This window comes from Ralstonia sp. AU12-08, from assembly GCF_000442475.1.
GTDB classification, from domain to species: Bacteria; Pseudomonadota; Gammaproteobacteria; order Burkholderiales; family Burkholderiaceae; genus Ralstonia; species Ralstonia insidiosa.
Window position 1 is genome coordinate 57672 of sequence record NZ_ASZV01000013.1, and the last position, 57671, is coordinate 115342.

Below are 57671 nucleotides of genomic sequence, written 5' to 3' on the forward strand. Positions count from 1 at the left end.
TGGGCGTACTTGCAGCGATACATCAGCCGTACTGGCGACGACATCGACAACGCCTCGCAGCACTGGCCTGCTTGGTGGCGACCTTCTGCGCGGCACCGGCCTGGGCGGCGCATGGTTATGCGGAATACGGCGATCTCAAGTATCCCGCCGGTTTCCCGAACTTCGGCTATCTCAATCCGAAGGCGCCCATTGGTGGCATGCTGCTGCTGGGCAACCCCGACCGGCGTACGAGCTTCGACAAGTTCAATCCGTTCACGATCAAAGGCACGTCTGCGCCGGGGCTGACGCAGCTCGTCTTCGAGACGCTGCTCATCACGAGTTGGGACGAGACTGCCAGCGGCTACGGCCTGCTGGCTGACGACGTGACGGTCGCACCGGACGAACTCTCGGTCACGTTCCACATCAATCCGCGCGCACGTTTCTCCAATGGCGATCCGGTGCGTGCGTCTGATGTGAAGTACTCCTACGACATGCTGATGGGCAAGGGCGCAAGTCCGGCTTATCGCAGCATGACCGCCGATGTGTCCAAGGTGACAGTGGTGGACGCCGCCACTATCCGCTACGACTTCAAGCGCCGCAACAAGGAGTTGCCGCTGATCGTTGGCGGCCTGCCGGTGTTCTCGCCCAAGTGGGGCAAGGGCAGCGGCAAGCCGGACGATCCGGATGGGGGCAAGGACGTGAAGTTCGACAAGCTCACGTTCCAGGACCCGATTGCCAGCGGTCCCTATGTCATCGAGCGCTTTGACCCGTCGCGCGGAATCACCTTCCGCCGCAACCCGGATTACTGGGGCCGCGATTTGAACGTGCGCCGTGGCTCGTTCAACTTCGAGCGTATCCAGTACAAGCTCTACAAGGACCAGACCGCACGCCTGGAGGCATTCAAGGCCGGCGAGTACGACGCGATGGTCGAGTACCTCGCCAAGAACTGGGCCAAGAGTTACGTGGGCGTGAAGTTCCGCAGCGGCGAACTCATCAAGAGCGAGTTCCCGCATCGCAACGGCGCGGGCATGCAGGGCTTTCTGATGAACCTGCGCCGGCCGCTGTTCCAGGATGTGCGGGTGCGCAAGGCGCTTACGTTGGCGCTGGACTTCGAATGGCTCAACCGCCAACTTTTCTATGGCGCGTATCGCCGGCTCGACAGCTATTTCACCAACAGTGAGCTGGCCGCCTCCGATTCGCTGACCGGCATGCCGAGCAAGGGCGAGCTGGCTCTGCTGGAGCCGCTGCGCAGCCAGCTCGATCCGGACGTGTTCGGCATCCTGTCTGCGCCGCCTTCGACGGACCCGCCCAGTTCGCTGCGTGACAACCTCCGCCAGGCGCGCCGCTTGCTGGCCCAGGCCGGCTGGACGTATTCCGACGGTGCGCTGCGCAACACCCGTGGCGAACCCTTCGTCTTCGAGATGCTTGATGACGGCGGGGCAATGAGCCGTGTCATGGCGGCGTATGTGCGCAACCTGGAGAAGCTCGGCATCCAGGTCAACCAGCGCATGACCGATTTCGCGCTGTACCAGAAGCGGCTCGAAGAGTTTGACTTCGACATGATCTCGCTGCGCTTTCCTGATTCGCAGAGCCCCGGCAACGAGCTGAAGGATCGCTTTGGCACCGCGGCGGCGGATGAGCAGGGCTCAGACAACGTGATCGGCCTGAAGTCACCCGCTGTGGATGCGTTGATCGACGACGTGCTGCGTGCCAACAACCGCGATGAGCTGGTCACCGCCTCGCGCGCGCTTGATCGTGTGCTGATGCACGGTTACTACGTGATTCCGCACTGGTATTCGGCCGTACATCGCGTCGCTTACAACAAGAACCTGATGTATCCGGACCGTCTGCCGTACTACTACTCGGCCGAGGCCTGGGTGCTGACGGCCTGGTGGCGCACGCCAGACTCCACCAAATGACCGCATCGGTGAGACCATGTTTGCCTACCTGATCAAACGGCTGCTGCTTCTGATTCCGACGCTCATTGGCGTGGTCACGCTCACCTTTGCGGTGATCCAGTTCGTGCCCGGTGGTCCGGTCGAGCAGATGATGATGGAGATGAAAGGGCGCAACGGCGCTGGCGAGGCCAGCGGTGGCGGTGCCTTCGACTACCGCGGCCGCCGCGGTGTCGACGCCGAGAAGATCAAGGAGATCCGCGCGCTGTACGGTTTTGATAAAGGTCCGGTCGAGCGCTACTTCCTGATGCTGGGCCGCTTTGCCCGTTTTGATCTGGGCGAGAGCTACTTCCAGCACCGCAGCGTGTGGGAACTCATCAAGTCCAAGTTGCCGGTATCGATCTCGATCGGGCTGTGGACGTTCTTCCTGACCTATCTGATAGCGGTGCCGCTCGGCATCGCCAAGGCAGTGCGGGCGGGCAGTCGGTTCGATCTGGTGACGAGCATCATCGTGCTGGTCGGTTACGCCATTCCAGGCTTCGTGCTGGGTGTGCTGTTGCTGGTGCTGTTTGGGGGCGGAACGTTCTTCCAGTGGTTCCCCATTCGCGGTATCACGTCCGACAACTGGGATCAGCTCAGTTTGCTCGGCAAGGTGACTGATTACCTCTGGCACATCACGTTGCCAATCACGGCATCAGTGGTGGGCAGTTTTGCCGTCATCACCATCCTGACCAAGAACGCTTTCTTGGAGGAGATCCGTAAGCAGTACGTACTAACTGCGCACAGCAAGGGTTTGTCGGAGCGGCGCGTGTTGTGGAAGCACATCTTCCGCAATGCAATGATCCCGCTGGTGACAGGCTTTCCAGCGGCGTTCATTGGCGCGTTCTTCACCGGCTCGCTGCTCATTGAGAAGCTCTTCTCGCTCGATGGTATGGGACTGCTGTCTTACGAGGCAGTTGTGCAGCGTGACTATCCGGTTGTGCTTGGCACGCTGTACGTTTTTACGCTGATTGGGCTAGCCACGCGGCTGATTACCGACGTCTGCTATGTGCTGGTCGATCCTCGCATTCATTTCGGATCGGTTGGTCGATAGACGAGATTTGCAATCATGACTCAGTACTCCCGCGCTTCCGGCCATCCATCCAACACGTCCACGCAGCACGCGCACGCAGTTCGCCACTCACCGTCGCCGTTCAAGCGTGCCTGGCGGCGTTTCAAGCAACATCGTCTGGGCTACTGGAGTTTGATCCTGTTCGTTGTGTTGTTCGTGCTTAGTCTGGGTGGCGAACTTATCTCCAATGATCGGCCGCTGGTGGTGAAGTACCACGGGACCTGGTACTTCCCCATCGTAAAGACGTACCCTGAGACGGCCTTTGGCGGTGATTTCCCAACGCCTACGGATTACCTTGATCCATATATCCGTGACAAGTTCAAAGAGCCGGGCAGCTTTGCGATCTACCCCCCCAATCCGTACTCGTACGAGACGCTGAACTACTTCTCGAAAGAGCCCAATCCGGCGGCGCCTTCGGCTGAGAACTGGCTTGGCACTGACGATCGCGGGCGTGATGTGTTCGCGCGGCTGCTCTATGGCTTCCGAGTATCTGTGCTGTTCGGGCTAGCCCTAACGCTTATCGGGGCGGTCATCGGCACACTCACGGGCGCGATGATGGGGTTCTTCGGTGGGCGCTTCGATCTTGTTGCGCAGCGACTGCTGGAGGTGTGGAGTTCCTTGCCAGAGCTCTATCTGCTGATCATTTTTGCGTCGATTTTTACGCCTAGCATCGGGTTGCTGATTGTGCTCCTGTCCTTGTTCGGCTGGATGGGCTTGTCTGCGTACGTGCGCGCCGAGTTCTATCGCAACCGCTCGCTTGACTACGTGAAGGCTGCACGGGCGATGGGGCTTTCCAGTTGGCAAATCATGTGGCGCCACATCATGCCAAACAGTCTCACGCCGCTCATCACTTTCCTGCCGTTTAATATGAGCGCTGCCATTCTGATGCTCACCAGCCTCGACTTTCTTGGCCTTGGCGTACCGCCGAGCACGCCCAGTTTGGGGGAACTGCTAGCGCAGGGTAAGGCCAACCTAGATGCTTGGTGGATTGTGGTGTCGACCTTCGTGGTGCTCGTGTTGACCCTCGTGTTGCTGACCTTCATGGGCGACGCACTGCGCGACGCCTTCGACACGCGCCTGTCGTTCGCGCAACTGCGCGCGCGCCAGAAACCGGCGGGGGTGAAATGACCCGCGTTGATCTGCGCTCCTCCGCGCCCAAGTACGACGGCCCGCTGTTGCGGCTGGATGACCTGTGCGTGCACTTCGAATCCGAACACGGTGAGGCCACCGAGGCTGTCAAGAATGTCTCGCTCGACCTGCATGCCGGCGAGCGCTTTGCGCTGGTGGGGGAGTCGGGCTCGGGCAAGTCGGTCACGGCGCTGTCGATCATGCGCTTGCTGGCCGATGCCCACTACAGCGGCCGCATTCTGCTGGAAGGCCGCGACCTGCTGGCCGCCAGCGAGCGCGAGATGCGCGGTCTGCGTGGCGCCGACGTGGCCATGGTGTTCCAAGAGCCCATGACGGCGCTCAACCCGCTGTACAGCATCGGCAACCAGATCGTCGAGACGCTGGAACTGCACGAAGGCCTGGACAAGCGGGCCGCCAAGGCACGTGCGATCGCGTTGCTGGAGCGCACTGGCATCGCCGAGGCACCACGCCGCTTCGATGCCTTCCCGCACCAACTCTCGGGCGGCCAGCGACAGCGCGCGATGATCGCCATGGCGCTGGCGTGCTCGCCCAAGCTGTTGTTGGCGGATGAGCCGACCACCGCGCTGGACGTGACCGTACGCATGCAGATCCTGCAGTTGCTGCGCGAGCTGCAGGGCGAATTCGGCATGGCCATCATGCTGATCACACACGACCTGAACATGGTGCGCGCTTTTGCCGAGCGGGTTGGTGTGATGGAGCGGGGTGTGCTGGTTGAGTCCGGTGATACCGCAACCGTATTCGCGGCCCCGCAACATCCGTACACCGTGCGCCTGCTGGAAAGCCGCCCGCAGCGCGACGTGCTGCCGCTGGTGCCACTCGCGCCCGTGCTGCTCGAGGCAGATAAGCTGACCGTCACGTACGAGCGCCATCGCCCGGGGTTTGCGGGCTGGTTCCGCAGCGATCCGTTCACCGCGGTCGACGCCGTCTCGCTGCAATTGCGCGAAGGTGAGACGCTCGGCATCGTTGGTGAGTCGGGTTCCGGCAAGACCACGCTCGCGCAGACGCTGCTCGGGCTGCAAACGCCCAAGGGCGGTGAGTTGCGCTTTCTCGGTAACTCGCTGCTGCACATCTCGCGCGATGAGCGTCGCGCGGTGCGTGCGCGCATGCAGGTGGTGTTCCAAGATCCCTACGGTTCACTCTCACCCCGCATGACGATCGAAGAGATCGTCGGTGAGGGCCTGGCGCTGCATCAACCGCACGTGAACCCGACCGAGCGTCGGCATCGCGTGATCGAAGCGCTGCGTGAAGTGGGGCTGGATCGCACCGCGCTGGGGCGTTATCCGCACGAGTTTTCTGGCGGACAGCGCCAGCGCATTGCCATTGCGCGCGTGCTCATCCTCAAACCGCAGGTGCTGGTGCTGGATGAGCCGACTTCGGCACTTGATGTGTCGATCCAGCAGCAGGTGCTGTCGCTGCTGGGCGCCCTTCAGAAAAAGTACAACCTGTCGTATCTATTCATCAGCCATGACCTCGCCGTCATCCGTGCGATGTCACATCGCGTAGTCGTGATGAAGGACGGCAAAGTGGTGGAAGAGGGCGACACGGAAGCGGTTTTGGCATCACCTTCCCACCCCTACACCTGCAAACTGATGGCCGCCGCGTCGCTCATCCCGTCGAGGGATAACCCGTAAAAACGGCCGGGAATGCCCCGGAAAAGTGCAGTTTTGAAAGGTCTGCATTGTAAGGGTGCGCTTCTAAAGTCATGTCTAAGTGCCTGATTCGCATATGAATTCAGGCAAATTTGTAACGACCTTTGACAAGTCAAAGTGTGACTTTTATTATCCTGCGAGATTGTTTTGAGCAGGATTCGGACGCGTCTCATTTGCATTCACGCATAAAGAGCCGATTATTCCGACTTTCCCAGGAGAACCGATGCAGCACTTCGTACTTCATTCCATGGCGCGCCTGGCGGTAGGGGTTGTGATCGGCTGCAGCGTGATCGTGTCGAGTGCAGTGCAGGCTGATACGGTCTTCAAGGACACGGAAGTCCGTGCCGACGCGAAGCCGGAAGCCAAGCCTGGTCTTATCTCCAACGTCATGACCAAAACCGGCGACGTCGTCATGAACGCGCTGGGCATGATTGGTCTGCGCTACCGTTTCGGCGGCAATACGCCGGAATCGGGCCTCGACTGCAGCGGCTTCGTCCGCTATGTCTTCAACGACACGTTCGGTTTTCTGCTGCCGCGCCGCGCTGTTGAAATGAGCCGCGTTGGCACCAGCGTCGAGACGGCTGAACTGCGTCCGGGCGACCTGGTGTTCTTCAACACCATGCGCCATACGTTCTCGCACGTCGGCATTTATATCGGCGACAACAAGTTTGTGCACGCGCCCTCCACGGGCAGCAAGATTCGCGTGGATGACATGACCGCCTCGTACTGGGTGTCGCGCTACAACGGTGCGCGTCGCATCGAAGGCAACTCCGGCACCCCGATCAAGGACGGTGCCGACAACTTTGTCGAGCAGCTCAAGCGCGTGGATCCAAACGCTGCCGGCAAGCCGCTGGCACTGTATGGCGGCTGATCCGCTCGGCTCCAAACAAAAAGACCGCCACGGCGGTCTTTTTTGTTGCCCATCGAGTCAGCGTCAGTGTGCGGTCACGGCGGTCTGCGGCAAGCGCAGCTTTTCGCGCAGCAGCGGCATGGCGGCCTGTGCGGCTTGCTCGCCGGCGAGAATGGCCTCGTTGCGCGCGGTAAAGTCGCTGCCCTTCACAAACGGCAAGGATGGCGTGATCACCACGTCGGCTTGCGCCAATTCGGTCTTGTTGATGCTCTGGCCCATGATGGCCGTTGTCTGCAGCAGCATGCTGGCCTGACCCGAGACCGCCTGGTTGGACGGGTCTGCGGAGATGTTCACCGCAATCACGAACGTCGCGCCCATCTGCTTGACGTACGAAACGGGCACTGGCGCCACCAGCCCGCCATCCACATATTGGCGCCCGCCGATCGTCACCGGTTGGAACACGCCGGGGATGCTGCACGACGCGCGCACTGCCTGACCGGTATTGCCGCGGCGGAACAGGATCGGCTTGCCGCTGGCCAGATCCGTGGCGACGATGCCTAGCGGAGTGCGCATCTGTTCGATGGTCTTCTGCTTGACGAGGCGGTTGATATATTTCTCCAGCGCCTCGCCCTTGAGCCAGCCGCCAAAGCGCGTACCGAACGGCAGTGCCCAGTCGGCAATCATGGCCTCGTCCATCTTGAGTGCCATGCGATTCATCTCGAGGCCAGACATGCCCGACGCGTAGATGGCCGCCACCACGCTGCCTGCGCTTGTGCCGGTAATGAAATCGATCTGGATGCCTTGCGCCTCCAGCATCTTGATAACGCCGATGTGCGCGAAACCGCGCGCGGCGCCACCGCCCAGCGCCAGCCCGATGCGTACGGGCTGGGTGGCAGGCTGCGCCGTGGGCGGCAGCACGGCCGTCGGCGGCGTCACGGGGGTTTCAGTCTTGCCGGACGAAAAGCCCGTCACGGTGCAGGCAGAGAGCAGGGAGGCGCCGGCGGCACCCAGAAAGAGGCGGCGTTGCATGGATCGATTTGGAGAGCCCAGGTACCGCGCGAAGGTGCGCGGCCGGCCGCCATTGTGCCAAAGATCGAGGGCAGGCTGGGCGCGCCGCTGCCGTCAGTTGTTAGGCCTGAGATGGATTCGCCCGTCTCCTGCTTTGATGGGCGGGCCATCCTTGAACCGGGCGTTTTTGCGCCAGTCGTGCACATCCGCGACATTCGGCTGAGCCTTTCACTCAAGGTCTCGCAAATCTTCAAGGGCTGCCTGGATGCCTGAAACTGACGATCGACTCGATGGAGCCCATCGAAGCTGACCTGTTGCTCCTGCTGGCGACGCTGCGTTTTCGCCTGGAGCCTCGGCTGGAAGGCTCCGGCATCGCCCCGCGGTGGGAGGTGTAGGAGCTTCCAGCGCGCTGCATGTCCTGCGCATCGTGCAGGAGAGCATCGCCAACATCCTCCATCACACTCGTGCCAGCGAGATTCGCGTGGCCATCGCCCGCGTGGGGGAGGGCGTGACGGTGAGCATCGACGATAACGGCCAAGGCTTCGACGTAAGGCAGGCGCTGGGCACCGCCGCCGGGCGGGGTTTGCACCATCAGCAACGCTGCGCCCATGCCATCGGCGGCAGGGTGGATTGGCATTCAGGGCCGATGGGCACGCACTTCATGCCATGGCTGCCGCTGGCCCGCTGAGTCATCCCGCCGGCAGTACCAACCAGGTGGCCCCCACGCGAACGCGACGGCAAGAGAGCAGGGCGCGGTTGCTATAATTTGCGTTTTGACAGAGGCCGCTGATGATCCCGTTGCGCGGCCTTGTTCATTTCGCCCTTCCTATGACTCAGCGCGTCCGCACCCGTTTCGCCCCCAGCCCGACCGGCTTCATCCACCTCGGCAACATTCGCTCGGCTCTTTATCCGTGGGCCTTCGCTCGCAAGATGAAAGGCGATTTCATCCTGCGTATCGAAGACACCGATGTTGAGCGCTCCAGCCAGGAAGCCGTTGATGTGATCCTGGAAGCGATGGACTGGCTGGACATGGACATCGACGAAGGCCCGTTCTATCAGATGCAGCGCATGGACCGTTACCGTGAGGTGATCGCCCAGATGGTCCAGCAGGAGTTGGTCTACCCCTGTTACATGAGCACGGAAGAACTCGACGCTCTGCGCGACGCACAACGCGAGCGCGGCGAAAAGCCCCGCTACGACGGCACGTGGCGCCCCGAGCCGGGCAAGGTTCTGCCGACCCCGCCGGCTGGTGTGCAGCCCGTGATGCGTTTCAAGAACCCGATTGGCGGCAGCGTGGTGTGGGACGATGCAGTCAAGGGCCGCATCGAAATCTCCAATGATGAGCTGGACGACCTCGTCATCGCGCGCCCGGACGGCACCCCCACGTACAACTTCTGCGTGGTCGTCGACGACATGGACATGCAGATCACCCACGTGATCCGCGGTGACGACCACGTCAACAACACGCCGCGCCAAATCAACATCCTGCGCGCATTGGGTGGCACACCGCCGGTCTACGCCCACCTGCCGACCGTGCTCAATGAGCAGGGTGAGAAGATGAGCAAGCGCCACGGCGCCATGAGCGTGACCGGCTACCGCGATGCCGGCTACCTGCCCGAAGCCATCGTCAACTACCTCGCCCGCCTGGGCTGGGCACATGGCGATGCCGAGATTTTCTCGCGCGAGCAGTTTGTCGAGTGGTTCGATCTGGAACATCTGGGTAAGTCGCCCGCGCAATACAACCCCGAGAAGCTCGCTTGGCTGAACAACCACTACATCAAGCAGGCCGACAATGCCCGTCTGGCTGAACTGGTGAAGCCGTTCATTGAAGAGCTGGGCGGCAAGGTTGATGGCGGCCCCGTCCTGGCGGATGTGATTGCGCTAGTGAAGGATCGCGCCAACACGCTACGCGAAGTCGCACAGACCGCGCTGCTGTTCTACCGCACCGATCTGACCATCGAGCCGGAGCTGGCCGCACAGCACCTGACTGACGACGTGCGCCCAGGGATTGCCGCGCTGGTCGAGAAGCTGAGCGCGCTGCCGGAGTGGAAGCGCGAGGCCATCGGTGCAGCTTTCAAGGAAGTGCTGGCTGCGCAGGGCTGGAAGATGCCCAAGCTGGCCATGCCGGTGCGCTTGCTGGTGGCTGGTCAACTGCAGACGCCGTCGATTGACGCGGTGTTGGAACTGTTCGGTCGCGATGTCGTTCTGCGCCGTTTGGCGGCGTGACGGGTGCACCGCAAAAAAATTTGCGAAAGGGTATTGCCAAGCGCTAAACAGTTCCCCTATACTCTTGTTTTCGCTGCAACACGAAGCGAATTGCAGTAAGAAGCAAGCAGTAAAAGGTAGTAACCCAGGCAGTACCCAAAGCAGTGCATCGGGGCTATAGCTCAGCTGGGAGAGCGCTTGCATGGCATGCAAGAGGTCAGCGGTTCGATCCCGCTTAGCTCCACCAAAATGCCGGAAGGTTCGATTCAAAAATAAATTTGAAAAGAAGCTTCCAAAACGCAAAGAAGTACGTTATGATAGCGGACTTCGCAGCGTAAGACAGAAAGCGTTGCAAAACAGTTTCTGTCCCCTTCGTCTAGAGGCCTAGGACATCACCCTTTCACGGTGAGTACAGGGGTTCGAATCCCCTAGGGGACGCCATAACAAGAGCTTAACCAGAAGCTCATTCGCAAAGCCAGTCTCTAGCTGGTTTTGCAACCGACACGGAGCGGTAGTTCAGTCGGTTAGAATACCGGCCTGTCACGCCGGGGGTCGCGGGTTCGAGTCCCGTCCGCTCCGCCAAATCAAAACCCGCTGCTTGCAGCGGGTTTTTTCTTTTCTACTTTCCATTCAATTCAATTGCGGTAATTGCCCTGACTCCGTGTTTTTAAAGCCGGAGGTCATCCGTCGTTTAACGCATGGCTTTAATCGGCAGTGCGGCTGACGCGGTTGAAATAGCTAACCAGCAGGGCGCCGGCCACCATCAAGCTCAAGCCATTGGCTGCCCAGAAGCCTGCAGCCCCGCGCAGTGCTGTAGCCCCGTCTCCCAAAAGCCCGAAGCCAAGCACATAGCCACCGCCCAAACCAACGCCCCATAGCGAGAGCGCGTAGATGACGGTTGGGATCAGCGCGATCTTGTAGGCGCGCAGAATGAACGCGGCCATCACCTGCAATGCATCGAACATCTGGTAGAACGCGATGAAGGGCAGCAGCGGCACCGCAATCGCCAGGACGGCCGCGTCATGCGTGTACAGGCTGACCAAATCGTGACGGAGCATCAGCACTGCGGCACCGACAATCGCCGCACATATCACTGCCAGCTTGATGCCGTTCAACGAGATGCGCCGCGCGGCTGTGCGATCGCGGGCGCCGATCGATTGTGCTGCCAGCGTGGAGGTCGCAATCGACAGCGACAGCGGCACCATGTACGCCACCGCCCCGAGGTTGGCGGCAATCTGATGCCCGGCGAGTACCACCGTGCCCAGCCGCGCAATGAAGATCGCCATCAGCGTGAACGAGGTGATCTCAATCAGGTAGGTGAAACCCATCGGTACGCCCAGGCGGATCAACGCCCATAGCCGCGCACGATTCGGCGGCGAGAACTGCGTGAAAATCTTGAATGGCTTGTATGCCGGATTGCGCTTCAGGATGGCCGCGCCGGCGGCAAACCACAGCCAACTGATGATCATGGAGGCCAGCGCACAGCCTGGGCCACCCATTGCCGGAATGCCCATGCCGCCGTATAGGAACAACGCGTTGAGCGGGAACTTGAGCACAAGGCCGCCGAGCTGCAGCACCGTTACCATCACCGGGCGCGACAGCGCGTTGTTCAGCGCCGAGTAGATCCGGAAGCCAAGCGCCGCAGGCAGTGCGAGTGCTTCATAGCGCAGATAGGCGGTCGCCTTTTCCGCCAGTTCCGGCGAGGCGTTTGCCAGATGGAGCAGCGGGGCTGGAAACCACAGAAGCAGCATGCCGATGGCGGCCAGCACCAGCCCAAGCCAGATGGCCTGGCGGACCTCTTCACCGATCTCGCTGTGCCTTTGCGCGCCGTACAGTTGTCCTGCGATGGGCGAGAGCGCCTGAAGCACGCCCATCAGGCTGATGTAGACGGTGACGTAGATCGACCCGCCGAGTCCGATGGCCGCCAGATCTGCTGCCGATGCACGCCCGGCCATCGCCGTGTCGAGTACTCCGAAGGCGATGACGGCCAGTTGGCCAATCAGAACCGGCCAGGCAAGTGCAGCAATACGGCGGACATCCGTGGCGAACATTGGGCGCTGCAGTGCTGTTACTCGCGCAGCTTGCGCCGGCGCGTGGTGGATGGGGTTGGTGGTGGATGTGTTGCGGCGCCAGCTTCCGTCAGGCGGTACATGCGGAAGTGCTCGTCTCGGTCGGCGGGGCGGCGGCCTTCCCAGATCAGATTCCACTCGTAATTCGAGACGCGCGAAGGTGCGCCATAGTCGTACGGGTCGTGGCGCAGGAGGATGTCGCAGCTGTCTTCCGGGTTACCGAAGCGGATGTGGCCGAAGTAGGCGAACGATGCGAGCTGTGCATCGCCCATGCGAATCGGCTGCACGCAGGTATACGTGCGCGGCAGCGCGAGTGCGGCCGATTGTGCGACATCGCGGTAGGTCTTGGCGTAGTTGATGGTGGGCAGCCACAGCGTCATCATCAACACCCACATCAGGGTGGTGCCGGCCGCAGAGATCACCACCGCGCGCCAGATGGCCTTGGGTGCGCGCGACGTGCGCCATATGACGATGAGCACCCACGCGGCCGTCACCAGCAATGCGCAGGCCAGCGCTGTCCAGCTGAACTCTGGCCGATAGCCGGGCACGATGCGGTACACGTTGCGCGCAAGTTGCGGCGGAAAGCCCGTCATCTTGGCGATCCACAGCAGCCATACCGTACCGCCCAAAACGGTGAAGGCCAGCAGCGCAAACCAATCGATTGCGCTGATGGCGCCACGCTTGAGTGTTGGCAGGGCAAACGTGGCCATCACCGCCATCGGCGGGATCAGCAGCAGGAAGCCGTCGTCACTCGGTTGCTGCTGCAACAGAAGCAGCAACAACTGGGGGGCAAGCATGGCCAGCGGCAGCACGATATGCGGCGCCTTGCGCATGCCGCCCCAGCTTTTCCAGGCCCACGCGGCCAATGGCCATACTGGCCACGCGAACAGCGGCAGGTTGCGCGCAATGTAGCCAAGCGAATGCGTGGTTGGGCCAGCATACTGGTGGCGGTCGAAGCGTGCCCACTCGCGAACGAAGGCGACGGCATCGTTTGGGTTGGTGGCCAGCAGGTAGGCCGTGGCTGGCCACGAGCAGCCGAGCACCACCGACACTGGCAGCGCCACGGTCAGCAGCGGGCGCAGCGGCAGTACGCGTGTTGCCCGCGCGGCGGCAAGCACGGCGACGGTGATGCCGAGCGGCAGGATCGGTCCGCCCGCAAGCGCTAGGCACCCAACGCCGATGCCGTAAGTCAGACTGCCTTGGATGGGCTTGTCCAGCGCGCGGATCAACCCGTACGCCGTCAACGCGACAAAGCATAGCGAGCCAACCAGCGGCGTAGTCTCGTGGCCGCGCTGCGCCAGGCCCACGCAGGCGAGAAAGATCAGCAGGGCGCCGTCGGCCAGCGTGCGGCCGTAGTCGCGTGAGTTCGGTTGTCCGCCGAAGACGAATTCGAAAGGCTGGACTTCAGCGCGGCGGCCGAGCAGGTAAGCGCCGTACCAGATGCAAGCACAGGTGACAAAGAAGAAGAGTGCCGTCGCCAGGCGCGACGCATCTGACGGGCCAAACCACTGGCCGAATACGCGGATGAATGCGCCGCCGATCCAGAACACCAGCGGGCCGGCTTGCGCGACCGGGCGGCCGACGATGTTCGGCATCAACCAGTCTTGCGCGTTGCCGGTGGCCAGCGTCCACATCGCGCCGAAGCCGGCGGCGTCTTCGTTCTTCCACGGGTCGCGCGAGAACAGGCCCGACAGGCCGTAGATCACGCAGATGGCAAGCAGCAGCCAGCGCGGCAATTCACGGGTGGCGGCGGCAGTCAGGCGGATGCGCGAGACGCGTGTGGTGTTCATCGGGTGTCAGACCAAGCGAGCCCGGCCGCGGTTGCACGGCGGCGTGCAGATCGTAAGAAGGGGCAGGTGAGAGGCCTGCCATTGTGCCGAGAAACAAAAAAGGCAGCCGGAGCTGCCTTTTTTTTGACCAGTGAGACGGGTCATGAGGTGAGCCGTCTCCGGCGCCGGTATTACTTGGCAGCCTTGCCGATCTTGCTGCCGAACTTGTTGCGGAACTTCTCGACGCGACCAGCCGTATCCAGAACCTTTTGCTGGCCCGTGTAGAACGGGTGCGATTCGGACGAAACTTCGATCTTGGCCAGCGGGTATTCCTTACCGTCTAGCGTGATCGTTTCCTTGGTCTGGATCGTCGAGCGGGTGACGAACTTGAAGTCGCTGGACATGTCCTGGAACACGACTTCGCGGTAATTCGGGTGAATGCCTTCTTTCATGATGGGCCCTGGTGTTGAGGTAGCCAACTCGAGACGCGCTACAGGTGCTTTGGTGAGAAATCGCACCGTGCGACCAGTCGTCGAATCACTTGCCGGGTGGAGAAACGGTGATTATGCCAGAGAAACAAGGGCTTGGGCAACGCGCCGGTTGCAAAATACGTGGCCGCTACGCACCGAAAAGCGCTGCATTGGTCGCTTTTTTGCCACCCGTGGATCAATGCGTAGCCAAGCGCTCGATTGTGAGGGTGCCGCGCCCGTCCAGGTCGAGGGTTTGCTGTCCCCCATGCGCAGCGAGGTGTCCAGATTCACGGACCACGCGTCGATCTTTGCGGGCGTCAGAGTGTCGGGGCGGACGGATCTGCTGACAGCGTCACCCGTTGCGCTTCCGATTGACCGTTGAGCTGTGCCATTGCGCTGAAATTGAGCGGCGCTGCCGATTGAGCAAACATGGCACCTGCATCGAAGCGCAACGAGAGCAGAAACAGAACAGCGTGAAGCGCGCGACGTGTCGTCATGTCGGGAACCCCTCCTGGCGTTGCTCGGCAAGCAGCATGCGGCGTGCCGGATCCTGCAGGTAGAACACCTGCAGCAACGCATACAGCGTGGGCAGCGTATCGAGCAGTGAGGCCGGTTCGACAAAGAACACCTCGGAGGCCACCGCGAAGAACTCCGCCGGATGCTGTGCGCCGTACGGATCGAGCAGCGAGAGGATGGGATCGCCGTCCCAGTGATGCTCCGGGATCCGCTCGCAGCGGTCTGCAAACGCGTCGTATTCGGCGTAGAGGTCGTCGGCCCATTGCTCGCGATCGATGCCGGCATGCAACTGCGAGGAGAACGCTGGAATGCCATCCGACTCGCCGTTGAGCATGTCGAGCTTGTGTGCAAACTCGTGCATGACCACGTTGTACGGCTGCGCGCCGGGTTGGGCCAGCGCGCCGCCCAGCTCGATGTCCTGCCACGAGAGGATGACCGGGCCGTGCTCCCACGCCTCGCCAGCAGCTTCTTCGCGCACGTTGTGCACGACGCCGTCTTCGTCCATCACCTCCCTGCGGATAACGAACTCGCCGGGGTAGATGACCACGCCGCGCCAGCCGCGATACCACGTGATGCCCAACTCCAGGATCGGCACGCTGGCCTGTACTGCAATGCTGATCACCATGTCGTCGGTGAGCGGCAGGTCGTGGGCGGTGGTGAATTCCTTCTCGGCGATGAAGAGCATGGCTGTTTCACGCAGGCGCGCCAGGTCGGTCTCGGGCCAATCCAGCAGAAAGGGCAGGCCAGCGAGTGCGCGCGACCAATGCGTGTCGGAGATGGCGTAGCGCGTCAGACGCCGCGAGCGCGCGCGGCCGGAGAACCAGCGGAAAACGGATGAAAGCATGCGCCCAGTATATCGGCGCGTGCTTTCGTCCCTGGTGGGGTCAGGCCACAGACAACAGCCGCGCGCCCCGCTGATTGGCGACGTACACGGCTTCAGTGCGGCTGCGGACTTTCAGGCGCCTGTACAGCGTGCTGATATGCGCCTTGGCGGTGGCCTCGGAGATGTTCAGCATGCGGCTGATGGTCTTGACCGGGTGCCCGCGTGATAGCAGCACCAGAATCTCGTACTGGCGCGGCGTAATGCCCAGCAGCTTGGGATCGGTTTGCGGATCACCGGCAAGCGCGGGATTGGGTGTGCCGTCTAGGCGGGACTCTGGCAGCAGCGCGCTGGCCGGGATGTATTGCCCACCCACCAGCACCAGCTCCAGCGAGGCCGCGATAACCTCGCCGGGCGAATGCTTGAGCGTATAGCCCGACAAGCCCATCTGCATGAGCGTGCGGATGATGTCGGGGGATTCGGATTCGGCCAGCACGACCACGTGGCGCGCGTGCGGCCTGTGCATGATCTCGCCGATGGCAGAGAGCTCGTCCAGATGTGGGAGCGGCAGGCCGATCACCAGCAGGCCTGCGTCGGCATTGGATTCGATGGCGTCAAACATGCCGTCGTCTGGCTCGACGACGGTGACGCCGGTGACGCCTTTGAGCGTCCGTAACAGGTGCGCAATGCCCGTACGCACCAACGGATGGGCTTCGATCAAAACAGTGTTCATCGTTGTTCTCGACCTGTTACCGATCTTGCGAACATCCTTCGTCGCTCCAAGCGAGAAACAGGCCGGAGCAGACCCCCGTTCCGAATCATTTTAGTGGCGTATCACGAAAATGACAGGCGCCACGGCCATGCCTCGGGACCCTCGTTGACGCATTCTGGCTACTGTAGACCAGTGTTCGCCAGGGCGCGTCATTCACTCAATGGAAGCGTTCGACCCTTTGGCCGGGTTTTGCGGCGATGGCTGTTTCGACCATGACACAAAAACACCCGCCAAACCGGAGCGATTGATCTTCCACGTGCTGAATATCCCGTAAAAACAAGGCTTTAATCGTCTTGGCACGGATGTCGCTCCACCGTCATTCGGGAGGAGCGAGCCATGCCAATATCCGCGCAGCGCCGTGCTCGTCGATTGCCGTTCTGGTGGACGATCGATATGACCGGAATGGTCGCGAGTCATGCGGCCATGGTCGTCATGGTGCCGGCGCTCGCAGAAGACGGCGACATCATTAAGCAGCGCACATTCGCACTGCGTATCGCCTATCGAGGCGTTCTCACCGATACGTTGCCGGTGCGAACTGCGCTCGGTCCTTATCCCACCCGCGCATTCGATCTGTCCAGCGGCCCTGTCATGTCGGTGCTCTCCGACGGCGAACTGAGTACGTCGCATGCGTGGCTTAACAATCCATCGCGTGAGGGGCAGGGCGCAATCCCCCCGGAAGTGGGGGTTGGGCGACGGGCCGCTGCCATGCTCAAGACCCATCAGACGGATCTTCACAGTGTGTGCGGGCGCGGCACGCCGGCCATCGCAGGTGCGGCGGTTGCGGGCAAGCGCATGCGGTGCTATCGCCCATATTTGGGGACAGTTTTGGAAGCCGCACTGTTAAGCCATCCGAGCGTCGCTTTCACGTTGATTTACACGGTTGCAGCACGGTCACGGGGTGTCCGGTTGAAGGCCCTCTGTGACGAAGCCGATGCTTGGGGTGTGGGCGGGTGTACCGCCGTGCATCGGCTGGCGCGGCTCGAGGTACGGCCAATGTGCGTTGCAAGCGTAGCGTTGCCGCAACGTGCTTGTCGGCGCCGAGCATCCATCGCATTCACGCAGTGTGACCAGATTGAACCACCCGCCGGCGGTGCACTGCCGGACGCGGTGGCGCAGACGGGACGTGTCACGTCCAACGCTTTCGTGCTCCGTCCCCCGGCGGGCACTTTTTTATAACGGCAATTCAGGCAGGGGAGATCAACATGCAAGCCAATCCGATTGCTTTTGCAGCCCTGGCGCCACTGCTCATATGGTGACCAGGACTGCGTTGCGCAACAGGCTTGCGAAACGGCATTGCCTGTTACGCAACTACTGCATAGGGCGACCGCCCAAAACAATCGGGGCGCAGCACGCAGGCTCCGCCCCGACACGATAAGGAAGACCGGCGATGAAATCAGGCCGAAGCCGAATGCAACGGATGTTCCGCGCGGATGCCGTGCTTCTGCATCAGCCGATACAGTGTCACGCGGGATACCGCCAGCTCGCGCGCCGTCATGCCCATATGGAACCCGTTGCGGGCGATGGCCGTGCGGATGGCATCGGACTCGGCGCCTTCGCGCGCCTCTTCCAGCGTCTGGCCCGATACGGATGCGTAGCCTTCCAGGTGCAGGTCTGCAGCGGAGATCTTGCGGTTGTCTGTCATCACCAGCGCGCGGCGCACGCGGTTGATCAGCTCGCGCACGTTGCCCGGCCACGGGTAATGCATCATCGCGTGCAGCGCGCACGGCGTGAAACCGCGGATGCGGTGCGAGGCTTCGCTCGCGTGCTGGGCGAGGATGTGTTCGGCGAGCAGTACGATGTCGCTGCCGCGCTCACGCAGCGGCGGTACCGACAACGTCAGCACACACAGGCGGTGGAAGAGGTCGGTGCGGAATCCGCCGTGATGCTGGGCCGCCTCCAGATCCACGTGCGTGGCCGAGATGATGCGGATGTCCAGCGGAATCGCCTGATGCCCGCCCAGCCGCGTAATCGTGCCTTGCTGCAGGAAGCGCAGCAGGCTCACCTGGCTTTCCAGCGGCAGGTCGCCGATTTCATCGAGGAACAGCGTGCCGCCGTTGGCATGCTCGACCCAGCCGATATGGCGCTGGTGCGCGCCGGTGAAGGCACCTTTCTCATAGCCGAACAGCTCGGACTGAATCAGGTGAGGAGGGATCGCGCCGCAGTTGATCGCGATGAACGGACCACTCGCACGTGCCGAGGCCTCGTGGATGGCCTGCGCGGTCAACTCTTTGCCCGTACCCGATTCGCCGGCGATGAAGGCCGGTGCGCTGTTCTGCGCAACCTTGCGAATGGCGCGGAGCAGATTGTGCATGGCTGGGCATTCGCCCAGCATGCGGGCATTGTTCCCCTTGGGAGCCGGCGTTGCTTCCTGCGCGAGGGACGCCATGCCCCATGCATGACGCAGGGAGTACGCGGTCTCTTCCGTGCGCAGCGGCATCTGCACATAGTCGACGCAGTAATCGCGCACGAGCTGCCGTACACGTTCATGGCTCAGCATGGCGGGCGGCAGCGCGGCGACCCAGCCCACGCGCGGCACCTGCATGCAACGCTCGAGCAGATCGAGATCGGCCGCCGAAAAGGCGCTGCTGAAATCGATCAACCCGGCCTTGGGCACACCGTCTCGAATGGCGCAGCCAAGCTCGCGCATCGATGTTACGCGCCGCACGTGCCAGTCTGCTCCCAGAATCGTTTCATCGATCTCCCCCATCCCCGCACGTGACGCGACTACGACGGTTCGGCACGCACCAGTACATTCCAGCGACGCTTCTCGCATGGTTTCCCCCGTTCGATTTTTGGTGATTCCCTCCTGCTCTGGATCAAGCGGCTCGGCCCAGGCAGGTTTGCAGTATGGTTGCCGTGTTTCTCTTTTGCGATGACGTTTAAGGACGAGGGAAGCAAACGGTTGCGCGCCGCGCTCGTAATGCAAATGAACTAGCGAATTTCACAACTTTGCCGAGGAAATCCGCTGCCAAATCAAGCTGTTGACGCGGCAATAAAAAAGCGCACCGTTGCGGGTGCGCTTTTCGGTACGTGCCGGAGAAGTCTGGAGAGACTCAGCCGCCGCGTCGCATCATGTCAAAGAACTCGGCGTTGTTCTTGGTCGACTTGAGCTTGTCGAGCAGGAATTCCATCGCCTCGACTTCATCCATGTCGTGGATGAACTTACGCAGAATCCACACCTTCTGCAGGATGTCCGGCTTGATCAGCAGCTCTTCGCGGCGGGTGCCCGACTTGTTCAGGTTGATGGCGGGGTAGACACGCTTCTCGGCCAGGCGGCGCTCGAGGTGCACTTCCATGTTGCCGGTGCCCTTGAACTCTTCGTAGATCACGTCGTCCATGCGGCTGCCGGTTTCGATCAGCGCCGTGCCGATGATGGTCAGCGAACCACCTTCTTCCAGGTTACGTGCCGCACCGAAGAAACGCTTCGGGCGCTGCAGCGCGTTGGCATCGACACCACCGGTCAGCACCTTGCCCGAGGTCGGCACCACGGTGTTGTAGGCGCGTGCCAGACGCGTGATCGAGTCCAGCACGATCACCACATCCTTCTTCAGTTCAACCAGGCGCTTGGCCTTTTCGATGACCATTTCGGCCACTTGCACGTGGCGCACGGCCGGTTCATCGAACGTCGAGGCGACCACTTCGCCGCGCACGGTGCGCTGCATTTCGGTCACTTCTTCCGGACGTTCGTCGATCAGCAGCACGAACAGCTCGGCTTCCGGGTGATTGGTCGCGATGGCGTGCGCAATGTGCTGCAGCATCACAGTCTTACCCGACTTGGGCGACGCCACCAGCAGCGCGCGCTGGCCGCGGCCGATCGGGGCGATCATGTCGATGATGCGGCCGGTGATGTTCTCTTCGGCCTTGATGTCGCGTTCGAGGATGAGCGGCTTGTTCGGATGCAGCGGCGTCAGGTTCTCGAACATGATGCGGTTCTTGACCGCCTCGGGAGGCTGCGTGTTGACCTTGTCGACCTTCACCAGCGCGAAGTAGCGCTCGCCGTCCTTCGGGGTGCGGACTTCGCCTTCGATCGTGTCGCCGGTGTGCAGATTGAAACGGCGGATCTGCGACGGGCTGATGTAGATGTCATCCGTGCTGGCCAGATACGACGTTTCCGGCGAGCGCAGAAAACCGAAGCCGTCGGGCAGCACTTCCAGCGTGCCGTCACCGAAAATCGTTTCCCCCTGTTTCGCCTTCTTTTTCAGGATGGCAAACATCAACTCTTGTTTGCGCATGCGCTGCGCGTTATCAATCTCCAGCTGTCCCGCCATTTCCAGCAATTGGGACACGTGCAGGGATTTCAGTTCTGTCAGATGCATAGACGAAAGATGAGGGAAGGGCCCGAATGGGCAGCAAGGCACAAAGAGGGAGAAACGGGGGGAGGGGGAACAGGTCGAGCGAACGCTCGGGGAAACAGATTCGGTGCAATCTTAGCACAACGCTGGCAGGCTTCCAGGCGGAAGATTGCCAGCGTTGTACCTGGGCGGCGGGATGCGCTCCGCGCCGCGGTCGAATATCGACTTACAGGTGGCTATCCAGGAACGCGGTGAGTTGCGACTTGGACAGTGCCCCCACCTTTTGGGCGGCCACGGCGCCGTTCTTGAACAGGATCAGCGTCGGGATACCGCGAATGCCGAACTTGGCCGGCACGCCTTGGTTCTCATCGACGTTGATCTTGGCGATTTGTACCTTCTCGCTGTAGTCCTTGGAGACTTCGTCCAGGATCGGGGCGATCATCTTGCACGGACCGCACCATTCAGCCCAGAAATCGACGAGCACGGGTTTGTCGGACTTGAGCACATCGGCCTCGAAGGACGCGTCGCTCACATACTTGATCTGTTCGCTCATGGCGGGAACCTCTGTTATTTCGTAATAGCTGGCGACGTGCGCCGAACCCATACATTACACGATTACGCGAACCGGCGTGTACTGCGGCCACTGCCAGTGCGGATGCTGCTGATATAGTACCGGCGCCCCCATTTTCAACCGTTGATTGTCGCTATCACGCCGATAGGGACGGCTTCGGTCTTTGCACTCGCTTCATCGCCATCTTCCCTCGCCGCATGCAGACGCTTGCCTTCGCGCCCGGCCCAGCATTTCTCTCCCGCGCCGCCGATGCGACGTGGCGCTTTCTGGACGCGCACGCACAATCGTCCGGCGCCGGTACCATCGTCGTGCCGACTGCCGCGCAAATCCCGGGTGTGCGCAGCGCCCTCCATGCCAGCGCCCAGGCGTCCGGCACGCCACGGCTGCTGCCGCGCATTCTGACGCTCGGCCACTGGCTGCTTGACCTACCGCCGGAGCCGGGTTTGCCTGCTGCGCGTACGACGCTCTCGCGGCTGCTGGCCGTGCAGCAGGCGCTCAAGACACAAGCGTGGCTGCGCGAAGCGCTCGGTGCCCAGGATGATGCGGCGCTGTGGGGAGTGGCGCAGGTGATGGTCACCGTGTCAGACGAGTTGTCGCAGCGGTGGCTCATGCTTGATGCGGCCGACAGCGATGCGCAGGAGCGTCCTGACGCGCTGGAAGCGGCGCTGGCCGAAGCGCTGGAGCGCACGTACGCACAGTTGTCCGAACGCTTTCTTGGTACGGAATCGCGCATCGTTCTGACGTTCTGGCGGTTGTTGTCGGGGGCGGCAGATCCCATTCCGGTGCGGCTGCATGCCATGCGGCGTCTGCTGGAGGCATTGCAGGGGCCGATGGTCTGGATGAGTCCGACCGATCCCGAAGCCGTTGATCTCGATTTCCTTCAGCGCGCAGCTGAACACGTGCCCGTGCTGGCGATCGGTTACGACTGGAACGCGCGCGGGGAGGTGTCTTCCAGCTGTCCGGTCACGCATGCCGATTTTCGCGATCTGCTGTTGCATGCCTGGCCCGAGTGCGCCACGCCGGCACAGGCTGCGCACGAGGATTCCGATACCGAGCTTTCTGCGCCGGTCTTGCACATCGCAGGTGCGGCACGTTTTGAGGACGAGGCGGCCTTTGCCGCCCACACGCTGGTCGATTGGCTGAATGCCGGGCGGCGCTCGCTGGCGCTGGTGGCGCAGGATCGCATCGTCGCGCGGCGTGTGCGAGCGTTGCTGGCGCGCGTGAACGTACCCGTGCGCGATGAAACCGGCTGGAAGCTTTCCACCACACGTGCCGCCGCCGCACTGATGCGCTGGGTGGACGTGGTGCAGGGTGACGGCGATACCGCAGCGTTGCTTGATCTCATCAAGAGCCCGTTCTGTTTGCGTGATATCAACACTGCGGCAGATGCCGGCATCGCTACGCCCGCGTGGGTTGCTGAATTGGAACGCCGCATCCGCAGGCACAACGTGTCGGGCGGATGGGGGCGTCTGCGCCGCCTGGTGGCCGATCGCCCCGCCGAAGAGGCCGACGGCGAGCCGCAGGTCAGTCGCTTGGCTGACCGCTTAGGGCTGCTGGCCGACGAAGCTGCGCTGTGGCGTCGCGCTGGCAACGCCACGCTCGAAGCGTGGGTCACGCTGCTGGCGGGCACGCTCGACCGCCTGCACATGCGCACTGGCCTGCAGAACGATGATGCGGGGCGCCAGTTGCTCGACTGGATCGACCGGCTGCGTGCGTCCGTACACGGTAGTACGGATGCAGCTGCGCGCTTCTCACTTACGGAATGGCGCGCACTGCTGTCGATGCTGCTCGAATCGGCTGTCTTCAGCGAGCCGGCACCACCGGCGGATCGGCGTGTCGTCATCCTGCCGTTGAACGGCGCACGCATGCGGCGTTTCGACGGCGTAGTGGTGGTCGGTTGCGACGATGCGCAGTTGCCGTCCGCGCAGCCGGAATGGCTGTTCTTCTCGAACGATGTGCGTCGCGAGCTGGGCTTGCCGGACCGCGCACAACGTTTCGCTCAGCAGGCACGCGACTTGGCGGAGGTGCTGCTCAACCAGCCCGAAGTTGTGCTGACCTGGCAGCGCCACGGTGGGCGCGGAGAGCCGAACCGTCTTTCCGGTTGGCTGGAACGTTTGCAACGGCGGCTGGCCGTGGCGGGTGTGCGGATCGACATGCCGGTCGCTCTGCCGAACCTGCAGACCCGTCCTCAGCCGACCGGTATGCCCACGCCGGCCGCGCCCGCGCTGGTGCCATCCACACTCAGTGCCGCGGCGTATAACAGTCTGCGCCGCTGCCCATACCAATTTTTCGTCGGCCGCATGCTGCGGTTGGGTGAGCTGGAAGAGGTGTCCGACGAGTTGGAGAAGCGCGACGTCGGCGAGGTCCTGCACGCGATCCTGCACCGCTTTCATCGGCATTTGCTGGACGCGCCGATACACGACCTTGTGGATCGACAGGCGCTGCTGCAATCCATCACTGACGAACAATTCGGCCCGATGTTGGCGGAGGATGGCAACGCGTTGCGCTTCTATCGTCGCTGGCAAGCCGTGATGCCGTCGTATCTGGCGTGGCAGGCCGCGCGCGAGGCCGAGGGCTGGCACTTTGAAGCGGGTGAGGTTGATGTCGATACATCGATCACGTTACCGGATGAGCGCCCCCTGCGCTTGCGCGGCCGCATAGACCGCATCGACGCGCATCGCGAACACGGCGTGGCTGTGCTGGACTACAAGACGCAATCGCCCATGGTGCTGGTGCGGCGTGCCAAGACGCCGTTCGAGGATTGCCAGTTGCCGTTCTACGGCGTGCTCGACGCGCGTGCCGATGCGGGCGGCTGGGTCTCGCTCGACGGTGAAGCGCGCGGCGATAAACGCGACGTCGCTTTACCGGACTTCAAGCAAGTGGTGGATTGGCTGTTGGAGCAGATGGAGAAGGACATGACCGCCCTGGCTGCCGGCGCACCGTTGCCGGCCTTCGGCGATGAATCTGCGTGCCGTTACTGCGCAGCGCGTGGCCTGTGCCGCAAGGGGTACTGGACCGAAGGCGCCCCACGCGAACCAGCGGAGGGGCAGGCATGAGTGACCACGCTTACGAACGCGACGGCAGTCCGGTCGCACCCGAAGACTTCTCGCGCGCTGCGTGTGATCCACTGCGCTCGGTTGTGGTGGAGGCCTGCGCGGGCAGCGGCAAGACATGGCTGCTGGTGACGCGCATGCTGCGCTTGCTACTGGCCGGTGCGGCACCGTCGGACATTCTTGCCATCACCTTCACACGCAAGGCGGCCGAAGAAATGCGCCAGCGCTTGCTGGACATCCTCGCGCAACTGGCGAGTGCTGATGACGAAGGCGTCGTGCGTGAGCTGATCGCCCGCACTGTCGACGAGCGTGAGGCCCCACTGTTGATCGAGGCGGCTCGCGGGTTGTATGCGCGCGTGTTGGAGTCCCCGCAGCGCATGGCGATCGATACGTTCCACGGTTGGTTTGGTTCGTTGTTGCGCGGGGCACCGCTGTCGTCCGGCGTGCCGCAAGGAGCATCGCTGCGTGAAGATGCGGGGCGGTTGCGCCGTGAAGCCTGGGCGCCGTTCTGGCGTGGCCTGCTGGCGGAAGATCACGCCGAGCTGCGCGCCGCGTACGAGACGCTTGCGGACTTGGTGGGTGACTTTCAGGCTGGGCGCTTGCTTGACGCCATGTTCCATCAGCGCAGCGACTGGTGGGCCTACAAAGCGCAAGCCGGCGAGCATCCGCTGAGCCCGCTCGATGATTTGCTGGGCGACGACGCACATACCGATCCGCTGATCGAAGCGTTGCAAAACCAAACCTTGCTGGCCGACATGCTGCGCATATCCGGCTGGTTAGGGCAGGGTGGTGCGACCGAAGGCAAACGCGCGACGCAGATTGAAATGGCAGCCACGTCCGCACGTTCGACCGATGTGTCGGATGCATCCGCCCGCAAGCAGGCTTTCGATGACCTATTCGGCGCGTTCCATACGCAAGCCGGCAAGGCGCGCGCCTGCAAGCCGACCAAGGCACTCATCAAGGCGATTGGCGATGATCAGGCGCAGACCTTGGTTGCCCTGCACACCACTGTGTGCGAAGCGCTGACCGTCTATCAGGCACGCCGCCAAGAGATGCATGTGCGCGCCGTCAACGCAGCGCTGTTCACCCTGGGCGATGCGCTTATCGATCGCTATCAGGCCTACAAGCGCCAGGCGCGCGCAATGGACTTCACCGACCTGGAATGGGAAGCCGCCCGCCTGATGCAGGACGAAGAGACGGCGGCTTACCTGCAGGTGCGGCTTGATGCGCGCTACAAGCATCTGCTGCTCGACGAGTTTCAGGACACGAACCCGATGCAGTGGCGCATTCTGCAAGGCTGGCTTGCCGGCTATGCGGGTACGGGCACGCAACCGAGCGTGTTTCTAGTGGGCGATCCGAAGCAGTCGATCTATCGTTTTCGCCGTGCGGATGCACGCTTGTTTGACGCCGCACGCGAGATGCTCGTCGCGGACTTCAACGCCACCGTGCTGCGCACCAACCGGACGCGCCGTAATGCACCGGCCGTGCTGGAGTGGGTGAACGCCGTGTTCCTGCAGGCGCGCGCCCGGGGTGACTATCCGATCTACGCGGAGCAAAGCACAGCAGTCGATGCGCCCATCGGGCAGGCGTTGCTGCTGCCGCTGGTGCCTGTGCCTGAAGCGGCAGAAGCCGACGCAGCCACACCGCGCGACACGCTCACCGAACCGCGCGAAGAGGCCGGTGACTCCCAGCGCTATGACGAGGGCCGGCAAGTGGCTGCTTGCCTGCGCGCGCTGCACGCCGGAGAGCGCATCCGCGAGAACGGCGTCGAACGCCCGGTGCGCTGGAGCGACTTCCAATTGCTCGTTCGCCGCAAGCGCTATCTGGCCGACTATGAACGCGCGCTGCGCGATGGCGGTGTGCCGTATGTGAGCCCGCGCAGAGGCGGCCTGCTGGCAACGCTTGAAGCGCTGGATCTGTGTGCGCTGCTGGACTTCTTGATGACGCCGCAAGCGGATCTGTCGCTCGCGCACGTGTTGCGCAGCCCGATCTTTGTGGCGTCTGATGACGATTTGATCCGGCTCGCGCAGGCAGTCGACGGAACGTGGTGGGCCCGCCTGAGCATGCTGGCACAGCAAGCCGAGACTGCCCCAGCGTTGCGCCACGCGCATCGTATGCTGTCACGCTGGCTGGCAGTGGCACCCACGCTGCCCGTGCACGACCTGCTCGACCACATTGTCTATACCGGCGAGCTTAAGCGCCGTTACGCCGAATGTGCACCGGCCGCCAATCGTGAACAGGTACTTGCGAACCTGGATGCATTCCTCAAGCTCGCACTCGACCTGGACGGCGGCCGCTACCCGAGCCTGCCCAAGTTCATGGCCGAGCTGCGCGCCATCCGTCAGGGCGATGAAGACGAAAGCCCCGACGAAGGTATGCAGAGCGATGCCGCTGACGCGCCTGACGCCATCGACGCCGAACTCGCAAGCGAAGGCCTGGATGCTGCGCAGATCTTGACTGTGCACGCATCGAAGGGGTTGGAGGCGCCGTTCGTGGTGCTGCTCGACACCCACCACAGCGATACGCGCGCCGACAGTGCCGGCATCCTGATCGACTGGCCGCCGGGTGCCGAGGCGCCCACGCATTTCTCCGCCTTCGGCAAGACGGCTGAACGCGGCCTTGCACGCGACCCGTTGTTCAAGCAGGAAGAAGACCTTGCCGAGCGCGAAAACTGGAACCTGCTGTACGTGGCAATGACGCGCGCACGGCAGGCGTTGATCGTCTCTGGCGTGGCCAACAAGCGCGACGCGTCTGCGGCGCAAGCAACAGACGAGGGCGACGTGCCGGATGTAGATGGCACCGCAAGCTGGTACACGTTGCTGGCAACGGCGGGTGTGGCTTCACCCGCGCCGATGGTTGAGGCCGCTGCCAATACGGATGTCTTTGCTGCTGAAGCCGAGGTCGTCTCGTATCACGATTTCCGGGCGCCGCTTACGGTCGCGGTGCGTGTCGGTAGCGCTGTTGCACAGGCGGACGGCGCGGGCGATCCGGTATTCGATCAGGGCGCTGTCGCGCAAGGCGAATTGCTGCACGCCGTATTGGAACGCCTGACGCGCCGCGGCGTGCCCGAGCAGGCTCCGGACGCGGCAACCATCGCGCGCTGGTTCGGCGCAACCGGTGCGACGGAAGCCGATGCCGCCCGCACTGCCGAAGCCGTGCGCCGCATGCTGGCTGCCAAAGCCCTGACGCACGTGTTCGACCCCGCGCACTTCGACGTGGCCCACAACGAAATCGAGCTCTTCAGCCCCGACGGCGCATTGCTGCGCATCGATCGCCTGATCGAGCGCGGTGATGACATCCTGGTGGTGGATTACAAGTTGCGTCTTTTGCCGGTCGAACGTGCAGCCTATGCCGATCAGTTGCGCGGCTACGTGGCCGCCGTCGCGCCGATGTATCCGGGCCGCACGGTGCGTGCGGGTGTGGCGACCGCGCAGGGTGACTGGATTGATTTGGAGTCGCTGCAGGAATCACCACGCAAGCCGGCACAGTCGTCACATGACGATAGCCAAGGCGCGCTGTTCTGACGCTGGCGACACAAACAAACGGGGGAGGGGCAATGCGGAAGGGAAAAGAGAAGGGGGACGAGCCTGACCCTCGGCACTGGCGGAAAACGGCTGTGGCTGCTTCGTTCCCGACCTGACCAGGTTGACCGCGCCACCATGCGAGGAGGCCCGTCCGACCGGCATTGTAACCGACTCGCGCATCCTCACCGGAATATCCTTGCAATTCACTCGGCGCGCACCATGTTCGAACCCTCGGAAAGCACGTCGGAAATCCACCTCGCTTTGCTACAATCCGCCGCATGAGTTATCAAGTGCTCGCCCGCAAGTGGCGCCCTCGCGATTTCACCACGCTCGTCGGTCAAGAGCACGTGGTGCGCGCGCTCACGCATGCGCTCGAACAGCAGCGCCTGCACCATGCCTACCTCTTCACGGGGACGCGCGGTGTCGGCAAGACCACGCTGTCGCGCATTCTCGCCAAATCGCTCAACTGCGTCGGTGCAGACGGGCAGGGCGGTATCACCGCGCAGCCGTGCGGCGTGTGCCGCGCCTGTACGGAGATCGATGCCGGGCGTTTTGTCGATTACATCGAGATGGACGCCGCGTCCAATCGCGGTGTCGACGAGATGGCTCAGCTGCTCGACCGCGCGGTCTATGCCCCGACGGTTGGCCGCTTCAAGGTCTACATGATCGACGAAGTGCACATGCTGACCAACCACGCCTTCAACGCGATGCTGAAGACGCTGGAAGAGCCGCCAGAGCACGTCAAGTTCATTCTCGCGACCACCGACCCGCAGAAGATTCCGGTGACGGTGCTGTCGCGCTGTCTGCAGTTCAACCTCAAGCAGATGCCGCCGGGGCACATCGTGTCGCACCTGGAGCACATCCTCGGTGAAGAGCACATCGCCCACGAGGCGAATGCGCTGCGCCTGCTGGCTGCCGCTGCACAGGGTTCGATGCGTGATGCGCTGTCGCTCACGGATCAGGCGATCGCTTACAGCGCCGGCGAGGTGAGTGAAGCTGCTGTGCGCGGCATGCTCGGTGCGATTGACCAGAGCTACCTCGTGCGCCTGCTCGATGCACTGGCCGACGAGAACGGCGCAGGACTCGTCGAGATTGCTGATGAGATGGCGGGGCGCAGCCTGAGCTTCTCGGGTGCACTGCAGGATCTGGCGTCGCTGCTGCAAAAGATTGCGCTGGCGCAGGTCGTGCCGGCCGCCGTGCAGGACGATTGGCCCGAAGCCGACGATGTGCGCCGACTGGCCGAGCGCTTCGACGCACAGTCGGTGCAACTGTTCTATCAATTTGCCAACCTTGGCCGCAATGAGTTGGCCTTGGCGCCCGACGAATACGCCGGCTTCACGATGACGCTGCTGCGCATGCTGGCGTTCCAGCCCGGGCAGTCGGGTGGCGACGCGACGCCGCCCTCGGGTGGTGGCGGTAAGCGGGTAGTGTCGTCTCCAGCGGCGAGTGTGCCGGCTGCATCCCCACGTCCGACCATGGCGGCTAGTGCGCCGGCAGTGGCGCCGGTTGCGCAGACGACGTCTGCGGCGCGTCCGGAGCCGGTGGTTGAGGCGCCGCGCGCAACTTATCAAGTGTCCCCGTCTGCGCCTGCAGCAGTGGCGCCAGCGGTTGAAACGCCGGCTGCGGCGCCCACCAGTGCACCAGCGCGCCGTTCGCCGGCCATGGAGGCATTGGCTGCAGCCCGTCAGGCGTCGAGCCGCGGTCGTGGCGGCGCCTCCGCACCGGCCGCGACGCCAGTGGCCGCTCCTGCACCAGTCGCACGCCCCGTTGCTGCCGCTGGGCCGCGCCCGAATCCGGTGGCTGCCCCGGCGTCGCCACCGCCGCGTCGTGAGCCGCGGGCTGCATCGGCTGCATCGCCCGACGATGGCCCACCGCCATGGGATGAAATGCCTGGCGAGTTTGCCTCGCCGTCGCTGGAAGAGATCGATGCCGCGTTCGCGGGCTGGGATTCGGCCTCGAACGCGCGTCCTGGCGCTTCTGCGCCGGCTACGGGTTCTGCGCCGGTCGAACCACCCGCCGTCGCGCCAGTACCGGTGCAAGCCAAGCCCGTTGCGCCGGAGCCCGTGGCGGCCGCCATGCCGCCTGACTTGAGTGCAAGCAGCCTCACCACGTTCGATGGTGACTGGCCCAAGCTTGCGGCCAGCTTGCCGATGCGTGGTCTGGCTCAGCAGCTTGCGCACCAGAGTGAACTGGTGGCAGTGGAGGGCGTGACCGTGCGCCTGCGCGTACCACTGCCGGCATTGACCGAAGCTGGTGTCGTGGAGCGGCTGGAAGCCGCGCTGACGGAGCACTTCGGCACGCCGATACGCGTGGCGTGCGACATCGGTGCTGCACGTGCGACAGCTGCCGCCGCCGATGCTGAGCTGCGCGCCCAACGCCAGCGTGATGCTGAAGATGCCATCGCTGCCAACCCGTTCGTGCAAGCGCTGGTGCGGGACTTTGCCGCGCAGGTCGTCCCGGGTTCGATCCAGCCGCACGCGCACTGAACACGCATTTCCAAACTGAACACCGGCGCACCCAATCAAGCGGTGCGCCTCGTATGACCCATTGCAAGGAGCAACAACCATGATGAAAGGCCAGATCGCCGGGCTGATGAAGCAAGCCCAGCAAATGCAGGAAAACATGAAGAAGGCGCAGGAAGCGCTTGCCCTGATCGAGGTGGAAGGCGTGTCTGGCGCTGGCCTCGTGAAGGTGGTGATGACCTGCAAGAATGACGTGAAGCGCGTGTCGATCGACCCGAGCCTGGTGGCCGAAGGCGAAGACAAGGAACTGCTGGAAGACCTAGTCGCCGCAGCGTTCAACGACGCCGTGCGCAAGGCCGAGGCCACCACGCAAGAGAAGATGGGCTCGCTCACGTCGGGTCTGGGTGGCATGGCGAGCATGCTGCCGCCGGGCTTCAAGCTGCCGTTCTAAGGTCACGCCCTAAATCACGCTGATTAGGATCGCGCCATGGTGCTGGAATCTGCGCTGCTGCACGTCAAGCCCGGCCAGGAAGCCGCCTTCGAGGCGGCTTTTGGCGAGGCCCGTCACATCATCGGTGCAATGCAGGGCTTTATTTCGCTGACGCTGTCACGCTGCGTGGAAAAGCCTGGCGACTACCTGTTGCTGGTGCAGTGGCAGACGCTGGAAGACCACACCGTGGGTTTCCGGCAGTCGGCCGAGTACCAGCGCTGGCGCGCACTGCTGCATCACTTCTACGATCCGATGCCGGAAGTGCTGCACCATACGCTGGTTTGGGAGCAGGCATGACGCGCGGCGGTTCGGGCACGCCATCGGCGCTGCAGATGCTGGTCGAGGCCCTGCGCGTACTGCCGGGCGTCGGCCCGAAGTCTGCGCAGCGCATGGCGTACTACCTGCTGCAGCATGATCGTGATGGTGCGGAGCGCCTGGCGCAGGCGCTGAGCGAGGCCACCGAATCGATCCAACATTGCAGCCGCTGCAACACCTTTACTGAGCAGGAAGTCTGCGAAACCTGCCTGGATTCGCGCCGTGATGCGTCTGTGCTGTGCGTGGTGGAAACGCCCGCCGATCAGATGATGATTGAGCAGACACTCACATATCGCGGCCAATACTTCGTGCTGATGGGGCGGCTCTCGCCGCTGGACAACATCGGCCCGAAGGAGATCCACCTCGAACGCTTGCTGGCCCGCGCGACCGATCCTGCGCTGGGCGGGCCCTGTGCCGAGGTTATCCTCGCCACCAACTTCACTAGCGAAGGCGAGGCCACCGCACACTACATCGGCGAGATGCTCAAGGCGCGCGGCATCAAGGCGACGCGTCTGGCGCGTGGCGTGCCGGTGGGTGGCGAGCTGGAATATGTCGACGCGGGCACGATCGCCCGCGCGGTGCTGGATCGGCGCCAGCTCTGATCTTCCGAACTTCCGAGGCGCTTTTTAGAACTCAGCGTGGATGCGCGCACCCACGATGGACACCGGGCCGCGATCCCGGTTGTACGCAGGGTGGACGACGTACTGATAGTTCAAGCCCAGCGTTAAGTGCTTCACGACTGCCCAGTTGTAGTACAGCTCGGCGATGCGCTCGGTGCCGTAGTTCAACGCGCCATCGCCGATCAGCACACCCATGCCGCCAGCCGCAAAGTATTGGCGTGCCGCGCCTGACAAGCCATTCACCACCACTGCCGCGCCAAACGTGTCGTTCGGGCGCCCCCAACGCGTGCCCTTGAGCGAGAGCCCTGCCGACACCGACTGGTTGATGTCGGTGAATTCGAACGTCTCCTTGCTGCCGTCGTTCATGCTGGCGCGGGCGAAGACCCCTACGTCATCAGTGACCTCTTGCTCCAGGTTCACCGCAATGCCGGGGCGCCAGGCGAGTCGCCGCACGAGACCGGTGTCCGGTGTGGTGCCGGTCTGTTGGGCCAGGTTCACTGCATCGCCGTAGCCGCCCATCTTGCCGCGCGAGGCGAACGCCAGCAGCTTGACTTTGCCGGGGCGGCCGAACCAGTTCTGGCGCGCTTCGAATTCCCCCACCCACTGGTATTGCTTCCATGTGGTGTCGATGGTGATGCTGTTGGGCACGTTCGACAGTGCGAACAAGCCGCCGCGCAGCGTCCACCACGATTGCGTCCACTCCACCGCCAAGCCGTGCGTGTAACCCCAGGCGTCCGCGGCGTAGTCAAACGCGCCGGCATCGACGACCGACCAGTTCAGGAAGTCACCGCGCGGGTCGTGCGCATAGGTGTTCGTATCAAAGATGTCGACGACCGAGAATTTGCCGACGGTGATGGTCAGGTTGTTGGCCGAATGGCTGCCGGCAAGCTGGTTGGGCCCGCTCTCTACTGCCTGTTGCTCGCCACCCAGATCGATGACTTGTCGCAGGAACAGGCGCGGCAGCTTGCGATACGGGGTGTTGTTGCCAACTTTGTAGGCTTCCGCACTGGAGAAGCCGGCCAGCCCGACCGTGTTGTTCAGGCCGAAACCCTGGTCGACTTCGGGGTTGGCGTACAGCTCTGCACCTTTCCATAGACGCACGCCAAGATAAAGCGTGATGTCGGCCGTCTCTTTGTTATTGGTCTCTGGTGTCAGGCTGTTTGTGCCGCTATACGGCGCGTGGAACGACGGGTGCCATTGCGTCACATTGGTGAACTGCCCGTGAATGTTCCAGCGTTCGGGCTCTGGGATGTCCGCAGGCGGGGTGTCGGCATCTGCTGCCAGGGCAATCCCCTGCAGGCCCAGCGTTAGCATGACGGCCATCAGGGCCTGCCGGGCGGTGCCGGCACGCTTGGTACGGTGAAAAAAAGACCGGGGTGCGAGGCGAAGAGACGAGGATGGCATGGGCGCAACGTAGAGGGCAGCCGCTAGAATTCCAGGGTTGTGCGCTCGGAATAGGCAAAAACCCGGCGATAGTAAACGCCGTGTCATGACCAACCGGTGAAAACCGCGCCGTTTGCACGAACCTGTCGCATTTCTCCAACTCCGCCAGATGGCTTCACGATGAACCTTGCCCGCTTCGATCTCGTCACCCTCGGCCTGTTTGTGGCGGTGGCCCGGCTGGGCAGCATTTCTGCTGGGGCGCGGCAATCACACCTGGCCGTGGCCGCGGCAAGCAAGCGGATTTCCGACCTAGAGGCCGCAGTGGGCGCGCCGCTGCTGTATCGCCATGCTGCTGGCGTGGAGCTGACTGAGGCTGGCCAGGCATGCTTTCGCCATGCCGTGGGCATTCTGCAGGACGTCGAACGCATGGCCGGCGCGCTGTCGGACTTTGCCGCCGGCACACGCGGGCAGGTGCGTGTGTGGGCCAATACCTCGTCGATCACGCAGTTCCTGGCCGATGACCTGGCTGCCTTCATGCTGGCCAATCCGGCCATCCGCATCGCGCTGGAGGAGCAGGACAGTGGCGATATCGTCGCCGCGCTGCGCGAGAACCGTGCAGACCTCGGCATCTTCGCCGCCGGCACACCATGCGATGGGTTGCAATCGTTTGACTACCGCGAGGACGATCTCGCCCTTGTCACGCCGCGCAACCACCCGCTGGCAGGCCGCAAGCAGGTGAGTTTTGCCGATGCGGTGGAGTTCGATTTCGTCAGCCTGCCGCCGGGCACGTCACTGGCCGCGCAACTGCTGGAAGAGAGCCAGCGCCTGGGCAAGCCGCTGCGCTTGCGCATTCAGGTGCGCAGCTTCGAGGCGGTCTGCCGCATGGTGGCCTCGGGTCTGGGCGTGGGGGTGCTGCCGCGTATTGCCGCACAGGGACACGTGTCGGGCCTGCCGGGTGCGGGCCTCGCATTGGTGCCGCTGCAAGACGAGTGGGCACATCGCCGTCTGCTGGTGGGCGTGCGCGACCCGGAGGCACTCACCAGTTCTGCGCGCCTGTTGATGACGCATCTACTCGGCAATCCTGCCGCACTCTGAGAACCTGTTCATGATCCTACTGCGCAGCCCGATCTTGGCACTGCGATGCTCGCCGTACTCTTGTACGGCTGCGCTTCTCCTGCCAACCTCGGGCCGCTCGCTACGGATCGTGAACAGGTTCTGAATTCAACGTTCTCTATACGACCATGCCGACACAGGTTTTGCAGAACATCCGCGTGCTCGAACTCGGGCAATTGATTGCCGGGCCGTTTGCCGCCAAGACGCTCGCCGATTTCGGCGCACAGGTCATCAAGATCGAGCCGCCGGGTCAGGGCGATCCGCTGCGCAAATGGCGGATGCTGCATGAAGGCACCTCGGTCTGGTGGGAGGCGCAGTCGCGCAACAAGCAGTCTGTCTGCGTGGATTTGCGTGTGCCCGAGGGCCAGGAGGTGGTGCGCAAGCTGGCCGCCGAGGCCGACGTGCTCATTGAAAATTTCCGCCCCGGCACGATGGAGAAGTGGGGTCTGTCGTACGAGGCGCTGTCCGCCATCAATCCAAAGCTCATCATGCTGCGCGTATCGGGCTACGGTCAGACTGGCCCCAAGCGCGACGAGCCGGGCTTTGCAGCGATTGCCGAGGCGATGGCCGGCCTGCGCTACCTGACCGGTGAGCCGGGGCGCCCGCCTGCGCGTGCTGGACTGTCGCTGGGCGACACGATTGCCGGGTTGCACGGTGCGCTCGGCGTGCTGCTCGCGCTCTATGAACGCGACGCGCGCGGCGGCAAGGGGCAGGTGATCGACGTAGCCTTGTATGAGTCGGTCTTCAACCTGACGGAGAGTTTGCTGCCGGAGTACTCGGTATTCGGCGCCATTCGCCATCCGGCAGGCGGGGCATTGCCTGGCATTGCGCCATCCAATGCCTATCGCTGTGCGGGCGGCGAATACGTCTTGATTGCCGCGAACGGTGACAACATCTTCCGCCGCCTGATGCAGCGCATGGGCCGACCAGACCTCGCCGATGATCCAGGGCTTGCGCGCAACGATGGCCGCGCCGCCCGCGTCGACGAGATCGATGCCGCTATCAACGCGTGGACGGGAGCGCTTCCCATTGCGGAGGTTCTGGCTGCGCTGCAAGAGGCCGAGGTGCCCAGTGGCCCGATCTACACCATCGCTGACATTGCCGCCGACCCGCACTATCGCGCGCGGGGTGTCATCGAGACCGTGCGTGCGCAGTCGGGCATCGATGTGGAGATGCCGGGTGTGGTGCCCAAGCTTTCCGGCACACCCGGTGCGGTACAGGCCAGCGCTCCGCGCCTGGGTCAGCACACACGCGACGTGCTGCGCAGCCATGGCCTGACCGACGCGCAGATCGATGCGTTGGCCGCACAAGGCGTGATTGCCGAGGCGGCAAGCTAAGGAGCTAGGACCATCCCGCATGTTGTGTGGCAAATCGTTGCGGTAATATCGCCGCCAAGGCAGTGAACGCTGGAGAACCTGTTCTCGATCCGTAGTGAGCATCGCAGAGCCAAGATCGGGGCGCGCAGTAGGATCGTGGACAGGTTCGCAGAACAACGCATTCAGGAGACAAGCATGGGGACACGAGGCATCAGCCGCTGGGCAAAATGGATGGGCGCAGCGCTATGCGCGACGAGCCTGCTGGCAGCCAGCCCCGCCGTGCTGGCGCAGGGCAAGCCGGAGAAGAGCAAGGTGACCATCGCCGTGGGCGGCAAGGCCTTGTTCTACTACCTGCCGCTGACGATTGCCGAGCGCTTGGGCTACTTCAAGGACGAAGGCCTGGATGTCGAGATCGTCGACTTTGCCGGCGGTGCCAAGGCACTGCAGGCCGTGGTGGGCGGCAGCGCGGACGTGGTGAGCGGCGCCTACGAGCACACGCTGGTGTTGCAGGCCAAGGGCCAGATGTACCAGGAGTTCGTGCTGCAAGGCCGCGCCCCGCAGATCGTGCTGGCGGTCAACAACAAGACGATGCCCAACTACAAGTCGATCGCTGACCTGAAAGGCAAGAAGATCGGCGTGACGGCCCCGGGCTCGTCGACCAACATCATGGTCAACTACGTGCTGGCCCGCGCCGGCATCAAGCCGAATGAGGTGTCGATCATCGGTGTGGGCCCGAGCAACGGTGCCATTGCGGCCATCCGCGCAGGGCAGATCGACGCGCTGGCCAACCTGGACCCGGTCATGTCGATGCTCACGCAGAAGAACGAAGTGCGCGTCGTTTCCGACACCCGTACGCTGGCCGATACCAAGGCCGTCTTCGGGGGCAACATGCCGGCTGGCTGCCTGTACGCATCCACTGCGTTCATCCAGAAGAACCCAAACACGACACAAGCGCTGACCAACGCCATGGTGCGTGCGCTGAAGTGGCTGCAGAAGGCGGGCCCGTCGGACATCGTCAAGACCGTGCCGGAAGCCTACCTGCTGGGGGATCGCGCGCTGTATCTGGCGGCCTGGGACAAGGTGCGTGAGGCCATCTCGCCAGATGGCGCAATGCCCGCCGACGGCCCGACCACGGCACTGCGTACGCTGTCGGAGTTCGACGCGGAAGTGAAGGGCAAGCAGATCAAGCTGGACCAGACCTTCACCAACGCCTTCGTGCAAAAGGCCAACGCGAAGTACCACTAAGTCCAACAGACTCTTATCCTGCGCCCGGTCCAGCCGGGCGCATTGCTTTCTTGGTAGCCAACAGGCAGACACCATGACGACGCCCGCGCTTTCGTTCGACCAGATTACCTGTACCTTCCTCTCGCCTGACAAACCGGGCCAGCGCTACACCGCCGTGCAGAACACGACGCTGGATATCCAGGCCGGCGAGTTCGTCTCGGTGGTGGGCCCGACCGGCTGTGGCAAATCCACCTTGCTGAACCTGGCGGCGGGGCTGTTGCAACCATCGTCAGGGCAGGTGCGCGTGTTCGGCGAACCGCTGGCCGGCATCAACCGCCGCGCCGGCTACATGTTCCAGGCTGAAGCACTGATGCCGTGGCGCAGCGCGCTCGACAATGTGCTGGCCGGGCTGGAATTCCGCGGCACGCCCGACAAGGAAGCGCGCGAACTGGCGATGTCGTGGCTGACGCGCGTGGGTCTGGCCGGGTTTGAAGATCGCTACCCGCATCAACTCTCCGGCGGCATGCGCAAGCGTGTGAGCCTGGCGCAAACGTTGGTGCTCGACCCCGACATCATCCTCATGGACGAGCCGTTTTCTGCGCTCGACATCCAGACGCGCCAGTTGATGGAGAACGAGGTGCTTGACCTCTGGGCCGCCAAGCGCAAGGCCGTGCTGTTCATCACACACGATCTGGACGAGGCCATTGCCATGAGCGACCGCGTGGTCGTGCTGTCGGCCGGCCCCGGCACGCACCCGATTGGCGAGTTCGTGATCGACCTGCCGCGCCCGCGCGATGTGGCCGAGATCCGTGATCAAGCCGGCTTCGTCAACCTGCACGCCCGCATCTGGGATGTGTTGCGCGAAGAAGTGCTCAAGGGTTACCAGCAGCATCGCCGCGTGGCCTGAACCGAATTCGACTGATCTCTCTCATGGCTAATCGTCCGCTCTCTCCGTTCACGCTGCGCGCCTGGCAGCTTGGCCTCCTCGTCGTCACGCTGGGTGTTTGGCACTTCGCTACGCGCTCGCAAGACGTCGCATTTTTCTTCGGTGAACCGCTCATCGTTGCGCAGCGCATCTGGGCATGGTTCGTTACCGAAGGGGATATTTACCAACACCTTGGGGTGACGCTGGCGGAAACCGTGCTGGCCTTCGTGATCGGCACGGCCACCGGCCTGGGCGCTGGGCTGTGGCTGGCGCTGAGCCCTGCGGTGTCTGCGGTGCTCGACCCGTACATCAAGGCCGCCAACTCGATGCCGCGCGTGATCCTGGCGCCCATCTTCGGCGTGTGGTTCGGGCTGGGGATCTGGTCGAAGGTTGCGCTGGCGGTCACGCTGGTGTTCTTCATCGTGTTCTTCAACGTCTACCAGGGCGTGAAAGAAGTGAGCCCCGTGGTGCTGTCCAATGCGCGCATGCTGGGGGCCTCGCAGCGACAGCTGTTGCGCTTCGTCTATCTGCCGAGCGCAACGAGCTGGGTGTTCTCGTCGCTGCATACGTCGGTGGGTCTGGCGTTTGTGGGGGCAGTGGTGGGCGAGTACCTGGGCTCTGCGCGCGGCGTCGGTTACCTGATCCTGCAGGCCGAGGGCACGTTCGACATCAACACCGTGTTTGCCGGCATTGTCGTGCTGACAGTGTTTGCGCTGGTGCTCGACTGGCTGGTCGGTCTGGTGGAAAAGCGTCTGATGCGCTGGCAGCCCAAGACCGGCGAAACCGAAAAGCTCTGAACACCCGAAGTAGGCTCACTGAAGGTCACAACAACCCTGCCGTGAGCAGGGTTGTGCAACTAGACGGTCGGTCTACTACAATCCGATTCACCATGAGCAAGCACCCCGAACCCGTCACCGCTGAAGGCACCGAAGCCCGGCACGACACCCGCGACCGCATTCTGGACGCCGGCGCCGAGCTGATCCTCGGGCGTGGCTTCTCGGCCGTGGGGCTGGCGGAAATCCTTGGCCGTGCGCAGGTGCCCAAGGGGTCGTTCTATTACTACTTCGGCTCCAAGGAAGACTTTGGCGTTGCCATGCTGGAGCGCTACTTCCAGGACTACGACGCGGGTGTCGTCAGCCTGTTCAACGACACGCGCCTGACCGCACGCGAACGGCTGCTGCGGTACTTCACTGCCTGGATTGACCTGCACGAGCGCAGCGCATGCGAAGTCACCTGCCTGGCCGTCAAGTTGTCGGGTGAGGTGTCGGACCTGTCGGAACCGATGCGCAAGGTGTTGTCGACGGGGATGACACGCATGGTGGATCGCATTGCCAGCGTGATTGAGGCGGGTGTCGCCGATGGTTCGCTCGCACCGGTGAGCGATGCACGCCATCTGGCTGAAGGTCTGTATGCCATGTGGATGGGCGGGGCGCTGCTGGCCAAGGCACACCGGACGTGTCGCGGCGTTCCGGAGCTGCGTGGCGCAAACTGAAATCTTGCTGGCCAAGCCAACACATTGATCGCAACCGAATCCATTGCCGGCGAGGCACGTTCCTCGCTTTTTTTTTTTTGACTCCGGTTCTAGATGACCGGTCGAATAGTAATAAGCATTCTCTCTTTCTGGAGCTGATATGACCCAACAACTGTTGTCGCCTGTCCAGGTCGGTCGCACGACCCTCGCCAACCGCATCGTCATGGCGCCGCTCACGCGTTCGCGCGCCGGCCAGCCCGGCGACGTGCCGACGGAGCTGAACGTGACCTACTACGCGCAGCGTGCGACAGCCGGCCTGATCGTGACGGAAGCCACGCAAATTTCCCGCCAGGGCCAGGGTTACGCCTGGACGCCGGGCATGTACACCGACGCACAGGAAGCCGGCTGGAAGGCCGTGGTGGATGCGGTGCACGCCAAGGGTGGTCGCATCTCACAGCAGCTCTGGCACGTGGGCCGCATCTCGAACACGCTGCTGCAAGAGAACGGCCAGGCGCCGGTCGCGCCGTCGGCCATCGTCGCCAAGGGCGCGCAGAGCTTTGTCGTGCACCCTGACGGCACGCCGGGCAACGAGCCCACCAGCGAGCCGCGCGCGCTGGCGACGGAAGAAATCCCGGGCATCATTGCGCAGTACCGTCAGGCCGTACTGCGTGCACGCCGCGCCGGCTTTGATTTCGTCGAAATCCATGCCGCCAACGGTTACCTGCTGCACCAGTTCCTTTCCACCAACAGCAATCAGCGCACTGATCAGTACGGCGGCTCGCTGGAAAACCGTGCGCGCCTGATTCTGGAAGTCGTCGATACGGCCATTGCCGAAATCGGCGCGGATCGCGTTGGCATTCGCTTGTCGCCGCATTTTGTTGCGCACGACATCGCAGATGCCGAAGCCGAGGCCAGCGCGCTGTATCTCGCACGTGAGCTGACCAAGCGTGGCATCGCCTACCTGCACATCGCCGAGCCGGATTGGGCGGGTGGTCCAGAACTGTCCACCGAATTCCGCCGCCAATTGCGCGATGCCTTCAAGGGCACGCTCATCGTCTGCGGCCAGTACAGCGCGGAAGAGGGTGAGCAGATGGTGGCTTCGGGTCTGGCCGATGCGGTGGCCTTTGGCCGTCCGTTTATCGCCAACCCGGATCTGGTGGCGCGCTTCCGTGCTGGTGCAACGCTCAACAAGCCGGATCGCAACACCTACTACGGCGGCCAGGAAAAGGGCTACACCGACTACCCGACGCTGGAAGAAGCGGCCTAATCAGTACGGGCTGTCCCAACAAAAAAGCCGCGCTGGCGATTGCCTAGCGCGGCTTTTCTATTCGGCGTGCGGGTAACGCTCAGGGCTGGATGACCACCTTGCCCGTCACCTTGCGTGCCGCCATGTCCAGCAGCGCCTGCGTGGTCTGCTCCAGCGGATAGCGCGCTGAAATATGCGGACGAATCTTGCCTTCTTTCATCCAGCCGATCATCTGCATCATATTGGCCAGATTGGCCTTCGGCTCGCGACGCGCGAACTCGCCCCAGAACACGCCTACCAACGACGCGCCCTTGAGCAGCGCCAGGTTCAGCGGCATCTTGGGGATTTCACCGTTGGCAAAGCCCACCACTAGATAGCGGCCGCGCCAGGCGATCGAACGGAACGCCGGCTCTGCATAGATGCCGCCAACCGGGTCATAGATCACGTCCGGGCCCTTGCCGTCCGTCAGTTCCTTGATGCGTTCGCGCAGGTCTTCGGTCGCGTAGTTGATCAGCGCATCGGCGCCGTGGTCCTTGCAGACAGCGAGCTTTTCATCGCTCGACGCAGCGGCAATCACGCGCGCGCCGATGGCCTTGCCGATTTCGATGGCCGCCAGCCCCACGCCGCCCGCCGCACCCAGCACCAGCATCGTTTCGCCCGCCTTCAGTTGGCCGCGATCGACCACCGCATGGTGCGACGTGCCGTAGGTGAGGGTGAACGCTGCTGCCGTATCAAACGCCATGCCCGGCGGCATCGGCATCACCACCTTGGCCGACGCTTTCACCTGCGAGGCAAATGCACCCTGGCCAAGGAACGCGATCACGTGGTCGCCCGCTTTCACATGCGACACACCATCGCCCACCGCGTTGACCACGCCCGCCACTTCCGAGCCCGGTGTGAACGGCAGCTCCGGCTTGAACTGGTATTTGTTCTGGATGATTAGCACGTCGGGAAAATTCACCCCCGCGGCCTTCACGTCGATGACAACTTCGCCAGCGCCCGGCGAGAGGTCCGGCAGCGTTTCAATCACCAGCGATTCGGGCGGGCCCCAGGTCTTGCAGACGACGGCTTTCATGGTGTGTCTCCTGAACGGTCTTGCGTTGGATGGTTCGCGTGTCTCGCATGCTTCGTGCGCGATCTCGTCTGGCAGTGTAACCGAATAAAAGCACGGTCGTTCGATTCGATCGCGGGCCGTGCGGTGGGCAATCGGTTGGACGATATATCGATCGGTTTTTGTAAGCGTGTACTACGTGCTCGTGAGCACGATTCGTTAACGTTGCTCGGTTACAATCCGCGCCATGCATATTCTTATCGCCAACGACGACGGATACCTCGCGCCAGGTCTCGCCGCGCTGCACCGTGCGCTCAGCCCCCTGGGCCGCGTAACGGTGGTGGCACCGGAGCAGAATCACAGCGGTGCATCCAACTCGCTCACGCTCCAGCGTCCGCTATCGGTGTTTGAAGCAACGGACGGTGCCCAGAAGGGTTTCCGCTTCGTCAACGGCACCCCGACGGACTGCGTCCATATCGCCCTGACCGGCATGATCGAAGAGAAGCCCGACCTGGTCGTCTCTGGTATCAACCAGGGGCAGAACATGGGCGAGGACGTGCTGTATTCCGGCACCGTCGCTGCCGCCATCGAGGGGTATCTGTTCGGTATTCCGTCGATCGCGTTTTCGCAGGTCGATAAGGGCTGGACACACCTCGATGCTGCCGAGCGCGTCGTCCGCGAGGTGGTCGAGCGCTACCTGTCCGATCCGCTCGAGGGGCAGATGCTCCTGAATGTGAACATTCCGAATCTGCCATACAGCGAACTTGGCGGCTGGCGTGCCACGCGCTTGGGCAAGCGGCACCAGTCGCAACCGGTGATCCGCCAGGCCAACCCGCGCGGCGAACCGATCTTCTGGGTCGGCGCCGCCGGCGACGCCAAGGACGCCAGCGAAGGCACCGATTTCCATGCGGTCGCGCACGGTTTTGTCTCATTGACGCCGCTGCAGCTCGATCTGACCGACACGGCGCAGTTGCGCACCGTGCGCCGCTGGCAGACGCCATGATCGCCACGGTGGCCCATGTCTGAACATTCGCGCGGCCGGCGCTTTCCTCTGACGCTTGACGCGGTGGTCGAGCGCAAGCCGGTGGAGCGCCAGCGCGAGACGCGCATCTCGTCCGGTGTGAGTGCCGTTTCCCGGCCGACGCCAGCGCGTGCGGCGTCGGTCGAGCGCGTGCAGTCCGCGTCGGCTCCAGCGCCTGCTCCGCAGCGGGTGGCGGGCGTTGACGCTGCGGTCGGTGCCGTCGCGGCGAGTGCCGTACAGGCGCGTACGGCCGCTGCGCATGCGGCAGCAGGCGGTATGGCATCGGATCGTGCGCGCCAGGCATTGGTTGGACGCGTGCAAGCCGCGGGTGTGAGCGATAAGCGCGTGCTGGCCGCGATTGGCTCGGTGCCGCGCCATCTATTCGTGGATGCTGGCTTGGCCTCGCAAGCCTATGAAGATTCCGCGCTGCCAATTGGTCATCAGCAAACGATCTCGAAGCCCTCGGTGGTCGGCCGGATGATCGAGTTGTTGCTGCGCGAGCGTCCCGCGCGTGCGCAAAGCTTGCCGCTTGCGCGCGTGCTCGAAATTGGAACTGGCTGCGGCTATCAGGCCGCCGTGCTGTCTCAGGTGGCCGACGAGGTGTATTCGATCGAGCGTATCCGTCCGCTGCATGAGAAAGCGAAAGCGAACTTGCGGCCACTCCGCGTGCCAAACATCCGCCTGCATTACGGCGACGGCATGCTGGGGTTGCCGAAAGCAGCACCGTTCGACGCCATCATCCTGGCCGCAGCCGGAATGGAGGTGCCGCAGGCGCTGCTCGACCAGCTTGCCGTTGGCGGTCGCTTGATCGCCCCGGTGGCGATTGACCGCAATAGCAGTGGCTCGGGCCCGGCGCAGCAGTTAGTGCTGATCGAGCGCCGCAGCCGCTTCCAGTTTCACAGTACCGCGCTTGAAGGCGTTTTCTTTGTCCCTTTAAAATCAGGAACTGTTTAGCATGTTCATTTCCCGGAGTTCCATGAACCCTCCAAGCCCCGCACGCACCGGCCGGCTTGCCGTGGCGATGGTGTCGGCCGCACTGCTGGCGGCTTGCGCATCCTCCGGCAACCAGGCACCCGTTCTCGACCGCACCTCGCGTGCCGGTACCACCTCCGCTGCCTCACAAGAGCCGCCGCCCCCCGGCTACTATCGAGTCAAGCGCGGCGATACGCTGTACAGCATCGCTCTGCGCAACGGCCAGGCACCGCGTGATCTTGTGGCGTGGAACAACATCCCGAATGCGAATCAGATCGAGGTCGATCAATTGATACGCGTCGTACCGCCGAACGCGGATGTCAGTAGCAGCGGCGCGGTTGTTACGCCGGTCCGCTCGGGCAACACGAGCGCGCAGCCGGTCGATTCCACGCCTGCAACGTCACCCACATCCACGTCCAGCGCCTCTGCCGGGGCAAGCGATAGCGCAATCGCACTGGCCTGGCCGGCACGTGGCGCGCTCCTCAATCGCTTCGATGACAAGGCCAACAAGGGCATCGACATCGGTGGCAAACGTGGTGACGCCGTGGTCGCTGCAGATGACGGAAAAGTGATCCACGTCGGACCCTTGCGTGGGTACGGGAATCTTGTCATCATCAAGCACAACGACACGTTCCTGACCGCCTACGGCAACAACGACAAGGTTCTGGTCACCGAGCAATCCACGGTCAAGAAAGGGCAGAAGATCGCAGAAATGGGCAGTACCGATGCGGATCGCGTGAAGCTTCACTTCGAAGTGCGCCGCAACGGTAAGCCGGTCGATCCGATGCGCTTCCTGCCGCCTCAATAGAGGAATGCATGCCGCGCCAGAAAGCCGCTACGCCCGCCACCCCCGCCGATGACAACATCGACGCTGCAGATGGCCAAAGCACCCAGAATGGGCGCGCGGGGCGGCGTGCGCGCGGCGCGGCGCAACCTCCGGCGGAAGAGATCGAGGTTGTCGACACACTGATCGACGATCTGCCTGCCGCAGAGCCAGTCGACGTCAACGACGTTTCCGACAGTGCCGACGAGCCTGACGAAGACGAAGACGACGAAGAGGAATCGGAAGAGGCCGCACCGGAGGAGGATTTCCGCAAGGTGCTGCAGGCCGAATTGGCTGCCGATACCGTCCAGCACTATCTCAATCGCATCAGCATCAAGCCGTTGCTCACGCCGGCCGAGGAGCTGCATTTCTCGACCTTGGCAAAGGCGGGCGAGTTTGCCGCGCGGCAAGTGATGATCGAGCGCAACCTGCGCCTCGTTGTCAGCATCGCAAAGGGCTATTTGAACCGCGGCGTGCCGCTGCTTGATCTGATCGAAGAGGGCAACCTCGGTCTGATGCACGCGATTGAGAAGTTCGATCCAGAGCGTGGCTTCCGTTTCTCGACCTACGCCACGTGGTGGATCCGCCAAAGTATCGAGCGCGCCATCATGAACCAGGCGCGTACGGTTCGCCTGCCGGTCCACGTGATTCGTGAGCTCAATCAGGTGCTGCGCGCCAAGCGCCATCTGGAAAAGAGCGGGGTGGATGGACGCGATGCGAGCCTGGAAGACATCGCACACCTGCTCGGCAAGACCACGGATGAAGTGCAGGACGTGCTCTCGCTCAACGAGCATACGACCTCGCTCGATACGCCGTTCGATCTCGATCCGGGCACCAGCCTCCTCGATTTCCTGTCGGATGAGCATGGTGCTTCGCCGGATCAGGAGGTGGCGCATCGCGAGCTGTCGCAACTGATGAAGTCGTGGTTGGCGCGCTTGTCCGACAAGCATCGCTACGTGGTCGAGCGCCGCTTCGGCCTCAACCACATCGAACCTGCCACGTTGGAAGAGCTGGCTGCTGAGATGGGCCTCACGCGCGAACGCGTGCGCCAGATCCAGCAAGAAGCGCTGGTCAAGCTCAAACGCCATTTCGCCTCACAAGGCGTGCGCAAGGACGCGGTGCTGTAAGGCGCCGCTGTCCAGTTCGCCCTATCAATCGTTACGTAGCTCCAGCAGCATCGGCTGATGGTCCGATGCCTGCGTGGCGCTGTTCACCTCCACGCGCAGCACGCGCGACTTCAGAGGTTCGCTGATCAGCATGTAGTCGCACGCGTAGGCCGGCTCGGTCCAGTCGGTGCGATCGTGTACGCCGAAGGTTGGCGGCTGCGGCGTTGCGCCATGTGCAATCTCCCACGCATCGTGCAGTGCCGGTTCCCGTGAAAATGGAACCGTTGCCAGGCGCTTGGGCGTGGAGTTAGGCTTGCAATTGAGGTCGCCGCAGATGATCGTGGCGGTCGTTTGCGCAAGCGGTCGGAACGGGCCAGCCGCTGACTCCGCGCCAAGTACGGGCGGGTGCGCCGCGCGACCACAGCCTTCCGCGTGAATTGCCCGTAGCGCGTCGATCTGTGCCAGTCGCTGGGTCTCTGAGTAGTACTCCAGATGTGTCGTGATGATGCGCAGTGGTCCGAATGCGGTCTGCATGAGCGCTTCGATGGCCATGCGCGGCATCGCCGGTGTGGCATCCGGTGGCCAGGGCAGTGCGTGGCGCATGACGTAGAGCACCGACAGGCGCGTGGCGATCGCATTGCCGAAGCGCTGCACGTGCGCGCCGTCATGGCGCTCAAGCGCAAAGCCGCCGATCACGGTGTATTCCGGGCCGAGCGCATCAGCGAGTTCGCCCCACTGGTTGGCGCTCGGGTGGCCGGGCAGGTTGCCGAAGCCGCAGGTGACTTCCTGCAGGCAGAGCACGTCGAAGTCAGCCATTGCGCGCGCTTCGGTGAGTTGGCGCATGAGGTCGACGCGCCCGTCCGCGCCTCGGCCCCACTGGATGTTCCACGTCAGGATAACGGTGCCCATGCGGGTCCTCCGGTGTCTTACAATGCCGCCCTTGTCCCCAATTTGTTCAGGCTCGCCCGTGTCTCAAGCTGCACCCACCGCCACGCCGTCGTCTTCCGATTCCGCAACTGCCGCGCCGGCCAAGGCCCCGCGTGGGCGAAGGAAGCCCGAGATGCCGGTAGCCGGCCCATTGGAGATTGTCTCGCTCGATGGCGAGGCGCGCGGCATTGGCCGTCTGGCCAACGAGGATGGCACGCCGGGCAAGGTTGTCTTCGTAGAAGGCGCGTTGCCGGGTGAACTGGTGACGTATCGCAGCCGCCGCGTGAAGCCGTCGTACGAGCAGGCGAGTGTGGTGAGCATTCTGCGCCAGTCCGCCTCGCGTGTGACGCCGCAGTGCCAGTTCTTTGGCGTGTGTGGCGGCTGCTCGATGCAGCATCTCGATTCGCGCGCGCAGGTCGCCATCAAGCAGCGTGTGCTGGAGGACGATCTGTGGCACTTGGCTAAGTTGCGCCCAGACGTCGTGTTCCGGCCGATTGCAGGGCCGGATTGGGGCTATCGCTATCGCGCCCGTTTGACGGTACGTCACGTGGCAGCCAAGGGTGGCGTGCTGGTGGGCTTTCACGAGCGAAAGAGCAGTTATGTGGTCGACATGACCTCATGCGAAGTGCTGCCGCCGCATGTCTCGGCGCTGCTGGTGCCGTTGCGTGGGCTGGTGGGGCGTCTCTCCATCTTCCAGCGTATGCCGCAGATCGAACTGGCTGTCGGTCAGGATGTGACGGTGCTGGTGCTGCGCAACCTCGAGCCGCTCACCGCCGCTGACGAGGCGGAGCTGCGCGCGTTTGCTGATCAGCACAACGTTCAATTCTGGCTGCAGCCCAAGGGGCCGGATACGGTGTATCCGTTCTATCCGCTCGACCGTGCGCTGACGTACACGCTGCCCGAGTTCGGCATCACGATGCCGTTCAAGCCGACAGATTTCACGCAGGTCAATCACCAGATCAACCGTGTACTGATGTCGCGGGCGCTGAAGCTGCTGGATGCGCAGCCGGGCGATCGCTTGCTCGACCTGTTCTGCGGGATCGGCAATTTCACGCTGCCAATGGCCACGCGCGCCCGCGAGGTCATGGGCATCGAAGGCAGCGAAGCGCTGACTACGCGTGCGCTCGCCAATGCTCAGCACAACGGGCTCGATGTGAAGACGACGTTCGCTTGCCGCAACCTCTTCGAAGTGACTGCGGACGATATTGCCGCGCTGGGCAAGTTTGACCGCTGGTTGGTCGATCCGCCGCGTGAAGGGGCACTGGCTGTTTCCAAGGCGTTGGCAGAGCTGGCGCAACGCGGTGGTGGCGCGCTGACGCTCCTGCCCAAGCGTATCGTCTATGTGTCGTGCAACCCGGCGACGTTGGCGCGCGACGCGGGCTTGCTGGTGCACGAAGCTGGTTACCGGTTGGCTGGGGCGGGTGTGGTGAACATGTTCCCGCACACGTCGCACGTGGAGTCGATGGCAGTGTTTGAACGCGACTGATCCGCTATCGCGTATCTCTCAGGCAAAGAAAAACCGGCGCACCAGGCGCCGGTTTTTTTCGCTGCGCTGTTTCCAGCGCGCTGCGAGTACTTAGTTCCGATTGCCGCCGAAGATCCCCAGGATCGCCAGCAGGTTCGTAAAGATGTTGTAGACGTCCAGGTAGATCGCCAGCGTGGCGGTCACGTAGTTGGTCTCGCCGCCGTTCACGACGCGTTGCACGTCGAACAGGATGTAGGCCGAGAAGATCGCGATGGCCAGCACCGAGATCGTCAGCATCATCGCGGGCATTTGCAGCCAGATATTGGCCACCGATGCGACGATCAGTACCAGTACGCCCATGAACAGCCACTTGCCCAGGCCCGAGAAGTCCCGCTTGCTGACCGTGGCCACCGTCGCCATCACGCCGAAGATGATCGCCGTGCCGCCGAATGCCGTCATGATCAGCGCCGCGCCGTTCGAGTAGCTGCCGAGCGTGAAGCCGATCAGGCGCGACAGCATCAACCCCATGAAGAACGTGAAGCCGAGCAGTAATGCCACACCCAGGCCGCTGTTCTTGAAGCGCTCGATGGCGTAGAAGAAGCCAAACGCCACGGCCATGAAGATGATGAAGCCCATCAGCGGGCGGCCACCCATCAGGTTGAAGCCAGTGGTGACGCCGATCCACGCACCGAGGATGGTGGGGATCATCGAAAGCGCGAGCAGCCAATAGGTATTGCGCAGCACACGGTTGCGGACGGCCAACGCGCCGGCGGTGCCGGAAGCGCCAAAACCGTACGTGTTGAGTTGGTTGTCCATGCGAACTCCTTGGGTGAATGACATTGCAGACAATGCGACGACGTTGCGAATGTGGCATCCACAGTGCGCTTTTGCAAGTCGCGTCGTCCTTACTTTGAGCGGGCAGGATGCCATGCGGTTCCGGCGTCCGGGCGATGATCGCGTCGGAAAGGGCACTTCCGGGGTGACTTTTTATGCTCTCAATAAGGCAATCCTAAGCCCGTTCCCCTTGTCACGTCGCGCGAGGCGGGCAGAGTGATGCATGGATCGCCTTCGGCGGCAGTTGGGCGCTAGGCGGGGTTGCACCGCTTGACATCCAATCTGGCTGCGCCCCGTGTTAGAATCTAACGTTTATCTTTCACGTAACACCTTCATTTTTTGGAGTTTTTAATGGCGATCGAACGCACCCTCTCGATTATCAAACCGGACGCAGTGGCCAAGAATGTCATCGGTCAGATCTACGCCCGTTTCGAAGGCGCAGGCCTGAAGGTCGTTGCGGCCAAGATGATCCATCTGTCGCGCGGTGAAGCCGAGCAGTTCTACGCTGTGCACAAGGAGCGCCCGTTCTTCAAGGATCTGGTTGACTTCATGATCTCGGGCCCGGTGATGGTGCAAGCGCTGGAAGGCGAAAACGCAATCGCCAAGAACCGTGACCTGATGGGTGCAACCGACCCGAAGAAGGCAGAGAAGGGCACGATCCGCGCCGATTTCGCTGACAGCATCGACGCCAACGCCGTGCACGGTTCGGACGCTGCTGAAACGGCTGCTGTGGAAGTCGCTTTCTTCTTCCCCGGCCTGAACATTTACAGCCGCTAAGCGTCAACACTAGACTGGAATTGGTGGTTTCGGGTTGCAAGTCATGAACGATGTGGTGAATCTCCTCGATTTCGATGCACAGGGCCTTCTCGCGTACTGCGAGAGCCTGGGCGAGAAGTCGTTCCGCGCCAAGCAATTGCAGCGCTGGATTCACCAGTCGGGCGCGTCCGATTTTGGCGAGATGACCGATCTCGCCAAGTCGCTGCGCGAAAAGCTCGCGACCCGCGCCAACATCCAGGCGCCGGCGGTCATTTCCGATCACCTCTCGACGGACGGCACACGAAAGTGGCTGGTCGACGTGGGGCAAGGCAATGCCGTCGAGACGGTCTACATCCCGGAAGAGACGCGCGGCACACTGTGCGTGTCGTCTCAGGCGGGATGTGCCGTCAATTGCCGGTTCTGTTCGACCGGCAAGCAAGGGTTCTCGCGCAACCTCAGCTCGGGCGAGATCATCGGCCAGCTCTGGATGGCCGAATTCGCCATGCGCAAGCAACTTGGCCGCGGCCCCAAGGATGACCGCGTCATCACCAACGTCGTGATGATGGGTATGGGCGAGCCGTTGCTGAACTACGATGCGTTGGTGCCCGCATTGCGTTTGATGCTGGACGACAACGCGTACGGCCTGTCGCGCCGACGTGTGACGGTATCCACTTCGGGTGTGGTGCCGATGATGGACCGTCTCGCGCACGATGTGCCGGTTGCGCTGGCGGTGTCGCTGCATGCCTCCAACGATGCGCTGCGTGACGTGCTTGTGCCGCTGAACAAGAAGTACCCGTTGGCCGAACTGATGGCAGCCTGCCGCCGCTATCTCGAGTTCGCGCCGCGCGATTTCATCACCTTCGAATACTGCATGCTGGATGGCGTCAATGACACCGTCGAGCACGCTCGCGAACTGCTGCGCGTCGTAGCTGACGTGCCGTGCAAGTTCAACCTGATTCCGTTCAATCCGTTCCCCGAGTCCGGGTTGAAGCGCTCGAACAACGAGCAGATCCGCCGTTTCTCGCAGGTGCTGCTGGACGCCGGCATCGTCACCACCATCCGTAAGACGCGTGGCGACGACATCGATGCTGCCTGCGGCCAGCTGGCTGGCGAGGTCAAGGATCGCACGCGCTTGGCTGAGCGCGGCAAGTTTGGCAAGATCGTCGAGATCCCCGTGGTTGGGGCCGACTCCACTCACCGCATGGGTACCGCATGAAGCGTTGGTCGACTGCTGTCAGTTTGGTCTTCACGCTGGCAGCCGCCGGATGCGCATTGCCGCCGCCGGTCCAGACACAGACACGAGAAGTTTCGACCGTCCCCGATCAAAAGGCAGACATCGGCCGTCGTGCTGCGATCCGATTGCAGCTTGCAACGCAATATCTGGAAGCCGGCCAGGCTGCAACCGCGCTTGAAGAGATCAAGAACGCCATTGCGATCGACCCGAGCGTGCCGGGTGCGTATCACATTCGTGCGCTGGCTTACATGAATTTGGGCCAGCGCGAGCAGGCAGACGACAGTTTCCGTAGTGCCCTGGCCGCGACGCCACAAGACGGCGATCTGCTGAACAACTACGGCTGGTTCCTGTGCTCGCAGGGTGGCAAGCCCGATCAAGGTATGGCGATGCTGCGTCAGGCCATCGAGGCGCCGGCAGCGGGCAGCCCGGCCAAGCCGTGGACCAACCTGGGTGTTTGCCAGATGCGCCAGGGCGATCTGGATAGCGCGGAGAAGAGCCTCACCCGCGCCACTTATATCGATGCCAACAGTCTGCTGACCAACATGACGTTGGCGCAGCTCTACTACAAGCGCCGCGAGTATGCGCGTGCCATGCCATTCGTCGAACGCGTGAACAGCCGCGGCAATCCGACGGCAGAGAGCTTGTGGCTGGGCGCACGCATCGCACGCCGTGTGGGCGATGTCTCGCAGCAGAATGCATGGAGCGCGCAACTGCAGCGCCGTTTCCCCAATGCGCCCGAAGAGGCGGCTTTCGAACGAGGAGCATGGGATGACTGACCGCGACGTGGCAAGCGCCGCCGACCTTTCTCAAGGTGCCGCGCCTGCCTCGGGTTCGCCCGCGGCCGTATCGCCGGAGCGTGATGATGCGCTGCGCGAGATTGCTGAACGCCTGCGCGCTGGCCGGGAGCACCAGCGCCTGACGGTGGAAGACCTCGCCACGCGCCTGAAGGTGGCACCGGGCAAGCTGTTGGCCGTGGAGGCCGCAGATGTCAGTGCGTTGCCGGACATGACGTTCGCCAAGGGGCTGATCCGCGCTTATGCGCGCGTTCTGCAGGTTGACGTTGATGACCAGCTTGTCCGACTGAACGCACGTGCGCCGGTCGCCAATATCGGTTTGCGCCCCGAAGGTGGGCTGGGTGAATCATTCTCCGACAAGCCGAGCTTTTCCAAGCGTCGTGGCGGCGGCTGGCTCATTGGGCTCGTGGTTGCCGTGGTTGTGGCCGGCGGTGCGCTTGCCGGCATGGACCGTCTGAAGCAGTGGTTCGCCGCGCAGACAGCTGCTACGCAGTCCACCGAACCTGCCGCGAAGGAGATCGCGCCGACTGAACAGCAACCGGCTCCGGCCGAGGCCGCGCAAGCACCTGCCCCGGCACAGACGGAAACGCCGGCCGCGTCGCTGCCGACGCCGCTCACGCCCGTGGCACCGGCTGCCCCGGCTTCCGGTGTGGTGACAGCACCGCTGACACCGCCGCCCACGCTGCCGCGGTCGGACAATGGCAATGGCGCCGCACTGGCACCCGTGGCTGACGCCGCCAGCACCAAGCCTGCCGTGGTGAACGTCGATGCCCCTGCCGCTATTGCACCGAACGAAGCCGCCAAACCGGCAGAGTCGGCAACGGGTAACAGCGCAGTCTCAGTGCGTTTTTCGGGCGCCTCTTGGTTTGAGATCAAGGACAAGTCCGGTAAGACGCTCGCCAGCGGCTTGGCCAAGGAAGGTGACGCGCGCGACCTGACCGGCACGCCGCCGTTCAAGGTCACCTTCGGGAATGCTGAGGCCGTTGAATCGCTCACCGTTGGTGGCGCATCGGTCGACATCCAGAAGTACGCCCGCAATCGCGTGGCACGGGCCACGTTGCCCTGAACCGTTTTGTTGAATGGCGCGGCGCCTGATTGGGCGCCGTGCCTTGTCTGATCATGGAAACCACCACGCCCCTCGATTGCGCTCCTGCCTTGCCTGGCCCCCTGCCGCGCCGGAACTCGCGCGCGGCAGAAATCCGCTGGGGTGATCGCATCGTTCACGTGGGCGGCGCTGCGCCGGTCTGCGTGCAATCGATGACGAACACCGATACGTCGGATGCTATCGGCACGGCGATCCAGGTGAAGGAATTGGCGCGTGCCGGTTCTGAGCTGGTGCGCATCACGGTGGATACGCCGGCTGCGGCTGCCGCAGTGCCGGCCATCCGCGAGCAACTCGATCGCATGGGCGTGGACGTGCCGCTGGTGGGCGATTTTCACTACAACGGCCACAAGCTGCTGCAGGACTATCCCGAGTGCGCGCAGGCGCTGTCCAAGTACCGCATCAACCCGGGCAATGTGGGGCAGGGCGCGAAGCGTGACACGCAGTTCGCGCAGATGATCGAGATCGCCTGCCGCTATGACAAGCCCGTGCGCATCGGCGTGAACTGGGGCAGTCTGGATCAGGATCTGCTCGCACGCATCATGGATGAGAACGCTCGGCGTGCGACGCCATGGGATGCCCGCACCGTGATGGTCGAAGCGCTGATCACCTCGGCAATCCAGTCTGCGCAGAAGGCGGAAGAAATCGGTTTGCCGGGTAGCCAGATCATCCTGTCATGCAAGGTTTCAGCCGTGCAGGATCTGATCGCGGTGTACCGTGAGCTGGCGCGCCGCTGCAACTACGCGCTGCATCTCGGTTTGACCGAAGCCGGCATGGGCAGCAAGGGCATCGTCGCTTCGACGGCCGCGCTGTCGGTGCTGCTGCAAGAGGGCATTGGCGACACGATCCGCATTTCGCTCACGCCCGAGCCGGGCGCGCCGCGTGAAAAGGAAGTCATCGTGGCGCAGGAGATCCTGCAGACCATGGGCCTGCGCAATTTCACGCCGATGGTCATCGCCTGCCCTGGCTGTGGGCGTACCACCAGCACGGTGTTCCAGGAGCTGGCTGCACGTATCCAGTCGTATCTGCGCGAGCAGATGCCGACGTGGAAGGTCACGCACCCTGGTGTCGAAGAGATGAACGTGGCCGTGATGGGCTGCATCGTCAATGGGCCGGGTGAGAGCAAGCATGCCAATATCGGCATCTCGCTGCCGGGCACGGGCGAATCGCCGGCAGCGCCGGTGTTCGTCGACGGCGTGAAGGTGAAGACGCTGCGCGGAGAGCGCATCGCAGAAGAATTCCAGACGATCGTCGACGAGTACGTGCGCACGCATTACGGCGCGCAAACCGAGACGGCATAAGGCTTCACAGCAAAAAATGACAAGCCGGCCTGCAGATGAGGCCGGCTTTTAACGTGACATCATGAGCGAACTCAAACAACAACGCGCGCAGAAGATCGCTGGCGTCAAAGGCATGAATGACCTGTTGCCCAGCGACGCCCCGCTGTGGGAGCACTTCGACAACGCGGTGCGCAGCATGCTGCGCGCCTACGGCTACCAGCAGATTCGTACGCCGATCGTTGAGCAGACGCAGCTGTTCGTGCGTGGCATTGGCGAAGTGACGGACATCGTCGAGAAGGAGATGTATTCCTTCACCGACAGCCTGAATGGCGAGCAACTGACGATGCGCCCCGAAGGGACCGCCGCCGCCGTGCGTGCCGTGATCGAGCACAACCTGCTGTACGACGGCCCGAAGCGCCTGTGGTACACGGGCCCGATGTTCCGCCATGAAAAGCCGCAGCGCGGCCGCTACCGCCAGTTTCACCAGGTGGGCGTGGAAGCGCTGGGCTTTGCTGGCCCGGACATCGACGCTGAAGTCATCCTGATGTGTCAGCGCCTGTGGGATGACCTCGGCCTGGTCGGCCTGAAGCTTGAGCTGAATTCGCTCGGCCAGGCGGAAGAGCGCGCCGCGCACCGTGCGGATCTCATCAAGTATCTGGAAGGCTTCCAGGACATCCTCGATGAGGATAGCAAGCGCCGCCTGTACACCAATCCGCTGCGCGTGCTCGACACGAAGAATCCTGCGCTGCAGGCCATGGCGGCCGGCGCACCCAAGCTGATCGACTATCTGGGCGACGAATCCCGCGCGCACTTCGACGGTGTGCAGAAGCTGCTCAAGGCGAACAACATTCCATTCACGATCAATCCGCGCCTGGTGCGCGGGCTGGATTACTACAACCTCACGGTGTTCGAGTGGACGACCGACAAGCTCGGCTCGCAAGGTACCGTGGCTGGGGGCGGCCGCTATGATCCGCTGATCGAGCAGATCGGCGGCAAGCCGGCACCCGCATGCGGTTGGGCCATGGGTGTCGAGCGCATCATCGAATTGCTGCGTGAAGAACAGCTGGAGCCGGAAGCGCAAGGTTGCGACGTCTACATCGTCCACCAGGGCGATGACGCACAGGTGCAGGCACTGGTGGCTGCCGAGCGTCTGCGTGACGCCGGTCTCGACGTCATCCTTCACGCTTCGGCGGAAGGGCGCAATGGCAGCTTCAAGTCGCAGTTCAAGCGTGCCGACGCAAGTGGCGCATCCTATGCGGTTATCATTGGTGACGACGAAGTGGCCCAAGGCGTGGCACAGATCAAGCCGCTGCGCGGTGATCCGAATGCGGATGCCCAGCAGACCGTACCGGCTGACCAACTGGTCGACCGTCTGATCGATGCCATGGTGGCAAACAGCGACTAACTCCAAAACCTCAAGCTCTGCAAAGCATGGCCTACGATCTCGAAGAACAGGAACAACTAGAGAGCCTCAAGCACTGGTGGCGTGACAACGGCAACGTGGTGACGTGGATCGCCATCGTGGTGCTGTTGGCCGTGGCTGGGTGGTTTGGCTGGAAGAACTGGCAGCGCAAGCAGGCGGGCGAAGCGTCCGTGCTGTATGAGCAGGTGCAGAAGGCCGTCGATGGCAAGGACGCCGAGAAGATCAAGCGCGCCGCCACCGACATGGAAGACAAGTTTGGCGGAACCGCTTACGCGCAGATGACCGCGCTGGCTGCAGCCAAGGCGCTGTATGAGGCCAACGATGCTGCCGGCGCGAAGGCGCAGTTGCAATGGACCATCGATCACGCGCGCGATGGCGAATACAAGGCGCTCGCCAAGCTGCGCCTGGCAGGTCTGCTGCTCGACGAGAAAGCCTACGATCAGGGCCTCGCGCTAGTCTCCGGCGACGTTGCGCCGGCGTTTACCGCACTGTTTGCCGACCGTCGTGGTGACCTGCTTGCCGCGCAGAACAAGACCGAAGATGCGCGTGCGGCCTACAAGCTGGCGCTCGAGAAGTTCGGTCCGACGGACGCTTCGGCTCGCCAGATCGTGCAGTTCAAGCTGGATGCCCTGGGCGGTGCCTGATCGGCAACGTTGGTGCACCTCAACGCATAACAAAAGGATCTCGATTTCATGATTCACGCACTTGAGCAGGGTGGTCTCGCGCGCGCAGCGCGTGTCGCAGTGCTGGCACTGGCGGCGACGGCCGTTCTGGGCGGTTGCTCGCTGTTCAGCAGCAAGGTCAAGCATGAACCTGCCAAGCTGAAGGACGTTCAGCAGGTGCTGGCCGTGAGCCAGGCGTGGAGCGTGAGCGTCGGCAAGAGCGGCCGCTACGTGATGCAGCCGTTCGTCTGGGGCAACAACGTTTACGTGTCGGCCGCCAACGGCGGGGTGACGGCGCTGGATGGCGCAACCGGCCGCACCGTGTGGCAAGGCAAGGCAGATGTCGATCTGACCTCCGGCCCGGGCAGCGACGGCACACTGACGGCCGTGGCTGGTGAGAAGGGCACCGTTGTCGCGTTCGACGAGAAGGGCGCGCAGAAGTGGAAGAGCACCGTCAACGGTGAAGTCCTGACCGCTCCGCTGGTCGGCCAGGGCCTGGTGATTGTGCGTACGACCGATGGCCGCATCCTTGGCTTGGATGGCAGCAATGGCGATCGCAAGTGGATCTATCAACGCTCGCCGTCGGCACTGAACCTGCGTAGCAGCCTGCCGATGATCTTTGCCGGTGACAATGTCATCCTGGGCTTTGCCGGTGGCAAACTGGGCGCGCTGGCGGCCAACAACGGTGCGCTGCGCTGGGAAGCGGCGGTATCGTATCCGCGTGGCGTGTCGGAGATTGAGCGCCTGAACGACGTGACTGGTTCACCGTCGATCGATGGTCAGCAGGTGTGCGCGGCCAGCTTCCAGGGGCGTGTGGCGTGCTTCGATGTCAGCACGGGTGCTCCGCGCTGGGGCCGCGATTTCTCCTCGCCGACCGGCGTGACGCAGGATGGTGGTTCGCTGTTCGCGGCGGATGAGAAGTCGATCGTCTACGGCTTCAATGCCCAGAATGGCGCAGACCTGTGGAAGAACGACGCGCTGCTGTGGCGTGATCTGGGTGCGCCGCTGGCATTTGGCCGTGCGGTCATCGTCGGCGATTTCGAGGGCTGGCTGCACTTCCTGGCGAGCGACAGCGGCAAGTTTGTCGCCCGCGTGAAGCTGGACGGCAGCGCCATCAGCGCGGCGCCAGTGGTGGTCGGCCAGACGCTCGTCGTGCAGACGCGCGGCGGTGGCGTCTACGGTTACTTGCCGAAGTAACACCTGCCGTCGCGTGCAGATAACGCCGCGACGGCAAACGAATCACTCGGGGCGGCTGGCAGTTGCCGGCGCCTTGAACCTGCGCCCGCGTATCCCGCGGGCGTCTTGCATCTGTTCGGTAGGCCGTGCGGGTGCCAACCGCAGTTGCAACAACCGGAATTTGCCGTGACGCCATTCGCGCACGGTACACAAGCATGAAACCAGTCATTGCCCTCGTGGGGCGGCCGAATGTCGGCAAATCGACCCTGTTCAACCGTCTGACGCGCTCGCGCGACGCGCTGGTCGCGGACATCCCCGGCCTGACCCGCGACCGCCACTACGGCGAAGGTCGCATCGGCGAGCGTCCGTTCATCGCGATCGATACCGGCGGCTTCGAGCCCGTCGCCAAAGAGGGCATCGTCGCCGAGATGGCCAAGCAGACGCGCCAGGCCGTGGTCGAGGCCGACGTGGTCATCTTCATCGTTGATGGCCGCTTGGGGTTGGCACCGCAGGATCGTGTGATTGCCGACTATTTGCGCAAGACTGGACGTCGCATCCTCCTGGCCGTCAACAAGGCCGAGGGCATGCGGTACACGGCAGTCGCCTCCGATTTCTACGAGCTCGGATTGGGCGATCCAGCAGCCATTTCGGCTGCGCATGGCGATGGCGTCAACGACTTGGTGGCGGAAGCGCTCGACCTTGCGTTTGCCGAGCGTCCGGAGCTTGCCGAGGCAGCCGATGCGCACAGCCACGGTACGCGGATTGCCATCGTTGGTCG

The 57671-nt window shown here is 63.1% G+C and carries 47 protein-coding genes, 3 tRNA genes, 1 other RNA gene and 2 pseudogenes (2 of these 53 cut by a window edge); 38 read left to right on the top strand and 15 right to left on the bottom strand.

Annotated elements, in window-relative coordinates; all coding sequences use genetic code 11:
- The 5 genes from C404_RS38765 to C404_RS38785 all read left to right on the top strand — a co-directional run.
- Window positions 1-1898: the 3' portion of an extracellular solute-binding protein gene (locus C404_RS38765; protein WP_049285722.1), read on the top strand. Its footprint begins 1 nt before the window's first position; 1898 of the gene's 1899 nt are visible here — the last part of the coding sequence; the start codon is cut by the window's left edge — 2 of its three bases fall inside, at window positions 1-2; the stop codon is at window positions 1896-1898.
- A 16-nt stretch (window positions 1899-1914) separates the two neighbouring features.
- Complete coding sequence (locus tag C404_RS38770; RefSeq protein WP_021194149.1) at window positions 1915-2967, top strand: microcin C ABC transporter permease YejB; 1053 nt, start codon at window positions 1915-1917, stop codon at window positions 2965-2967.
- Between the two features lie 15 nt (window positions 2968-2982).
- Complete coding sequence (locus C404_RS38775; RefSeq protein WP_021194150.1) at window positions 2983-4113, top strand: ABC transporter permease; 1131 nt, start codon at window positions 2983-2985, stop codon at window positions 4111-4113.
- Window positions 4110-5765, top strand: coding sequence for an ABC transporter ATP-binding protein (locus tag C404_RS38780; protein ID WP_021194151.1), 1656 nt, complete (start codon window positions 4110-4112; stop codon window positions 5763-5765). The genes C404_RS38775 and C404_RS38780 overlap by 4 nt, the downstream gene beginning before the upstream one ends.
- A 241-nt stretch (window positions 5766-6006) precedes the next feature.
- Window positions 6007-6654, top strand: coding sequence for a C40 family peptidase (locus tag C404_RS38785; RefSeq protein ID WP_021194152.1), 648 nt, complete (start codon window positions 6007-6009; stop codon window positions 6652-6654).
- Between the two features lie 63 nt (window positions 6655-6717).
- Here the strand turns inward: C404_RS38785 and C404_RS38790 are convergent, their stop codons facing one another.
- Window positions 6718-7662, bottom strand: a complete 945-nt coding sequence (locus C404_RS38790) for a patatin-like phospholipase family protein (RefSeq protein WP_021194153.1) — start codon at window positions 7660-7662, stop codon at window positions 6718-6720.
- A gap of 213 nt (window positions 7663-7875) precedes the next feature.
- On the opposite strand from C404_RS38790, the pseudogene C404_RS59220 reads away from it, so the two are divergent.
- From C404_RS59220 to C404_RS38810, 5 genes and pseudogenes are all read left to right on the top strand, one after another.
- Window positions 7876-8329: pseudogene (locus tag C404_RS59220) on the top strand (sensor histidine kinase); the annotation flags it as partial.
- 140 nt (window positions 8330-8469) lie between these two features.
- Complete coding sequence (gene gltX, locus C404_RS38795) at window positions 8470-9867, top strand: glutamate--tRNA ligase (RefSeq protein ID WP_021194155.1); 1398 nt, start codon at window positions 8470-8472, stop codon at window positions 9865-9867.
- A 150-nt stretch (window positions 9868-10017) separates the two neighbouring features.
- Window positions 10018-10093, top strand: a tRNA-Ala gene (locus C404_RS38800).
- Window positions 10094-10211: 118 nt separating this feature from the next.
- A tRNA-Glu gene (locus C404_RS38805) sits at window positions 10212-10287 on the top strand.
- A 64-nt stretch (window positions 10288-10351) separates the two neighbouring features.
- Window positions 10352-10428, top strand: a tRNA-Asp gene (locus C404_RS38810).
- 122 nt (window positions 10429-10550) lie between these two features.
- Here C404_RS38810 and C404_RS38815 read toward each other — a convergent pair.
- The 6 genes from C404_RS38815 to C404_RS38840 all read right to left on the bottom strand — a co-directional run bounded on the left by C404_RS38815 (window position 10551) and on the right by C404_RS38840 (window position 16223).
- The gene (locus C404_RS38815) at window positions 10551-11897 is read right to left on the bottom strand and encodes an MATE family efflux transporter (RefSeq protein WP_021194156.1); all 1347 of its coding nucleotides are present in this window, start codon (window positions 11895-11897) and stop codon (window positions 10551-10553) included.
- A gap of 17 nt (window positions 11898-11914) precedes the next feature.
- Window positions 11915-13705 (bottom strand): ArnT family glycosyltransferase, encoded by a 1791-nt coding sequence (locus C404_RS38820; RefSeq protein ID WP_021194157.1) that lies wholly within the window; start codon window positions 13703-13705, stop codon window positions 11915-11917.
- Between the two features lie 170 nt (window positions 13706-13875).
- Entirely contained in the window at window positions 13876-14136 is a 261-nt protein-coding gene (locus C404_RS38825) for a type B 50S ribosomal protein L31 (protein ID WP_021194158.1), read from the bottom strand.
- A gap of 335 nt (window positions 14137-14471) precedes the next feature.
- Window positions 14472-14651: a hypothetical protein gene (locus tag C404_RS38830; protein WP_021194159.1), complete on the bottom strand. Its 180-nt coding sequence runs from the start codon at window positions 14649-14651 to the stop codon at window positions 14472-14474.
- Entirely contained in the window at window positions 14648-15514 is an 867-nt protein-coding gene (locus C404_RS38835; protein ID WP_021194160.1) for a zinc-dependent peptidase, read from the bottom strand. Before C404_RS38835 ends, C404_RS38830 begins: the two co-directional genes overlap by 4 nt.
- 40 nt (window positions 15515-15554) lie before the next feature.
- Entirely contained in the window at window positions 15555-16223 is a 669-nt protein-coding gene (locus C404_RS38840; protein ID WP_021194161.1) for a LuxR C-terminal-related transcriptional regulator, read from the bottom strand.
- A gap of 375 nt (window positions 16224-16598) precedes the next feature.
- Here C404_RS38840 and C404_RS58835 point away from each other — a divergent pair, with 375 nt between their 5' ends.
- On the top strand, window positions 16599-17438 hold the full coding sequence (locus tag C404_RS58835; protein WP_021194162.1) for a hypothetical protein: 840 nt from the start codon (window positions 16599-16601) through the stop codon (window positions 17436-17438).
- A 217-nt stretch (window positions 17439-17655) separates the two neighbouring features.
- On the opposite strand, the gene C404_RS38845 is transcribed toward C404_RS58835, so the two are convergent.
- From C404_RS38845 to trxA, 3 genes are all read right to left on the bottom strand, one after another.
- On the bottom strand, window positions 17656-19035 hold the full coding sequence (locus C404_RS38845; protein WP_031329163.1) for a sigma-54 dependent transcriptional regulator: 1380 nt from the start codon (window positions 19033-19035) through the stop codon (window positions 17656-17658).
- A gap of 280 nt (window positions 19036-19315) precedes the next feature.
- A complete protein-coding gene (gene rho, locus C404_RS38850) occupies window positions 19316-20578 on the bottom strand; it encodes a transcription termination factor Rho (RefSeq protein WP_021194164.1) in 1263 nt (420 codons plus the stop codon).
- 202 nt (window positions 20579-20780) lie between these two features.
- Window positions 20781-21107 (bottom strand): thioredoxin TrxA, encoded by a 327-nt coding sequence (gene trxA / locus C404_RS38855; RefSeq protein WP_021194165.1) that lies wholly within the window; start codon window positions 21105-21107, stop codon window positions 20781-20783.
- Window positions 21108-21322: 215 nt separating this feature from the next.
- On the opposite strand from trxA, the gene C404_RS38860 reads away from it, so the two are divergent.
- Window positions 21323-24181 (top strand): PD-(D/E)XK nuclease family protein, encoded by a 2859-nt coding sequence (locus C404_RS38860; RefSeq protein WP_021194166.1) that lies wholly within the window; start codon window positions 21323-21325, stop codon window positions 24179-24181.
- Entirely contained in the window at window positions 24178-27702 is a 3525-nt protein-coding gene (locus tag C404_RS38865) for a UvrD-helicase domain-containing protein (protein ID WP_021194167.1), read from the top strand. The genes C404_RS38860 and C404_RS38865 overlap by 4 nt, the downstream gene beginning before the upstream one ends.
- A gap of 53 nt (window positions 27703-27755) precedes the next feature.
- On the opposite strand, the gene ffs is transcribed toward C404_RS38865, so the two are convergent.
- Window positions 27756-27854: signal recognition particle sRNA small type (gene ffs, locus C404_RS59225), an RNA gene on the bottom strand.
- Window positions 27855-27980: 126 nt separating this feature from the next.
- Between ffs and C404_RS38870 the strand changes: the two genes are divergently transcribed.
- The 4 genes from C404_RS38870 to recR all read left to right on the top strand — a co-directional run bounded on the left by C404_RS38870 (window position 27981) and on the right by recR (window position 31571).
- Window positions 27981-30188 carry a DNA polymerase III subunit gamma/tau gene (locus C404_RS38870; RefSeq protein ID WP_021194168.1) on the top strand — a complete coding sequence of 736 codons (2208 nt, stop codon included), beginning with the start codon at window positions 27981-27983 and terminating at the stop codon, window positions 30186-30188.
- 79 nt (window positions 30189-30267) lie between these two features.
- On the top strand, window positions 30268-30615 hold the full coding sequence (locus C404_RS38875; RefSeq protein WP_021194169.1) for a YbaB/EbfC family nucleoid-associated protein: 348 nt from the start codon (window positions 30268-30270) through the stop codon (window positions 30613-30615).
- A gap of 36 nt (window positions 30616-30651) precedes the next feature.
- Window positions 30652-30951: an antibiotic biosynthesis monooxygenase family protein gene (locus tag C404_RS38880; protein ID WP_021194170.1), complete on the top strand. Its 300-nt coding sequence runs from the start codon at window positions 30652-30654 to the stop codon at window positions 30949-30951.
- Window positions 30948-31571, top strand: coding sequence for a recombination mediator RecR (gene recR / locus C404_RS38885; protein WP_021194171.1), 624 nt, complete (start codon window positions 30948-30950; stop codon window positions 31569-31571). The genes C404_RS38880 and recR overlap by 4 nt, the downstream gene beginning before the upstream one ends.
- Before the next feature lie 24 nt (window positions 31572-31595).
- Here the strand turns inward: recR and C404_RS38890 are convergent, their stop codons facing one another.
- Window positions 31596-32912, bottom strand: coding sequence for a carbohydrate porin (locus C404_RS38890; protein ID WP_021194172.1), 1317 nt, complete (start codon window positions 32910-32912; stop codon window positions 31596-31598).
- Between the two features lie 240 nt (window positions 32913-33152).
- Between C404_RS38890 and C404_RS38895 the strand changes: the two genes are divergently transcribed.
- From C404_RS38895 to C404_RS38925, 7 genes and pseudogenes are all read left to right on the top strand, one after another.
- Entirely contained in the window at window positions 33153-34067 is a 915-nt protein-coding gene (locus C404_RS38895; RefSeq protein ID WP_021194173.1) for a LysR family transcriptional regulator, read from the top strand.
- A gap of 146 nt (window positions 34068-34213) precedes the next feature.
- On the top strand, window positions 34214-35422 hold the full coding sequence (locus C404_RS38900; protein ID WP_021194174.1) for a CaiB/BaiF CoA transferase family protein: 1209 nt from the start codon (window positions 34214-34216) through the stop codon (window positions 35420-35422).
- Window positions 35423-35596: 174 nt separating this feature from the next.
- On the top strand, window positions 35597-36646 hold the full coding sequence (locus C404_RS38905; protein WP_021194175.1) for an ABC transporter substrate-binding protein: 1050 nt from the start codon (window positions 35597-35599) through the stop codon (window positions 36644-36646).
- Between the two features lie 73 nt (window positions 36647-36719).
- Entirely contained in the window at window positions 36720-37532 is an 813-nt protein-coding gene (locus C404_RS38910; RefSeq protein ID WP_021194176.1) for an ABC transporter ATP-binding protein, read from the top strand.
- A gap of 23 nt (window positions 37533-37555) precedes the next feature.
- Entirely contained in the window at window positions 37556-38347 is a 792-nt protein-coding gene (locus C404_RS38915; RefSeq protein ID WP_021194177.1) for an ABC transporter permease, read from the top strand.
- A gap of 92 nt (window positions 38348-38439) precedes the next feature.
- Window positions 38440-39070: pseudogene (locus tag C404_RS38920) on the top strand (TetR/AcrR family transcriptional regulator).
- Between the two features lie 111 nt (window positions 39071-39181).
- Window positions 39182-40288: an alkene reductase gene (locus C404_RS38925; protein ID WP_021194178.1), complete on the top strand. Its 1107-nt coding sequence runs from the start codon at window positions 39182-39184 to the stop codon at window positions 40286-40288.
- A gap of 79 nt (window positions 40289-40367) precedes the next feature.
- On the opposite strand, the gene C404_RS38930 is transcribed toward C404_RS38925, so the two are convergent.
- A complete protein-coding gene (locus C404_RS38930) occupies window positions 40368-41342 on the bottom strand; it encodes an NADPH:quinone oxidoreductase family protein (protein WP_021194179.1) in 975 nt (324 codons plus the stop codon).
- A gap of 223 nt (window positions 41343-41565) precedes the next feature.
- Here C404_RS38930 and surE point away from each other — a divergent pair, with 223 nt between their 5' ends.
- From surE to rpoS, 4 genes are read left to right on the top strand one after another with little or no spacing between them, the layout of a single operon-like run.
- A complete protein-coding gene (gene surE, locus C404_RS38935) occupies window positions 41566-42321 on the top strand; it encodes a 5'/3'-nucleotidase SurE (protein ID WP_021194180.1) in 756 nt (251 codons plus the stop codon).
- 15 nt (window positions 42322-42336) lie between these two features.
- Complete coding sequence (locus C404_RS38940) at window positions 42337-43293, top strand: protein-L-isoaspartate(D-aspartate) O-methyltransferase (protein WP_021194181.1); 957 nt, start codon at window positions 42337-42339, stop codon at window positions 43291-43293.
- A gap of 1 nt (window position 43294) precedes the next feature.
- On the top strand, window positions 43295-44119 hold the full coding sequence (locus C404_RS38945; protein WP_031329165.1) for a peptidoglycan DD-metalloendopeptidase family protein: 825 nt from the start codon (window positions 43295-43297) through the stop codon (window positions 44117-44119).
- 8 nt (window positions 44120-44127) lie between these two features.
- Window positions 44128-45261, top strand: a complete 1134-nt coding sequence (rpoS, locus tag C404_RS38950) for an RNA polymerase sigma factor RpoS (RefSeq protein WP_021194183.1) — start codon at window positions 44128-44130, stop codon at window positions 45259-45261.
- Window positions 45262-45285: 24 nt separating this feature from the next.
- On the opposite strand, the gene C404_RS38955 is transcribed toward rpoS, so the two are convergent.
- On the bottom strand, window positions 45286-46149 hold the full coding sequence (locus C404_RS38955; RefSeq protein WP_021194184.1) for an endonuclease/exonuclease/phosphatase family protein: 864 nt from the start codon (window positions 46147-46149) through the stop codon (window positions 45286-45288).
- Window positions 46150-46300: 151 nt separating this feature from the next.
- Here C404_RS38955 and rlmD point away from each other — a divergent pair, with 151 nt between their 5' ends.
- On the top strand, window positions 46301-47653 hold the full coding sequence (rlmD, locus tag C404_RS38960) for a 23S rRNA (uracil(1939)-C(5))-methyltransferase RlmD (RefSeq protein WP_021194185.1): 1353 nt from the start codon (window positions 46301-46303) through the stop codon (window positions 47651-47653).
- Between the two features lie 90 nt (window positions 47654-47743).
- Here rlmD and C404_RS38965 read toward each other — a convergent pair whose 3' ends face one another.
- On the bottom strand, window positions 47744-48448 hold the full coding sequence (locus C404_RS38965; RefSeq protein WP_021194186.1) for a Bax inhibitor-1/YccA family protein: 705 nt from the start codon (window positions 48446-48448) through the stop codon (window positions 47744-47746).
- A 369-nt stretch (window positions 48449-48817) separates the two neighbouring features.
- On the opposite strand from C404_RS38965, the gene ndk reads away from it, so the two are divergent.
- The 9 genes from ndk to der form a co-directional block, all read left to right on the top strand.
- The gene (gene ndk, locus C404_RS38970; protein ID WP_021194187.1) at window positions 48818-49243 is read left to right on the top strand and encodes a nucleoside-diphosphate kinase; all 426 of its coding nucleotides are present in this window, start codon (window positions 48818-48820) and stop codon (window positions 49241-49243) included.
- Between the two features lie 43 nt (window positions 49244-49286).
- Window positions 49287-50438 carry a 23S rRNA (adenine(2503)-C(2))-methyltransferase RlmN gene (gene rlmN / locus C404_RS38975; protein ID WP_021194188.1) on the top strand — a complete coding sequence of 384 codons (1152 nt, stop codon included), beginning with the start codon at window positions 49287-49289 and terminating at the stop codon, window positions 50436-50438.
- Window positions 50435-51232: a type IV pilus biogenesis/stability protein PilW gene (gene pilW / locus C404_RS38980; RefSeq protein WP_031329166.1), complete on the top strand. Its 798-nt coding sequence runs from the start codon at window positions 50435-50437 to the stop codon at window positions 51230-51232. The genes rlmN and pilW overlap by 4 nt, the downstream gene beginning before the upstream one ends.
- Window positions 51225-52316, top strand: a complete 1092-nt coding sequence (locus tag C404_RS38985) for a RodZ domain-containing protein (protein WP_021194190.1) — start codon at window positions 51225-51227, stop codon at window positions 52314-52316. The genes pilW and C404_RS38985 overlap by 8 nt, the downstream gene beginning before the upstream one ends.
- Window positions 52317-52369: 53 nt before the next feature.
- The gene (gene ispG / locus C404_RS38990) at window positions 52370-53653 is read left to right on the top strand and encodes a flavodoxin-dependent (E)-4-hydroxy-3-methylbut-2-enyl-diphosphate synthase (protein WP_031329168.1); all 1284 of its coding nucleotides are present in this window, start codon (window positions 52370-52372) and stop codon (window positions 53651-53653) included.
- Between the two features lie 61 nt (window positions 53654-53714).
- Window positions 53715-55037 carry a histidine--tRNA ligase gene (hisS, locus tag C404_RS38995; RefSeq protein WP_021194192.1) on the top strand — a complete coding sequence of 441 codons (1323 nt, stop codon included), beginning with the start codon at window positions 53715-53717 and terminating at the stop codon, window positions 55035-55037.
- 26 nt (window positions 55038-55063) lie between these two features.
- Entirely contained in the window at window positions 55064-55699 is a 636-nt protein-coding gene (locus tag C404_RS39000; protein ID WP_021194193.1) for a YfgM family protein, read from the top strand.
- Window positions 55700-55747: 48 nt separating this feature from the next.
- Window positions 55748-56914 (top strand): outer membrane protein assembly factor BamB, encoded by a 1167-nt coding sequence (bamB, locus tag C404_RS39005; protein WP_021194194.1) that lies wholly within the window; start codon window positions 55748-55750, stop codon window positions 56912-56914.
- 194 nt (window positions 56915-57108) lie between these two features.
- A protein-coding gene (gene der, locus C404_RS39010; RefSeq protein WP_021194195.1) for a ribosome biogenesis GTPase Der crosses the window boundary here: on the top strand, window positions 57109-57671 show its beginning. The gene runs 781 nt beyond the window's last position; the window shows 563 of its 1344 coding nt (coding positions 1-563); the start codon lies at window positions 57109-57111; its stop codon lies beyond the right edge, outside the window.

What these genes read in the sequence shown, in the direction of transcription:
- C404_RS38770 (WP_021194149.1), top strand. Translation starts at nt 1,915, where the DNA reads ATGTTTGCCTACCTGATCAAACGGCTGCTGCTTCTGATTCCGACGCTC.
- C404_RS38775 (WP_021194150.1), top strand. Translation starts at nt 2,983, where the DNA reads ATGACTCAGTACTCCCGCGCTTCCGGCCATCCATCCAACACGTCCACG.
- C404_RS38780 (WP_021194151.1), top strand. Translation starts at nt 4,110, where the DNA reads ATGACCCGCGTTGATCTGCGCTCCTCCGCGCCCAAGTACGACGGCCCG.
- C404_RS38785 (WP_021194152.1), top strand. Translation starts at nt 6,007, where the DNA reads ATGCAGCACTTCGTACTTCATTCCATGGCGCGCCTGGCGGTAGGGGTT.
- C404_RS38790 (WP_021194153.1), bottom strand. Translation starts at nt 7,662, where the DNA reads ATGCAACGCCGCCTCTTTCTGGGTGCCGCCGGCGCCTCCCTGCTCTCT.
- gltX (WP_021194155.1), top strand. Translation starts at nt 8,470, where the DNA reads ATGACTCAGCGCGTCCGCACCCGTTTCGCCCCCAGCCCGACCGGCTTC.
- C404_RS38815 (WP_021194156.1), bottom strand. Translation starts at nt 11,897, where the DNA reads ATGTTCGCCACGGATGTCCGCCGTATTGCTGCACTTGCCTGGCCGGTT.
- C404_RS38820 (WP_021194157.1), bottom strand. Translation starts at nt 13,705, where the DNA reads ATGAACACCACACGCGTCTCGCGCATCCGCCTGACTGCCGCCGCCACC.
- C404_RS38825 (WP_021194158.1), bottom strand. Translation starts at nt 14,136, where the DNA reads ATGAAAGAAGGCATTCACCCGAATTACCGCGAAGTCGTGTTCCAGGAC.
- C404_RS38830 (WP_021194159.1), bottom strand. Translation starts at nt 14,651, where the DNA reads ATGACGACACGTCGCGCGCTTCACGCTGTTCTGTTTCTGCTCTCGTTG.
- C404_RS38835 (WP_021194160.1), bottom strand. Translation starts at nt 15,514, where the DNA reads ATGCTTTCATCCGTTTTCCGCTGGTTCTCCGGCCGCGCGCGCTCGCGG.
- C404_RS38840 (WP_021194161.1), bottom strand. Translation starts at nt 16,223, where the DNA reads ATGAACACTGTTTTGATCGAAGCCCATCCGTTGGTGCGTACGGGCATT.
- C404_RS58835 (WP_021194162.1), top strand. Translation starts at nt 16,599, where the DNA reads ATGCCAATATCCGCGCAGCGCCGTGCTCGTCGATTGCCGTTCTGGTGG.
- C404_RS38845 (WP_031329163.1), bottom strand. Translation starts at nt 19,035, where the DNA reads ATGCGAGAAGCGTCGCTGGAATGTACTGGTGCGTGCCGAACCGTCGTA.
- rho (WP_021194164.1), bottom strand. Translation starts at nt 20,578, where the DNA reads ATGCATCTGACAGAACTGAAATCCCTGCACGTGTCCCAATTGCTGGAA.
- trxA (WP_021194165.1), bottom strand. Translation starts at nt 21,107, where the DNA reads ATGAGCGAACAGATCAAGTATGTGAGCGACGCGTCCTTCGAGGCCGAT.
- C404_RS38860 (WP_021194166.1), top strand. Translation starts at nt 21,323, where the DNA reads ATGCAGACGCTTGCCTTCGCGCCCGGCCCAGCATTTCTCTCCCGCGCC.
- C404_RS38865 (WP_021194167.1), top strand. Translation starts at nt 24,178, where the DNA reads ATGAGTGACCACGCTTACGAACGCGACGGCAGTCCGGTCGCACCCGAA.
- C404_RS38870 (WP_021194168.1), top strand. Translation starts at nt 27,981, where the DNA reads ATGAGTTATCAAGTGCTCGCCCGCAAGTGGCGCCCTCGCGATTTCACC.
- C404_RS38875 (WP_021194169.1), top strand. Translation starts at nt 30,268, where the DNA reads ATGATGAAAGGCCAGATCGCCGGGCTGATGAAGCAAGCCCAGCAAATG.
- C404_RS38880 (WP_021194170.1), top strand. Translation starts at nt 30,652, where the DNA reads ATGGTGCTGGAATCTGCGCTGCTGCACGTCAAGCCCGGCCAGGAAGCC.
- recR (WP_021194171.1), top strand. Translation starts at nt 30,948, where the DNA reads ATGACGCGCGGCGGTTCGGGCACGCCATCGGCGCTGCAGATGCTGGTC.
- C404_RS38890 (WP_021194172.1), bottom strand. Translation starts at nt 32,912, where the DNA reads ATGGCCGTCATGCTAACGCTGGGCCTGCAGGGGATTGCCCTGGCAGCA.
- C404_RS38895 (WP_021194173.1), top strand. Translation starts at nt 33,153, where the DNA reads ATGAACCTTGCCCGCTTCGATCTCGTCACCCTCGGCCTGTTTGTGGCG.
- C404_RS38900 (WP_021194174.1), top strand. Translation starts at nt 34,214, where the DNA reads ATGCCGACACAGGTTTTGCAGAACATCCGCGTGCTCGAACTCGGGCAA.
- C404_RS38905 (WP_021194175.1), top strand. Translation starts at nt 35,597, where the DNA reads ATGGGGACACGAGGCATCAGCCGCTGGGCAAAATGGATGGGCGCAGCG.
- C404_RS38910 (WP_021194176.1), top strand. Translation starts at nt 36,720, where the DNA reads ATGACGACGCCCGCGCTTTCGTTCGACCAGATTACCTGTACCTTCCTC.
- C404_RS38915 (WP_021194177.1), top strand. Translation starts at nt 37,556, where the DNA reads ATGGCTAATCGTCCGCTCTCTCCGTTCACGCTGCGCGCCTGGCAGCTT.
- C404_RS38925 (WP_021194178.1), top strand. Translation starts at nt 39,182, where the DNA reads ATGACCCAACAACTGTTGTCGCCTGTCCAGGTCGGTCGCACGACCCTC.
- C404_RS38930 (WP_021194179.1), bottom strand. Translation starts at nt 41,342, where the DNA reads ATGAAAGCCGTCGTCTGCAAGACCTGGGGCCCGCCCGAATCGCTGGTG.
- surE (WP_021194180.1), top strand. Translation starts at nt 41,566, where the DNA reads ATGCATATTCTTATCGCCAACGACGACGGATACCTCGCGCCAGGTCTC.
- C404_RS38940 (WP_021194181.1), top strand. Translation starts at nt 42,337, where the DNA reads ATGTCTGAACATTCGCGCGGCCGGCGCTTTCCTCTGACGCTTGACGCG.
- C404_RS38945 (WP_031329165.1), top strand. Translation starts at nt 43,295, where the DNA reads ATGTTCATTTCCCGGAGTTCCATGAACCCTCCAAGCCCCGCACGCACC.
- rpoS (WP_021194183.1), top strand. Translation starts at nt 44,128, where the DNA reads ATGCCGCGCCAGAAAGCCGCTACGCCCGCCACCCCCGCCGATGACAAC.
- C404_RS38955 (WP_021194184.1), bottom strand. Translation starts at nt 46,149, where the DNA reads ATGGGCACCGTTATCCTGACGTGGAACATCCAGTGGGGCCGAGGCGCG.
- rlmD (WP_021194185.1), top strand. Translation starts at nt 46,301, where the DNA reads ATGCCGGTAGCCGGCCCATTGGAGATTGTCTCGCTCGATGGCGAGGCG.
- C404_RS38965 (WP_021194186.1), bottom strand. Translation starts at nt 48,448, where the DNA reads ATGGACAACCAACTCAACACGTACGGTTTTGGCGCTTCCGGCACCGCC.
- ndk (WP_021194187.1), top strand. Translation starts at nt 48,818, where the DNA reads ATGGCGATCGAACGCACCCTCTCGATTATCAAACCGGACGCAGTGGCC.
- rlmN (WP_021194188.1), top strand. Translation starts at nt 49,287, where the DNA reads ATGAACGATGTGGTGAATCTCCTCGATTTCGATGCACAGGGCCTTCTC.
- pilW (WP_031329166.1), top strand. Translation starts at nt 50,435, where the DNA reads ATGAAGCGTTGGTCGACTGCTGTCAGTTTGGTCTTCACGCTGGCAGCC.
- C404_RS38985 (WP_021194190.1), top strand. Translation starts at nt 51,225, where the DNA reads ATGACTGACCGCGACGTGGCAAGCGCCGCCGACCTTTCTCAAGGTGCC.
- ispG (WP_031329168.1), top strand. Translation starts at nt 52,370, where the DNA reads ATGGAAACCACCACGCCCCTCGATTGCGCTCCTGCCTTGCCTGGCCCC.
- hisS (WP_021194192.1), top strand. Translation starts at nt 53,715, where the DNA reads ATGAGCGAACTCAAACAACAACGCGCGCAGAAGATCGCTGGCGTCAAA.
- C404_RS39000 (WP_021194193.1), top strand. Translation starts at nt 55,064, where the DNA reads ATGGCCTACGATCTCGAAGAACAGGAACAACTAGAGAGCCTCAAGCAC.
- bamB (WP_021194194.1), top strand. Translation starts at nt 55,748, where the DNA reads ATGATTCACGCACTTGAGCAGGGTGGTCTCGCGCGCGCAGCGCGTGTC.